The organism is Streptomyces sp. BF23-19, from assembly GCF_041106355.1.
Lineage (GTDB): Bacteria > Actinomycetota > Actinomycetes > Streptomycetales > Streptomycetaceae > Streptomyces > Streptomyces virginiae_A.
This window is the reverse complement of the sequence record NZ_JBGBPT010000014.1, coordinates 57,672-115,342: the sequence shown is the minus strand read 5'-3', so window position 1 is coordinate 115,342 and position 57,671 is coordinate 57,672. Positions and strand designations below refer to the sequence as shown.

44 protein-coding genes, 1 tRNA gene and 1 riboswitch (1 of these 46 only partly in view) are annotated in these 57,671 nt (G+C 71.9%); of the genes, 28 read left to right on the top strand and 17 right to left on the bottom strand.

All coding sequences use genetic code 11. From position 1 onward, the window contains the following. Positions 1-23: 23 nt before the first annotated feature. Both AB8A24_RS11225 and AB8A24_RS11220 read right to left on the bottom strand, forming a co-directional pair. Positions 24-1,118 (bottom strand): alpha/beta fold hydrolase, encoded by a 1,095-nt coding sequence (locus AB8A24_RS11225; RefSeq protein WP_369475440.1) that lies wholly within the window; start codon positions 1,116-1,118, stop codon positions 24-26. Positions 1,119-1,195: 77 nt separating this feature from the next. Beyond that, positions 1,196-2,071: an alpha/beta fold hydrolase gene (locus tag AB8A24_RS11220; protein WP_369475439.1), complete on the bottom strand. Its 876-nt coding sequence runs from the start codon at positions 2,069-2,071 to the stop codon at positions 1,196-1,198. An 81-nt stretch (positions 2,072-2,152) separates the two neighbouring features. Between AB8A24_RS11220 and AB8A24_RS11215 the strand changes: the two genes are divergently transcribed. Then, a complete protein-coding gene (locus AB8A24_RS11215; RefSeq protein WP_328963083.1) occupies positions 2,153-2,716 on the top strand; it encodes a CGNR zinc finger domain-containing protein in 564 nt (187 codons plus the stop codon). Positions 2,717-2,923: 207 nt separating this feature from the next. Here AB8A24_RS11215 and AB8A24_RS11210 read toward each other — a convergent pair whose 3' ends face one another. Both AB8A24_RS11210 and AB8A24_RS11205 read right to left on the bottom strand, forming a co-directional pair. Then, positions 2,924-3,793 (bottom strand): hypothetical protein, encoded by an 870-nt coding sequence (locus AB8A24_RS11210; RefSeq protein ID WP_369475438.1) that lies wholly within the window; start codon positions 3,791-3,793, stop codon positions 2,924-2,926. Between the two features lie 80 nt (positions 3,794-3,873). Then, positions 3,874-5,334, bottom strand: a complete 1,461-nt coding sequence (locus AB8A24_RS11205; RefSeq protein WP_369475447.1) for an MFS transporter — start codon at positions 5,332-5,334, stop codon at positions 3,874-3,876. Positions 5,335-5,846: 512 nt separating this feature from the next. Between AB8A24_RS11205 and AB8A24_RS11200 the strand changes: the two genes are divergently transcribed. After that, a complete protein-coding gene (locus AB8A24_RS11200; RefSeq protein ID WP_052875217.1) occupies positions 5,847-6,635 on the top strand; it encodes an ABC transporter ATP-binding protein in 789 nt (262 codons plus the stop codon). 53 nt (positions 6,636-6,688) lie between these two features. Further along, on the top strand, positions 6,689-9,217 hold the full coding sequence (locus AB8A24_RS11195; protein ID WP_328965950.1) for an FtsX-like permease family protein: 2,529 nt from the start codon (positions 6,689-6,691) through the stop codon (positions 9,215-9,217). A gap of 74 nt (positions 9,218-9,291) precedes the next feature. Here AB8A24_RS11195 and AB8A24_RS11190 read toward each other — a convergent pair whose 3' ends face one another. Then, on the bottom strand, positions 9,292-10,665 hold the full coding sequence (locus tag AB8A24_RS11190) for a DUF2079 domain-containing protein (protein ID WP_369475446.1): 1,374 nt from the start codon (positions 10,663-10,665) through the stop codon (positions 9,292-9,294). 247 nt (positions 10,666-10,912) lie between these two features. On the opposite strand from AB8A24_RS11190, the gene mfd reads away from it, so the two are divergent. Beyond that, positions 10,913-14,455, top strand: a complete 3,543-nt coding sequence (gene mfd, locus AB8A24_RS11185; RefSeq protein WP_369475437.1) for a transcription-repair coupling factor — start codon at positions 10,913-10,915, stop codon at positions 14,453-14,455. A gap of 106 nt (positions 14,456-14,561) precedes the next feature. Here the strand turns inward: mfd and AB8A24_RS11180 are convergent, their stop codons facing one another. After that, positions 14,562-15,275 (bottom strand): hypothetical protein, encoded by a 714-nt coding sequence (locus AB8A24_RS11180; RefSeq protein ID WP_369475436.1) that lies wholly within the window; start codon positions 15,273-15,275, stop codon positions 14,562-14,564. 215 nt (positions 15,276-15,490) lie between these two features. Between AB8A24_RS11180 and AB8A24_RS11175 the strand changes: the two genes are divergently transcribed. The 3 genes from AB8A24_RS11175 (at position 15,491) to AB8A24_RS11165 (ending at position 19,844) form a co-directional block, all read left to right on the top strand. Beyond that, positions 15,491-17,575 carry a class I SAM-dependent DNA methyltransferase gene (locus tag AB8A24_RS11175; RefSeq protein WP_369475435.1) on the top strand — a complete coding sequence of 695 codons (2,085 nt, stop codon included), beginning with the start codon at positions 15,491-15,493 and terminating at the stop codon, positions 17,573-17,575. Positions 17,576-17,742: 167 nt separating this feature from the next. Next, a complete protein-coding gene (locus AB8A24_RS11170; protein WP_369475434.1) occupies positions 17,743-18,339 on the top strand; it encodes a hypothetical protein in 597 nt (198 codons plus the stop codon). Next, positions 18,336-19,844 carry a protein kinase gene (locus tag AB8A24_RS11165; protein ID WP_369475433.1) on the top strand — a complete coding sequence of 503 codons (1,509 nt, stop codon included), beginning with the start codon at positions 18,336-18,338 and terminating at the stop codon, positions 19,842-19,844. Before AB8A24_RS11170 ends, AB8A24_RS11165 begins: the two co-directional genes overlap by 4 nt. Here the strand turns inward: AB8A24_RS11165 and AB8A24_RS11160 are convergent. Beyond that, on the bottom strand, positions 19,828-22,260 hold the full coding sequence (locus tag AB8A24_RS11160) for a YfhO family protein (RefSeq protein ID WP_328963091.1): 2,433 nt from the start codon (positions 22,258-22,260) through the stop codon (positions 19,828-19,830). The genes AB8A24_RS11165 and AB8A24_RS11160 overlap by 17 nt on opposite strands. A gap of 277 nt (positions 22,261-22,537) precedes the next feature. Here AB8A24_RS11160 and AB8A24_RS11155 point away from each other — a divergent pair, with 277 nt between their 5' ends. Further along, positions 22,538-23,161, top strand: a complete 624-nt coding sequence (locus tag AB8A24_RS11155) for a SurA N-terminal domain-containing protein (RefSeq protein ID WP_030724649.1) — start codon at positions 22,538-22,540, stop codon at positions 23,159-23,161. 54 nt (positions 23,162-23,215) lie between these two features. Then, complete coding sequence (locus tag AB8A24_RS11150) at positions 23,216-24,229, top strand: nucleoside triphosphate pyrophosphohydrolase (RefSeq protein WP_369475432.1); 1,014 nt, start codon at positions 23,216-23,218, stop codon at positions 24,227-24,229. 55 nt (positions 24,230-24,284) lie between these two features. On the opposite strand, the gene AB8A24_RS11145 is transcribed toward AB8A24_RS11150, so the two are convergent. After that, entirely contained in the window at positions 24,285-25,481 is a 1,197-nt protein-coding gene (locus AB8A24_RS11145) for a globin domain-containing protein (RefSeq protein WP_328963093.1), read from the bottom strand. A 31-nt stretch (positions 25,482-25,512) separates the two neighbouring features. Between AB8A24_RS11145 and AB8A24_RS11140 the strand changes: the two genes are divergently transcribed. From AB8A24_RS11140 to AB8A24_RS11100, 9 genes are all read left to right on the top strand, one after another. Continuing rightward, positions 25,513-26,910, top strand: a complete 1,398-nt coding sequence (locus AB8A24_RS11140; RefSeq protein WP_369475431.1) for a cytochrome P450 — start codon at positions 25,513-25,515, stop codon at positions 26,908-26,910. Positions 26,911-27,100: 190 nt separating this feature from the next. Beyond that, complete coding sequence (locus tag AB8A24_RS11135; protein WP_328963095.1) at positions 27,101-28,051, top strand: transglycosylase family protein; 951 nt, start codon at positions 27,101-27,103, stop codon at positions 28,049-28,051. Positions 28,052-28,327: 276 nt separating this feature from the next. Continuing rightward, a riboswitch (cyclic di-AMP (ydaO/yuaA leader) is annotated at positions 28,328-28,500 on the top strand. Positions 28,501-28,503: 3 nt separating this feature from the next. Then, the gene (locus AB8A24_RS11130) at positions 28,504-29,226 is read left to right on the top strand and encodes a transglycosylase family protein (RefSeq protein WP_266392168.1); all 723 of its coding nucleotides are present in this window, start codon (positions 28,504-28,506) and stop codon (positions 29,224-29,226) included. Positions 29,227-29,518: 292 nt separating this feature from the next. Further along, a complete protein-coding gene (gene eno, locus AB8A24_RS11125) occupies positions 29,519-30,799 on the top strand; it encodes a phosphopyruvate hydratase (RefSeq protein WP_030763520.1) in 1,281 nt (426 codons plus the stop codon). Positions 30,800-30,898: 99 nt separating this feature from the next. Beyond that, on the top strand, positions 30,899-31,387 hold the full coding sequence (locus tag AB8A24_RS11120; RefSeq protein WP_030763523.1) for a septum formation initiator family protein: 489 nt from the start codon (positions 30,899-30,901) through the stop codon (positions 31,385-31,387). 56 nt (positions 31,388-31,443) lie between these two features. Beyond that, positions 31,444-32,010, top strand: a complete 567-nt coding sequence (locus tag AB8A24_RS11115; RefSeq protein WP_266392163.1) for a DUF501 domain-containing protein — start codon at positions 31,444-31,446, stop codon at positions 32,008-32,010. After that, positions 32,007-32,948 (top strand): Ppx/GppA phosphatase family protein, encoded by a 942-nt coding sequence (locus AB8A24_RS11110; RefSeq protein ID WP_328963097.1) that lies wholly within the window; start codon positions 32,007-32,009, stop codon positions 32,946-32,948. The genes AB8A24_RS11115 and AB8A24_RS11110 overlap by 4 nt, the downstream gene beginning before the upstream one ends. A gap of 401 nt (positions 32,949-33,349) precedes the next feature. Next, the gene (locus AB8A24_RS11105) at positions 33,350-34,732 is read left to right on the top strand and encodes an NAD(P)/FAD-dependent oxidoreductase (RefSeq protein ID WP_033222695.1); all 1,383 of its coding nucleotides are present in this window, start codon (positions 33,350-33,352) and stop codon (positions 34,730-34,732) included. A 178-nt stretch (positions 34,733-34,910) separates the two neighbouring features. Continuing rightward, positions 34,911-36,320, top strand: a complete 1,410-nt coding sequence (locus tag AB8A24_RS11100; protein ID WP_328963098.1) for a cyclopropane-fatty-acyl-phospholipid synthase family protein — start codon at positions 34,911-34,913, stop codon at positions 36,318-36,320. 66 nt (positions 36,321-36,386) lie between these two features. Here AB8A24_RS11100 and AB8A24_RS11095 read toward each other — a convergent pair whose 3' ends face one another. Together AB8A24_RS11095 and AB8A24_RS11090 are read right to left on the bottom strand one after the other, a co-directional pair. Then, positions 36,387-38,939 carry an ABC transporter permease gene (locus AB8A24_RS11095; RefSeq protein WP_328963099.1) on the bottom strand — a complete coding sequence of 851 codons (2,553 nt, stop codon included), beginning with the start codon at positions 38,937-38,939 and terminating at the stop codon, positions 36,387-36,389. A 55-nt stretch (positions 38,940-38,994) separates the two neighbouring features. Beyond that, the gene (locus AB8A24_RS11090; protein WP_328965952.1) at positions 38,995-39,759 is read right to left on the bottom strand and encodes an ABC transporter ATP-binding protein; all 765 of its coding nucleotides are present in this window, start codon (positions 39,757-39,759) and stop codon (positions 38,995-38,997) included. A gap of 407 nt (positions 39,760-40,166) precedes the next feature. Between AB8A24_RS11090 and AB8A24_RS11085 the strand changes: the two genes are divergently transcribed. Then, positions 40,167-40,251 (top strand) — tRNA-Leu (locus AB8A24_RS11085). 390 nt (positions 40,252-40,641) lie between these two features. Next, entirely contained in the window at positions 40,642-41,490 is an 849-nt protein-coding gene (locus AB8A24_RS11080; protein ID WP_266392151.1) for a Bax inhibitor-1/YccA family protein, read from the top strand. Positions 41,491-41,608: 118 nt separating this feature from the next. Here the strand turns inward: AB8A24_RS11080 and AB8A24_RS11075 are convergent, their stop codons facing one another. Then, positions 41,609-41,839, bottom strand: a complete 231-nt coding sequence (locus tag AB8A24_RS11075; protein WP_030724673.1) for a DUF4287 domain-containing protein — start codon at positions 41,837-41,839, stop codon at positions 41,609-41,611. Between the two features lie 101 nt (positions 41,840-41,940). Between AB8A24_RS11075 and AB8A24_RS11070 the strand changes: the two genes are divergently transcribed. Beyond that, positions 41,941-42,279, top strand: a complete 339-nt coding sequence (locus AB8A24_RS11070) for a hypothetical protein (protein ID WP_328963100.1) — start codon at positions 41,941-41,943, stop codon at positions 42,277-42,279. Here AB8A24_RS11070 and AB8A24_RS11065 read toward each other — a convergent pair. The 3 genes from AB8A24_RS11065 to AB8A24_RS11055 form a co-directional block, all read right to left on the bottom strand. Then, positions 42,263-43,078 (bottom strand): hypothetical protein, encoded by an 816-nt coding sequence (locus tag AB8A24_RS11065; protein ID WP_328965953.1) that lies wholly within the window; start codon positions 43,076-43,078, stop codon positions 42,263-42,265. The two genes, AB8A24_RS11070 and AB8A24_RS11065, sit on opposite strands and share 17 nt — an antisense overlap. Before the next feature lie 498 nt (positions 43,079-43,576). Further along, on the bottom strand, positions 43,577-44,797 hold the full coding sequence (locus AB8A24_RS11060) for an acetyl-CoA C-acetyltransferase (RefSeq protein WP_328963101.1): 1,221 nt from the start codon (positions 44,795-44,797) through the stop codon (positions 43,577-43,579). 200 nt (positions 44,798-44,997) lie between these two features. Continuing rightward, entirely contained in the window at positions 44,998-45,996 is a 999-nt protein-coding gene (locus tag AB8A24_RS11055) for an SGNH/GDSL hydrolase family protein (RefSeq protein ID WP_328963102.1), read from the bottom strand. A gap of 128 nt (positions 45,997-46,124) precedes the next feature. On the opposite strand from AB8A24_RS11055, the gene AB8A24_RS11050 reads away from it, so the two are divergent. Continuing rightward, the gene (locus AB8A24_RS11050) at positions 46,125-47,507 is read left to right on the top strand and encodes a cystathionine beta-synthase (RefSeq protein WP_030016498.1); all 1,383 of its coding nucleotides are present in this window, start codon (positions 46,125-46,127) and stop codon (positions 47,505-47,507) included. A 389-nt stretch (positions 47,508-47,896) separates the two neighbouring features. Here AB8A24_RS11050 and AB8A24_RS11045 read toward each other — a convergent pair whose 3' ends face one another. Then, complete coding sequence (locus AB8A24_RS11045) at positions 47,897-48,280, bottom strand: hypothetical protein (RefSeq protein WP_328963103.1); 384 nt, start codon at positions 48,278-48,280, stop codon at positions 47,897-47,899. A 140-nt stretch (positions 48,281-48,420) separates the two neighbouring features. On the opposite strand from AB8A24_RS11045, the gene AB8A24_RS11040 reads away from it, so the two are divergent. After that, on the top strand, positions 48,421-49,263 hold the full coding sequence (locus AB8A24_RS11040; protein ID WP_369475430.1) for a MurR/RpiR family transcriptional regulator: 843 nt from the start codon (positions 48,421-48,423) through the stop codon (positions 49,261-49,263). Between the two features lie 3 nt (positions 49,264-49,266). Here the strand turns inward: AB8A24_RS11040 and AB8A24_RS11035 are convergent, their stop codons facing one another. After that, positions 49,267-50,415 carry an FAD-dependent oxidoreductase gene (locus AB8A24_RS11035; RefSeq protein WP_369475429.1) on the bottom strand — a complete coding sequence of 383 codons (1,149 nt, stop codon included), beginning with the start codon at positions 50,413-50,415 and terminating at the stop codon, positions 49,267-49,269. 105 nt (positions 50,416-50,520) lie between these two features. On the opposite strand from AB8A24_RS11035, the gene AB8A24_RS11030 reads away from it, so the two are divergent. Continuing rightward, complete coding sequence (locus AB8A24_RS11030) at positions 50,521-51,078, top strand: TetR family transcriptional regulator (RefSeq protein ID WP_328963106.1); 558 nt, start codon at positions 50,521-50,523, stop codon at positions 51,076-51,078. Positions 51,079-51,137: 59 nt separating this feature from the next. Here AB8A24_RS11030 and AB8A24_RS11025 read toward each other — a convergent pair whose 3' ends face one another. Next, positions 51,138-52,508 carry a diaminopimelate decarboxylase gene (locus tag AB8A24_RS11025; RefSeq protein ID WP_369475428.1) on the bottom strand — a complete coding sequence of 457 codons (1,371 nt, stop codon included), beginning with the start codon at positions 52,506-52,508 and terminating at the stop codon, positions 51,138-51,140. Between the two features lie 103 nt (positions 52,509-52,611). Between AB8A24_RS11025 and hutU the strand changes: the two genes are divergently transcribed. The 4 genes from hutU to hutI form a co-directional block, all read left to right on the top strand. After that, positions 52,612-54,297 carry a urocanate hydratase gene (gene hutU, locus AB8A24_RS11020; protein ID WP_328963108.1) on the top strand — a complete coding sequence of 562 codons (1,686 nt, stop codon included), beginning with the start codon at positions 52,612-52,614 and terminating at the stop codon, positions 54,295-54,297. A gap of 11 nt (positions 54,298-54,308) precedes the next feature. Beyond that, positions 54,309-55,499, top strand: a complete 1,191-nt coding sequence (locus AB8A24_RS11015) for an allantoate amidohydrolase (RefSeq protein WP_328965954.1) — start codon at positions 54,309-54,311, stop codon at positions 55,497-55,499. Continuing rightward, positions 55,490-56,830, top strand: coding sequence for a formimidoylglutamate deiminase (locus tag AB8A24_RS11010; RefSeq protein WP_328963109.1), 1,341 nt, complete (start codon positions 55,490-55,492; stop codon positions 56,828-56,830). The genes AB8A24_RS11015 and AB8A24_RS11010 overlap by 10 nt, the downstream gene beginning before the upstream one ends. 120 nt (positions 56,831-56,950) lie before the next feature. Continuing rightward, positions 56,951-57,671: the 5' portion of an imidazolonepropionase gene (gene hutI / locus AB8A24_RS11005; RefSeq protein ID WP_328963110.1), read on the top strand. It continues 458 nt past the right edge of the window; only the first 721 of its 1,179 coding nucleotides appear in the window; it begins with the start codon at positions 56,951-56,953; its stop codon lies off the right edge, out of view.

Genomic DNA, 57,671 nt, shown 5'->3' with positions numbered 1-57,671 from the left:
ACTCCTGACGGGCCGTTACGGGTTCAGGACGTGGTGGTGGCCGTTCCCTCACGGTCAGCGGTGGTGACCGCCGGACGGACATGGGTCAGGAGGAGGTCCAAGAAGCGGTCCGGGCGCCGGAGCGCGGCGAAGTGGGAGGCTCCCTCGATCAGTTCGAAGGCCTTCACCGGTGCCTCGACGGCGTCGAAGTACGCCTTGGCGCGCGCCGCCGGGGTGATCACGTCGAGCGCTCCCTGGAAGATGAAGAACGGCATCTCGAAGCGGGTCCCGTCGGCCAGGTCGTCGAACTCCGACGCTCCCTCGGTGACGGGCTCCGAGAAGCCCTGACCGCCGAAGTACGCCTTGATCCGGCCGAGGGTGTAGAGCGGTGACAGCCACAGCGACCCGATGATCACCTTCTTGACCGTGTCCAGAGTCAGCGGGTCGCTGCCGGCGCACAGCTTGTCGTACGAGGATCGCTGTGCGGAGGTCCAGCGCCGGGGGTCGGACCCCATCGCCTCGATCGTCGCCACGTCCTTGGTCCTGCCCGTGGCCCGCAGCCGCTCCAGCGTGCCGTCGTAGGCGGAGGTGTCCCGGCCCGCCTCCTGGATGTTCTGGTCGGTGCCGACGTACGCGGAGTAGAGCTCGGGGTGGTTGCGGGCCAGCCGGAGGCCGAAGGTGGTGCCGAAGGAGCTCGGCATCAGCACCACCTGGTCCACGCGCATCCGGTCCAGGACGTACCGGGTGACCTCCAGGGCGTCCTCGTAGAGCCGGGCGAAGGTGACCGGTCCGCCCTGGTCCGCAGGGGCGTGGGCGAAGGTCAGGCCGGCGCCGCGCATGTCCCAGCGGACGAGGGTGAAGTGCTTCTCCCACTCCCGGGTGCGGGCTCCGTAGGGGGAATTGGCGGCCCCGGGGCCGCCGTGGACCTCCAGGAGCACGGGGTTGGTGCGGTCCTCGCCGCGGATCGAGATCCACTGGTCGATTCCGCCGATGCGGACGAAGCCCTGTTCGTCGATGCCGGTCGGCGCGTCGATCCGCATGAGTGCGGCGTTCGCCGAGCGGCGCACGGCGCGGTGGCCGAGCAGCCCGGCGACGGGCGTGGCGAGTACGGCGGTGGCGGCGAGGATGACACCGAGCATTACTGTTTCCCCCAGACACTGTTTTGCTGACGAGGGGAAGACTACGCGATACCGGTGATCTGTAAACCCCTGTCGGGTCAGGCGAGTTCGGCCAGGAAGTCCTCGATCAGCGGGGCGATCTGCGGAAGGTGGGTCTCCAGGGCGAAGTGGCCCGCGCCCTCGAAGATGTGGACCTCGGCGTCCGGGGCGTCGCGGAGGTAGGCCTTCGCGCCCGCCGGGGTGAAGAAGGGGTCGCCCGCGCCCCAGACGACCAGCACCGGGATCCGGGCGGTGCGGAGCCAGGCCTGCCAGGCGGGGTAATGGGCGAAGTTCGAGGCGTAGTCGAAGGCCAGGTCGGCCTGGGCGTCGGCGCGGCCTGGCAGGCCGAGGTGGTGCACGTCGAGGGTCCAGCTGTCGGGGGAGAGGAGGTCGGTGTCGGCGACGCCGGTCTCGTACTGGAAGCGGGTGCCCTCCAGGGTGAAGAGCCCCCGGACGCGCTCCTCGTCGCCGGGGACCTCGCGCCGGAGTCCGGCGAACGCGCGGGCCGCGTCCGAGAGGCCCTCCTCGTAGGCATTGCCGTTCTGGACGATCAGCCCGGTCACCCGCTCCGGCCGGCGTGCGGCGAGCCGCAGTCCGATCGGGGCGCCGAAGTCGAAGACGTACAGGGCGAAGCGGTGCAGGTCGAGGGCGTCGGTGAAGCCCTCCACGATGTCGGCGAGCCGGTCGAAGGTGTACGCGAACCCGGCCGGGGCCTCGGTGCGGCCGAAGCCGGGGTGGTCGGGGGCGATCAGGCGGTACGGGGTGTCGCCGAGGGCGTCCATCAGGCGGGCGAACTGGTGCGAGGCGGTGGGGAAGCCGTGCAGGAGCAGCAGGACGGGGCCGTCGGCGGGGCCGCTCTCACGGTAGGCGACGCGGGCCCCGTCCACCTCGACGGTGCGGTGCCGGATGGTGGGAATGGTGCGGCGAGCGGTCATCACATGCCTCCTGCGTCCTTGTTTCCATTAGTCTCACCGGTGATCGCTAATGGGTCAAGGGATTGCAGTAGCATTAGTTGGGTGACAGTGACCTTCCCGCTCATCGGTGAGCCCCTCGCGCTGGACCTCCTCAACACCGAGGCCGCGGTGGGCGACCTCGTCGCCGACCCGGCGGGGCTCACGGCCTGGCTGTCCGCGCAGGCCGGGCGGCTGACGCCCGTCGACGTCGTGGGCGAGGGGGAGGTGGCCGCCGTACAGGCCCTACGGGCGGCCGCGCGCCCGGCGCTCGACGCCGTGCGGCGCGGTGAGCGGCCCCCGGCCGGGTCGCTCACCGCGCTGAACGAGGCCTTGGCCGCGGCGCCCTCGCACCGGGTGCTGGCCTGGACCGAGGAGGGCGGGATCGCCGCCGACGCGCACCGGCCGGCCGATCCGGCCCGGCGGCTCGCGGCGGAGCTGGCCGAGGCGGTCGCGGAGCTGCTGACGGACCCCCGGGTGGGGCAGGTACGCGGGTGCGAGGCCCACGACTGCGTCCTGCTCTTCCTGCCGGCGCACCCCCGACGACGCTGGTGCGTGGCGTCGGTCTGCGGCAACCGGGCCCGCGTGGCCCGGTACTACGCCCGCCACAAGGGCGACGCCCAGGCTTAGGCCGTCCCTTCCGGATCGTGCCGGGCCCGGGTCCACAAGAGACGACCTGGTGCTGTGACCGGAAAGGTCCACCGGGTCGCGGCGCCCGGTACGGCACCTCGCCGCGTTGTCGGACCACGGAAGTACGTCCGGTACGGCCCGCGGCCCTCCGCCTTGCGATGCACCGCACCGGACACCGCGACCCGGCAAACCTTCCCGGCCACAGCACTAGCCCGCCGGCCGCTGCTGCGCCGGGACGGCGGGCCTCGTCGCGGGCTCGTAGCGGTACGGGTCGCTGCGTAGGCCGCGGGCCGTGACGATCACCGTGAACGGAGGTGTGCCCGGGGCCGGGAGGGTGGCGGTCAGGGCGCCCGTCAGGGGGTCGGTCTCGGTCGGGAGCGGGGTGTCGTCGACGGTGAGGAGGGTCGGCGGGCCCGTCGGGTCCGGGGTGAAACCGCCGCCCTCGACCGTCAGACGGTCGTCCTCCAGGGCGACGTGCGTGATCACCGGGTTGGCGCGCACGGCCATCTTGTTGACCAGGTACGCACCCGCCGGGGCGCCTGTCAGGGCCCACATCTCGGCGGGCAGGCGCGGGAGTCCGCCACCCACGTCCGCGAGGTAGAACAGCACCACGTACAGCATGGTGACCGCGCTGAGGACGACGTACTGGAGGTCCACCAGGTCGGTGCGCCCGCTGTCGTTCGCGATCAGCTCCCGCAGCGGCCGCCGGCCCGACTCCGTCGGCTTCGCGGCGGGCTTGGCCATGCTGCCGTGCTCCACGCGCAGGCCGACGACCGCTTTCGCGGCGATCAGCGCCACGTACGGGCCGCCGAGCAGCGGCAGGTACACCGTCGTCAGGGTGGACAGCGGGCCGTCGGCGCCCCGGAAGTACGCGATGCCGCCGCCCGCGGTGAGCCCGTAGCCGAGGATCGCCAGCAGCAGCCAGACCAGGATCACCGTCCAGGCGAGGGCGAGCACGATCGAGGTGGAGAGGCGGCCGTCGCGGCCGGTGATGAAGCCCGGGTCGCGGCCGAGCCGCAGGCAGATCGGGCCGGCCAGCGCGGCCAGTAACGCGAGTGCGCAGAGTGCGGATGCCATGTCGTCGTCCCCCCGGAAACGGTCCTGGCACGAGGGTTACCCACTGGCCCGGCCATGACAAGGCGACTTTCCGCGTACCCCTACTCCTCCTCGCGCAGTTCCGGCAGGACGGGGAACCGGCGCGGCGCCACCAGCAGCAGGACCAGCAGCGCGGCCACGGCGGCCGCCGTCGCGCCGAGGAAGATGTGCTCCACGGCGGCGGCCACCGCCTCGCGCAGGTAGCCGGCGGCGGCAGCCGACAGCAGCTCCGGCCGGTCCAGTGCCTTCGCCACGTCGTCCAGGTGCTTCGGGAGGCCGGAAACGGGGGCGTCCGCCAGGCGGGCGGCGATGGTGGCGTTGGCCACGGCGGCGAGCAGGGCGGCGCCCACGCTCTGGCCGACCTGCCGGCAGAACAGCACCGAGGCGGTGGTGGTCCCGCGCTCGGCCCAGCCCACGGTGGACTGGACCCCGACGATCAGCGGGAGCTGGAAGAGGCCGAGGGCGCCGCCCAGCAGCAGCATGATCAGCGCGGGCTGCCAGGGCCGGGCCGGGTAGGGCAGCAGGGTGAAGGAGAACAGGATCAGCGCGGCGAGGCCGATCCCGACGGCCGCGGTGTTCCGGAAGCCGATGCGGCGGTAGACGTGCTGACTGAGGGCGGCGCTGATGGGCCAGCTCAGGGTCATCACCGACATCACCAGCCCGGCGCCGACGGGGCCGAGGCCGAGCACGGACTGGGCGTACGTCGGCATGAACACCATCGGGGCGACCATCAGCAGCCCGAGCGCGGCAAGGGCCAGGTTGACCGCGGCGATGGTGCGCCGCCGCCAGACCCAGCCCGGCAGTATCGGTTCCTCGGCCCGGCGTTCCACCCGGACCACGACGACGGCCAGCAGCGCGCTCGCGCCCAGCAGCCCGAGCGAGGGCGCGGACAGCCACGGCCAGGCGACCCCGCCCTGGACGAGCGCGAAGAGCAGCAGCCCGCCGCAGGCGAAGACGGCCAGCGCTCCCGCCCAGTCGACCGGTCCCCGGCGGCCGGGCGACCGTACGGGCTCGGTCAGGTGACGGGCGATCATCCACAGGGCGAGGCCGGCCAGCGGCAGGTTGATCAGGAAGATCCAGCGCCAGTGCGCGTACGAGGCCAGCAGCCCGCCGAGCGCCGGGCCGGCCACGGCCGAGGTGGCCCAGACGCTGGACATCCGGGCCTGGATCCGCGGTCGTTCCTTGAGCGGGTAGAGATCGGCGGCCAGCGTCTGGATCGTGCCCTGGAGGGCGCCGCCGCCCAGGCCCTGGACGATGCGGAAGGCGATGAGGGCGGCCATGTTCCAGGCGGACGCGCACAGCAGCGAACCGACGAGGAAGAGGCCGATGCCGAAGAGCAGGACCGGCTTGCGGCCGAAGGTGTCGGACAGCTTCCCGTAGACGGGCAGGGTGACGGTCACCGCGAGCAGGTAGCCGGAGAAGAGCCAGGAGAAGACGGAGAACCCGCCGAGCTCGCCCACGATCTGCGGGACGGCGGTGGCCACGATGGTGCTGTCCAGGGCCACGAGGGCCATGCCGAGCATCAGGGAGGCGACCACCGGGGTCGGTGGTCGCGCGGCCGGCTTGTCCGCGGTCGCGCCGCCGGTCGCGTTCCTGGCCGGAACGGGGGTGTCGGCCGCGGGCCCCGAGGACGTGCCGTCCGGGCCCGCGCCCGTGCTCTCCGCCGATGCCACCGAGATTCCTTCCCCCTGCACGTAACTCCGGGGAACACCATCTCACCGCCGCCTGCCGGGCGGTATCCCTCAGGGTCCGTACGCCGAAGGGTGCAGATCCCCTAGGGGTCCCTCCGCACTACGGGCCAGGGACCGTTCCTCCCGACGGAGGACGTGAGCGGCCCGGGCGTCTCCTTAACTGGAACCTACGCACCAGAGGCCGGGGGGTGGGGTTAACCCCCGGGCGGATACGGCGATGGGCACCAGCGCGCCGAGCTTCCGCCCGGCGGAGACTTCATGACGGCGACGAGCGCACAGCCGCACACCGACGCAGACGTACGCAGGCGTACGCAGACACGCGCATTCGATGAGGGAGAAAGACCGTGACAACGGCTATGACCGAAACCAGGCACGGGGGTACTGGAGGGCATGCAGCCGTCGCGGCCCGGGCACGAAAGGTCGTCAAGGCCTACGGCTCCGGGGAGACGCGCGTCGTCGCCCTCGACGACGTCGACGTGGACATCATGAGCGGCCAGTTCACCGCGATCATGGGTCCCTCCGGCTCCGGCAAGTCCACGCTGATGCACTGCCTCGCCGGTCTCGACACGGTGACCAGCGGCCAGATCCACCTGGACGACACCGAGATCACCGGGCTGAAGGACAAGAAGCTCACGCAGCTGCGCCGCGACCGGATCGGCTTCATCTTCCAGGCCTTCAACCTGCTGCCCACGCTCAACGCCCTGGAGAACATCACGCTCCCCATGGACATCGCGGGCCGCAAGCCCGACGCGGAGTGGCTCAACCGGGTCGTGGAGACCGTGGGCCTCGCCGGCCGGCTCAAGCACCGCCCGACCGAGCTCTCCGGCGGCCAGCAGCAGCGCGTGGCGGTCGCCCGCGCCCTCGCCGCCCGCCCGCAGATCATCTTCGGTGACGAGCCGACCGGAAACCTGGACTCCCGGGCGGGCGCCGAGGTCCTCGGCTTCCTGCGCCGCTCGGTGGACGAACTCGGCCAGACGATCGTCATGGTCACGCACGACCCGGTGGCGGCCTCCTACGCGGACCGCGTCATCTTCCTGGCCGACGGCCGGATCGTCGACGAGATGTACGGTCCCACCGCCGACCAGGTTCTCGACCGCATGAAGGACTTCGACGCACGCGGGCGGACCTCGTGAGCAACACCGTCCTGAAGACCTCGCGGCGCAACTTCGTCGCCCACAAGGGGCGGATGGCGCTCTCCGCCGTCGCGGTCATGCTCTCCGTCGCCTTCGTCTGCGGCACCCTGGTGTTCACCGACACCATGAACACCACCTTCGACAAGCTCTTCGCCGTCACCAACTCCGATGTGACCGTCACGCCGAAGGAGGCCGAGGCGGGGGAGGAGACCTCGGACCGCGGCCGCCCCGAGACGCTGTCGGGTTCGGCCGTCGAGCAGGTGCGCAAGGCCGAAGGCGTCAAGAGCGCCGAGGGCGGCGTCGTGTCGATGTCCGTCACGGTCGTCAACGCCAAGAACGAGAACATGGGCTCGACCACCGGCGCCCCGACCATCGCGGGCAACTGGAGCGACAACGAGCTCAAGTCCATGAAGATCACCTCGGGCAACGCGCCGCGCGGCCCGACCGAGGTGATGGTCGACGCCGACACCGCCGAGAAGCACCACCTGAAGCTCGGTGACGAGCTGCGCACGATCGCCATCACCGGCGACACCCGCGCCAGGATCACCGGTATCGCCACCTTCACCGTCACCAACCCGGGCGCGGCCGTCGTCTACTTCGACACGGCCACCGCGCAGCAGGCGCTGCTCGGCACCCCCGGCTCCTTCACGCACGTCAACGTCACCGCCAAGGACGGGGTGAGCGACGAGCAGCTCAAGCAGAACATCGCCAAGGCCGTCGGCGCGGACACGTACAAGCTGCAGACCGCCAAGGAAGCAGCCGACGCCAACCGCAAGGACGTCGGCTCCTTCCTCGACGTCATGAAGTACGTGATGCTCGGCTTCGCCGGGATCGCCTTCCTCGTCGGCATCTTCCTGATCTTCAACACCTTCTCGATGCTGGTGGCCCAGCGCACCCGCGAGATCGGCCTGATGCGCGCCATCGGCGCCGACAGCGGCCAGGTCCTGAAGTCCGTGGTCGTCGAGGCCTTCCTGCTCGGCGTCGTCGGCTCGATCCTGGGCGTCGGCGCGGGTGTGGGGCTCGCCGTCGGCCTGATGCAGCTCATGGGGTCCATGGGCATGCACCTGTCGACGGATGACCTGACGGTCGCCTGGACCACCCCGGTCACCGGCATCGTCCTCGGCGTCATCGTGACCGTCGTCTCCGCCTTCATCCCGGCCCGCCGGGCCGGCAAGGTCTCCCCGATGGCCGCGCTGCGCGAGTCCGGCACCCCGGGCGACAAGAAGGCCGGCGTCGTCCGCGCCGTGCTCGGCCTGGTCCTCACCGGCATCGGTGGCGTGGGGCTCTACCTCGCCACGGCCGCCGAGAAGGCCGGCCCCGGATCGCTCTGGCTGGCCCTGGGCGTCGTCTTCACCCTCATCGGCTTCATCGTGATCGGCCCGCTGCTCGCCGCGGGCGTGGTGCGGGTGCTCTCCGGAGTGGTGCTGCGGCCCTTCGGGTCCGTGGGCCGGCTCGCCGAGCGCAACGCCCTGCGCAATCCGCGCCGCACCGGTGCCACCGCCGCCGCGCTGATGATCGGCCTCGCGCTGGTCGCCTGCCTCTCGGTGGTCGGCTCCTCGATGGTGGCCTCCGCGACCGATGAGCTCGACAGGTCGGTCGGCGCGGACTACATCGTCAACTCCGAGACCGGTCAGCCCGTACTGCCGCAGGCCGAGCAGGCCCTGCGCGCCACCAAGGGCCTCGACCACGTCACCGCCTACCGCGAGGTCGCGGCCAAGATCACGGCACCCGACGGCGCCTCCGAGGAGGAGGGGCTCGGCGCCACCGACCCGACGTACGCCAAGGACATCCGGCGCAAGATGGTCGCCGGCGAGCACACGGCGGCTTACGCGGCGAACGCCATGTCGGTCGGCTCCGACTACGCCACGAAGCACGGCGTCAAGCTCGGCGACGAGCTGACGGTCGCCTTCACCGGCGGCAGCACGGTCAAGCTGAAGGTCGCCGCGATCACCAGCGACGAGGGCAACCTCGACAAGGGCATGAAGTACATCAGCACCGAGGCGGCCCGGGCGAACGTCCCGGCCGACAAGCTGCCGCTCCCCTTCATGCTGCTGGCCAGCGCCCAGGACGGGCAGTCGGACGCCGCCGCCTACCAGTCGGTCAAGACGGCGATGGCCGAGTACCCGCAGTACAAGGTGCGCAACCAGACCGACTACAAGCAGGCGCTCAAGGACCAGGTCGGCCAGCTGCTGAACATGGTCTACGGGCTCCTCGGCCTCGCGATCATCGTCGCGGTCCTGGGTGTCGTGAACACCCTGGCCCTCTCGGTGGTCGAGCGGACCCGCGAGATCGGCCTGATGCGCGCCATCGGTCTCTCCCGCCGCCAGCTGCGCCGCATGATCCGCCTGGAGTCGGTGGTCATCGCCCTCTTCGGCGCCCTGCTCGGCCTCGGGCTGGGCATGGGCTGGGGGATCGGCGCCCAGCAGCTGCTGGCGCTCCAGGGCCTGAAGGTGCTGGAGATCCCGTGGCCGACGATCCTCGGGGTGTTCGCCGCCTCGGCCTTCGTGGGCCTGTTCGCCGCACTGGTCCCGGCCTTCCGGGCAGGGCGGATGAACGTTCTGAACGCGATCGCGAGCGAGTAGCCGCTCACGGTCGTTCGGGGGAATGCCGGTCCGGGACCTTCGGGTTCCGGACCGGCGTCGTTTCCGGGGCCGGCTCACCCCCGCCGCATCAGGACGATGCCGCCGGCCTCACCCACCAGGGTGAACGGCTCGCCCGGGTGGAGCTGGCGGGCGTAGTCGGTCGGGTCCTCGCCGGCCCACTTGGAGGAGTTGTCGATGGTGATCCAGTCGGGCACCACGCCCTTGCTGCCGCCGATCCACAGCACGCGGCAGCGGGAGGTCAGCCGGGTCAGCGGGGTGGTGTCGGCCTCCACGGTCGCCCCGTCGGGGATCCGGTCCAGGAGCCGCTCGACGGCCGTGACCCGCTCGGGCTTCTGGTACGTACGGGCCTCCGCGAGCTTGGCGGTCGGCATGGCGGTCGCGCTCAGGGCGAGGGCGGCGGCCAGGACGGCGGTCGGCAGCTGCAGGGCGTACGAGCGCAGCCAGGGCCGCTCGCCGCGCCGGACGGTGTCGATGGCGTCGACCAGGGCGAGCGTCACCACGGGCATGAGTACGGCGCTGTAGTGCCAGTCGGTGGACCAGTAGTGGTCGTCCCCGGACAGGAACCGCCAGCCGAGGGTGGGCGCGGCCACCAGGAGCAGCGGCGAGCGCAGCGCGAGCAGCCCGGAGGTGGGGACCAGCACCCACGCCAGGGTGGTGAGCTTGGTGCCGATGCCGCCGAGCGGACCCGCCCCGTCGATCTTGTCCCAGTAGCCGTAGCCCGCGGTGGCGAAGGCCGGTATGAACACGGTGAACACCAGGACGGCGAAGACGCAGGCCGCGGCGGCGACGCCGAGTGCGGCCACGCCGATCCGGCGGTTGCTGTCGCGGGCCCGCCAGGCCACCACCACGGCCAGCGCGGCGAGCGTGAAGCCGAGGTCCTCCTTGACGAGGACCAGCGGCAACCCCCACAGCAGGGCGGCCCGCCAGCGCCGGGCGAGTACCGCCTCCAGCGCGAAGGCCAGCAGGGGCATCGCGAAGGCGATCTCGTGGAAGTCGAACTCGACGGCCCGCTGGATGCCCCAGGACAGCCCGTACGCGATGCCGACGGCGATCCCGCGGGGCCGGCCGAGGAAGCGTACGGCGGCCCGGGTGACGGGGACGGCGGACAGCGCGAACAGCGCGGACTGCACGACCAGCAGGGTGAGGGGACCGGGGAAGACCCGGTAGACGGGGGCGACGAGCGCGATGATCGGGCTGAAGTGGTCCCCGAGGATGTTGGCCCCCGGCCCCTTCAGGTCGACGACGGGCTCCTGGAGGTGCGCGTACGCGCGGATCGCCTGCTCGAAGATCCCGAGGTCCCAGGAGGCCCAGTCCATCCGCCGGAACCGGCCGACGGACAGCACGAGGTAGACGAGGAACAGCCCGGCGGCGACCAGCCAGGGCGGAGCCCACGGGTACCGGCCCGGCCGGGCGGGTGCCGGTACCACCGGCGCCGGGCGGGCTATCGCATCGCTCGTCACGGACTCGTGCTCCTCCGGGGAAAGTCGTCTCCCCGGCGGAAGACGACGCGGCGAGCTCGGACAGTCACAACACGAACATCGTAAAGCGGCGCGAGGGGCGCCGTCGTAGGGTGGAACCCCCGGCCCGTGCGACGTGTCGGGCCCTTCGCGTTGCCCGCTCCGCACCCCGCACCTTTCACAGCCCCAGACCTTCACCGGACGGAAAGCCTCTTTCATGAGCCTGCACGGACTGCTCGACGCCGTCACCCGTGATGCCGCCCTCGCCGAGGCGATCACCGCGGCCGGGGACGGCAAGCGCATGCACGTGGACCTGGTCGGCCCCGCCGCCGCGCGGCCCTTCGCGATCGCCGCGCTGGCCCGGCGGACCGGGCGGACCGTCCTGGCGGTCACCGCCACCGGACGCGAGGCCGAGGACCTGGCCGCCGCGCTGCGCTCGATGATGCCGCCGGGCCTCCAGGACACCGTGGTGGACTACCCGTCGTGGGAGACCCTCCCGCACGAGCGGCTCAGCCCGCGCAGCGACACCATGGGCCGCCGGCTCGCCGTCCTGCGCCGCCTCGTGCACCCGAGCAAGGACGACCCGGCCGCAGGTCCCGTGAGCGTGCTCGTCGCGCCCATCCGCTCCGTGCTCCAGCCGCAGGTCAAGGGGCTCGGGGAGCTGGTCCCGGTCAGCTTGCGCCAAGGGGCCGGCGTCGACCTCGGGGAGATCACCGAGGCACTGGCGGCCGCCGCGTACACGCGGGTCGAGCTCGTCGAGAAGCGTGGGGAGTTCGCCGTGCGCGGCGGCATCCTCGACGTGTTCCCGCCCACCGAGGAACACCCGCTGCGCATCGAGTTCTGGGGCGACGAGGTCGAGGAGATCCGCTACTTCAAGGTCGCCGACCAGCGCTCCCTGGAGATCGCCGAGCACGGACTGTGGGCCCCGCCCTGCCGCGAGCTGCTGCTGACCGACGCGGTGCGGGAGCGGGCCGCGGCCCTCGCCGAGGCCCACCCCGAACTCGGCGAGCTGCTGCACAAGATCGCCGAGGGGATCGCGGTGGAGGGCATGGAGTCCCTCGCCCCGGTCCTCGTCGACGAGATGGAACTGCTGATCGACGTACTGCCCGCCGGGTCGATGGCCGTGGTCTGCGACCCGGAGCGGGTCCGCACCCGGGCCGCCGACCTCGTGGCGACCAGCCAGGAGTTCCTGATGGCCTCCTGGGCGGCCACCGCGGGCGGCGGCGAGGCCCCCATCGACGTCGGCGCCGCCTCGCTCCGCGGGATCGCCGACGTCCGCGACCGGGCCCGCGAGCTGGACATGATGTGGTGGTCGGTGTCCCCCTTCGCCGCCGACGAGAGCGCCGGCGGCAGCGACACCCTCAAGCTCGGCATGCACGCCCCGGAGGCGTACCGCGGTGACACCGCCCGGGCGCTGGCCGACACCAAGGGCTGGATCGCCGACGGCTGGCACACCGTCTACCTCACCGAGGGCCACGGCCCGGCCGCCCGTACGGTCGAGGTGCTCGGCGGCGAGGGCATCGCGGCCCGGCTGGAGCCGGAACTGCGCGCCCTGGAGCCGAGCCTGGTCCACGTCGCCTGCGGTTCGATCGACAACGGTTTCGTCGACCCGGTGCTGCGCCTGGCCGTCCTCACCGAGACCGACCTGACCGGCCAGCGCACCGCCACCAAGGACCTCGGCCGGATGCCGACCCGGCGCCGCAAGACGATCGACCCGCTGACCCTGGAGGCCGGCGACTACATCGTCCACGAGCAGCACGGCGTGGGCCGCTACGTCGAGATGGTCCAGCGCACGGTCCAGGGCGCCACCCGCGAGTACCTGCTCGTGGAGTACGCGCCGGCCAAGCGCGGGCAGCCCGGCGACCGGCTCTACATCCCCACCGACCAGCTGGAGCAGGTCACCAAGTACGTCGGCGGCGAGGCCCCGACGCTGCACCGGCTCGGCGGCGCCGACTGGACCAAGACCAAGGCGCGCGCGAAGAAGGCGGTCAAGGAGATCGCCGCCGACCTCATCAAGCTCTACAGCGCGCGCATGGCGGCCCCCGGCCACACCTTCGGTCCGGACACCCCCTGGCAGCGCGAGCTGGAGGACGCCTTCCCGTACGCGGAGACGCCCGACCAGCTCACCACCATCGCCGAGGTCAAGGAGGACATGGAGAAGTCGGTCCCGATGGACCGGCTGATCTGCGGCGACGTCGGCTACGGCAAGACCGAGATCGCTGTGAGAGCCGCATTCAAAGCGGTCCAGGACGGCAAGCAGGTCGCCGTCCTCGTCCCGACGACCCTGCTCGTGCAGCAGCACTTCGGCACCTTCTCCGAGCGCTACAGCCAGTTCCCCGTCAAGGTGAAGGCGCTCTCGCGCTTCCAGAGCGAGAGCGAGTCCAAGGCCACCCTGGAGGGCCTCCACGAGGGCTCGGTGGACGTGGTCATCGGCACCCACCGGCTGTTCTCGCAGGAGACCCGGTTCAAGGACCTGGGCCTGGTCATCGTCGACGAGGAGCAGCGGTTCGGCGTGGAGCACAAGGAGCAGCTGAAGAAGCTCCGCGCCAACGTCGACGTGCTCACGATGTCCGCGACCCCGATCCCGCGCACCCTGGAGATGGCGGTGACCGGCATCCGCGAGATGTCGACGATCACCACCCCGCCGGAGGAGCGGCACCCGGTGCTCACCTTCGTCGGCCCGTACGAGGAGAAGCAGATCGGCGCGGCCATCCGCCGCGAACTGCTGCGCGAGGGCCAGTGCTTCTACATCCACAACCGGGTGGAGTCCATCGACCGGGCGGCCGCCAAGCTGCGCGAGATCGTGCCCGAGGCGCGGATCGCGACGGCCCACGGCCAGATGTCGGAGCAGGCCCTGGAGCAGGTCGTCGTCGACTTCTGGGAGAAGAAGTTCGATGTGCTCGTCTCGACCACGATCGTCGAGTCGGGCATCGACATCTCCAACGCCAACACCCTGATCGTGGAGCGCGGCGACAACTTCGGCCTGAGCCAGCTGCACCAGCTGCGCGGCCGCGTGGGGCGTGGCCGCGAGCGCGGGTACGCGTACTTCCTGTACCCGCCGGAGAAGCCGCTGACGGAGACCGCGCACGAGCGCCTCGCGACGATCGCCCAGCACACCGAGATGGGTGCGGGCATGTACGTGGCGATGAAGGACCTGGAGATCCGCGGCGCGGGCAATCTGCTCGGCGGCGAGCAGTCCGGTCATATCGCGGGCGTCGGCTTCGACCTCTACATCCGTATGGTCGGCGAGGCCGTGGCCGACTACCGGGCCGCGGTCGAGGGTCAGGTGGAGGAGGAGCCGCCGCTGGAGGTCAAGATCGAGCTGCCGGTCGACGCGCACGTCCCGCACGACTACGCGCCGGGCGAGCGGCTGCGCCTGCAGGCGTACCGGTCCATCGCCTCCGCCAACTCCGAGGCCGACATCAAGGCCGTACGGGAGGAGCTCACCGACCGCTACGGCAAGCTGCCGGAGCCGGTGGAGAACCTGCTGCTGGTGGCCGGGCTGCGGATGCTGGCCCGGGCCTGCGGGGTCGGGGACATCACCCTCCAGGGCAACAACGTCCGGTTCGGTCCGGTGGAGTTGCGCGAGTCGCAGGAGCTGCGGCTCAAGCGGCTCTACCCGGGGACGGTGCTCAAGGCCGCCACCTCGCAGGTGCTGGTCCCGCGCCCCAAGGCGGGCAAGATCGGCGGCAAGCCGGTGATCGGGCGGGAACTGCTGGCCTGGACGGGGGAGTTCCTCACCACCATCCTCGGCTCGTAGCGGCGGCACCGGCCTCGGCGGCCGGAGCGGGTGCGGTGACGACGGGAACGGCCGTGGCCGGAGACCTCTACAGGTCTGCGGCCACGGCCGTTCCGGTGTGCCCGGCTCAGCCCAGCTGGTCGGCGTCGATGACGTCCTTGCCGGTCGGCGCCTCGGTGTTCACCGGCTTGTCGAAGCCGCTGAAGGAGACCTCGGCCGGCTCCTTGCCGGTGATGCCCGCCTTGAGCAGGTAGGGCTTGCCCTCGGTGGCCACCAGCAGGGTCTCGGTGCCCTCGTCGGTCTTCGTGGTCAGGGTGAGGGCCTTCCGGCCGTCGACCGAGGTGACCTTGCCCTTCTCCGCGCCCTTGCTGTCGTCGAACTCCTTGAGCAGCTCGTCCAGGTCGCACAGGGAGGCGAGCTCCTTCGAGTCGGCGTCCGTGGCCTTCGACTTCAGCCAGTGGCCGGCCAGCTGCTTGACCGCCTCGTCCGCCTCCGCCTTGGGCAGGTCCTTCATCTGGGAGCGGTAGAAGGGCTCGTCCGCCTTGATGAACACGAACTCGGAGGTGCGGAGCAGCTCGAAGGAGCCCTCCTGGCCGGCGATCGTGCCCCGGCACTCGCCGGACCTGCTGACGGCCATGTTCAGCTCCAGCGGCTTGCCGTCCTCCCAGACCTTGCCGCTGACGGTGAGCGAGGCGGCGCCGCGCAGGGCGTCCACGGACTTGTCCGCCACCTCGGAGCCGGTCAGGTCCGCGAACGGGCCGGACGCGAAGCATCCGGTGAGGCCGAGGGCGGCGGCGCAGGCGAGGGCGGCGGTGGCGGTGAAGCGATGAGCGGTGCGCATGGGGACTCTCTAGGGCTTCTGGAAGGTGGGGGTAAAGGAAGATTAAAGGAGAAGCGGAAGATTGTATTCCGCTTGAAGTGGATCCCGGCAGTCCGGTGGGTGATGACGTGCCGATCAGAGCAGATCTCTGTGAACCGAGTCAACACGATTCACCGAGATTCTTGAGTTCACGCTGTGAATCGGTCTCTCTGCTGTGAGCGGGTAAGCTCCCCGGCATGCCCGAGGAGAACGCCGCAGCAGAGGTCACCGCAGCAGAGGTCACCGCGGCCGAGGTCGCCCGCCTGGCCGGGGTCGGCCGCGCGGCCGTCAGCAACTGGCGGCGCCGCCACGCCGACTTCCCCAAGCCCGTCGGCGGCACCGAGACCAGCCCCTCCTTCTCCCTGGACGAGGTGGAGCACTGGCTGCGCGCCCAGGGCAAGCTCGCCGAGGTCCCGCTGCGCGAACGCGTCTGGCAGCAGATCGCCGCCCACCCCGGTGGGGCCGTCGTCGCACTCGTCCAGGCGGGCGGCGCCCTGCTCGTCGTACGGGACCGGCCCGCCGACTGGCTGGAGCTGACCGCCGTCTCCGACGCGCGCATGGCCACCCTGCTGCGGCCCGTCCTCGACCAGGTGCTCGGCGCCCGCCTCGGGCCCGGCCACGCGCTCGCCGAGATCCCGCTGCGCCCGGCCGCCGTGCCGCTGCTGCGGGCCGCCGCCGAACTCGCCGCCGAACTCGGGGCCCGCCAGGCCTTCGAGTTCCTCCTCGGGCGCCACCTCGACGCCAACCCCCGCCAGTACACGCTCACCCCGGACGGCCTCGCCGCTCTGATGGCCGCCCTCGCCGGACCCTCCGGTGCAAGCACCGGCTCCACCGGAGCGGCCGGCGCCGCACCCTTCAAGGTCCTCGACCCCGCCTGCGGCACCGGCACCCTGCTGCGGGCCGTCCGCGGCGCCACCGCCCTGTACGCGCAGGACTCCGCGCCCGAACTCGCCGCCCTCGCCGCCCTGCGCCTCGCCCTGAACGGAACGCCCCAGGTCCGCGCCGCCGCCGCCGACAGCCTGCGGGCCGACGCCTTCGCCCAGGACACCGTCGACGCCGTGCTCTGCCACCCGCCGTTCAACGAACGCGCCTGGGGTCACGAGGAACTGGCCTACGACCCGCGCTGGGAGTACGGCTTCCCGGCCCGGACCGAATCCGAACTCGCCTGGGTCCAGCACGCCCTGGCCCACCTGCGCGAGGGCGGCACCGCCGTCCTGCTCATGCCGCCCGCCGTCGCCGCCCGCCGCTCCGGCCGCCGCATCCGCGCCGACCTGCTGCGCCGCGGCGCGCTGCGGGCCGTCGTCGCGCTCCCGGCCGGCGCGGCGCCCCCGTACGGGATCCCCCTGCACCTGTGGGTGCTGCGCCGGCCCGCCCCGCACGCGGCGCCCCCGGCCGGGCTGCTGCTCATCGACACCGCGGCCCTCGCCGCCGACGACCGGCTCCGTTCCGCCTGGCCCGCCGTGCACGAAGCGGTGCAGGACGCCTGGAACGCGTACGACCGCACCGGCTCGGTGGCGCGGGCGCCGGGCGTCAGCCGTGTCGTCCCCGTCATCGAGCTGCTGGACGACGACGTGGACCTCACCCCCGCCCGCCACCTGCCCCCGCCGACCGCGGGCGGCGGTCCGGCCGAACTGACCGCCGTACGGGAGCGGCTCGGCGAGACCCTCGGCCGGGCCGCCCGGCTCACCCCGCCCGCCGCGGCGGCGCCCGCCGGGGGCACGGTCCGGCCGCCGATGACCACCGTCGGCGAACTGGCCCGCGCCGGAGCCCTGGAACTGCACACCGGCACCGGCGGCGGAACCGGCTCGGCCCCCGTCCTCACCGAACAGGACGTCTACACCGGATCGGGCCCCTCCGGCACCCTGGCGCCCACCGCCGACGAGCCCGTGCTCACCGCCCCCGGCGACGTCCTCGTCCCCCTCGTCGGCGGCGCCGCCATCGCCCGGGTCGTCGACGAGGCCACCGCCGGCGCGGTACCCGGCCGCGGCCTGGCCCTGCTGCGCCCGGACAAGGACGCCCTCGACCCGTGGTTCCTGGCCGGATTCCTGCGCGGCACCGCCAACACCCGCCGCGCCAGCAGCCACGCCTCCACCGCCACCCGGCTCGACGTCCGCAGGCTCCGACTGCCCCGGCTGCCGCTGGCGCAGCAACAGGGCTACGGGCTGCGCTTCCAGGCGCTCGCCGAGTTCGAGGACGCGCTACGGCTGGCGGGGCGGCTCGGCGAACAACTCGTACAGGGTTTCCACGACGGCCTCTCCGACGGCACGGTCACGCCGGAGTGAACAGCCGTGCAGCGAGCGTGCAACGGTTGCGCGCATCCCCTCACCCCTGGCCGGGAACGCTGTATACCCTCAGACCCGAACCTCTTCCGCACGGCCCGTCAGGAGCAGCGATGCACGGCCCCGGCCTTCCGCCGCAGCACGGCCCCCAGTCCGATTCCGGGGGTGTGATGGCATTGCGCGTGGTGTTCGTGCTGCTGCCCATCCTCAGCTGCGGCTTCCTCGCCTGGGGTTCCCTGCTGCGGCTCGCCCTGGTCACGCGCAAGTCCCGTGACTGGACGCTGATGGTGGTCAGCGGCGTGCTGGCCGTCGTGTGGATGACGCTCATCCAGATCGACCCCACCCCCGACGTCAACGGCTGGCAGGGCAACCTGGGCGCCGGCGGTTCGATCTTCAGCGGTCTCGCGATCTGCGTGTACTTCCTCGTCGCCGACATCAAGCACCACGAGGCCCGGCGCACCGCCCCGACCGCGCAGTGGTACCCGGCGCAGTCCGCTCCGTACGTCCACCCGCAGTCGTCCGGGCCCGCCTACGGGTACCCGCCCGCCACCGCCACCACCCGGCCCTCCACCCCGACGTCGACCCCCACCCCGACGCCGGTCCCGGCACCCCCGCAGGTGCCGCCGCAGCCGACCCCGCCCCCGCGCATCGGGCAGGTCCGCGCCGAACTCGACGAGCTCAGCGAGCTGCTGCGCAAGCAGACCCCGCCGGCCGGGGGCCCCCGCCACGATCCCCACCAGACCCCGTTCCAGGACCCGCAGCAGTGACCGACCGGCTCATCGGCGACCGCTACCAGCTCGCGACCATCCTCGGCCAGGGCGGCATGGGCCAGGTCTGGACGGCCTACGACCGGCGCCTCGACCGCCGCGTCGCCGTGAAACTGCTGCGTCCCGACAAGGTCGCCGGCCCCGGCACGGTCGCCGAGGAGCTGCGCCGCCGCTTCGTCCGCGAGTGCCGGGTCACCGCGCAGGTCGACCACCCCGGCCTGGTCACCGTGCACGACGCGGGCAGCGACGGCGACGAACTCTTCCTCGTCATGGGCTACGTGGAGGGCGCCGACCTCGCCGACCACCTCGCCGAGCACGACCCCTACCCCTGGCAGTGGGCGGTCGCCGTCGTCGCGCAGCTCTGCTCGGTCCTGTCGGCCGTGCACGCGGTGCCGATCGTGCACCGGGACCTGAAGCCGCGCAACGTGATGGTCCGCCCGGACGGCACGGTGCTCGTCCTGGACCTCGGCGTGGCCTCCGTGATGGACACCGACACCACCCGCCTCACCAGCACCGGCTCACCCATCGGCAGCCCCGCCTACATGGCCCCCGAGCAGGCCATGGGCGGTGCCGTGGGCCCGTACACCGACCTGTACGCCCTCGGCGTGCTGCTGTACGAACTCCTCACCGGCAACGTCCCCTTCGCCGGGTCCACCGCCCTCGGAGTCCTGCACCGCCACCTGTACGAGCCTCCGCTCCCGGTCCGCCAGATACGCCCGGAGATCCCGCCGGAGCTGGAGAAGCTCCTGCTCCACCTCCTCGCCAAGGACCCGCAGGACCGGCCCTCCTCCGCCCAGGAGGTCTACGAGGCCCTGGCCCCGCTGCTGCCCGCCCGCGACAGCCGCACCCCGTCCGGCCCGCTCGACCCGACCCGGCCCTTCCTGCGCCCGCAGGCACCCTGGCCGGACCGGGCCGCGATCGTCCCCCCGCGGCCGAGCACCCCGCCCGCGCCGCCCAAGGCCGACGTCCCCGGCGCCGTGGACGAGGCCCGCAAGCTGCTGGACGAGGGCCGGCTCACCCAGGCCGTGGACATCCTCGGCGGCATCCTCCCGGCCGCGGCCGCCGAGCACGGGGAGCACTCCCCGGTGGTCCGCTCCCTGCGCAAGCAGTACGCCGCCACGCTCATGGACGACGGCCAGTACCGGCGTGCCCTGCCGGAACTGCGCCGCCTCGCCGACGAGTCCCCGGCCGGGGACCCCCAGTCGCTGCGCTTCCGTTACGACTCGGCCCAGTGCCTGGAGCAACTGGGCGAGCCGGCCGCCGCCCTGGCGGAGTACCGCTCGCTGCTCCCGTTCTTCGAGAACCACTACGCCAACCCGGATCCGGGCCTGCCGCTGGAGGTCCGCCGCCGGATAGCCCACCTGCTGCTCTCCCTCGGCGACCGCCAGGCGGCCCACGACACCCTGGCCCGGCTGCTGTTCGACGCCGAACGGCTGCACGGCCCGGCCCACCCCTTCCCGGCCGAGATCCGCCGCACCCTGCACTGGCTCAGCCAGGTCCGCTGACCGGCCGGGCCCGTACCCGCAGGGCCGTGATCGCCGCGATCCCCAGCGCGCCCGCCGCGACCGCCAGCCCCGGGACCAGGCCCGGCGGGCGGAACGCGCAGCTCACCGTGGTGGTGCCGGGGGAGAGCGGGATCGCCACCAGACCCAGGTGGTCGGCGGCCGGGCGGCCGTCGCAGGTCCAGCCGGCGATCGCGGGGACCGAGAGGACCGCCGTGCCGGTCGTGCCCGGCGGGAGCGTGGCGTGGACCTCGGAGGAGCCGACCCGGACCGAGGTCGCCGCCGTGGCCCGCAGGCCGGCCACCGCGGTGTCGAGCCGCGCCCGGTCCAGGCAGGACAGGGTCCACCGCGGGGGCGGGGCCGCGTCGAAGACCAGGGCCGAGGAGTCCCCGCGGGAGGGGCCCAGCGGCTGGAGCGCCGCCCGGTTGCGCGGGGCGTTGCCGTTCAGGCGGAAGGCGGGGCCGTCCGCGAGGCGGGCCGTCGCGTTGTACTCGGGGGCCCACAGGTAGGCCTCCGTGCCCGCGCGGCAGACCCCGGGCGCGAGCGGGTCCTCGTACACCCGGGCGCCCAGCAGCAGCTCCTGGTTGGCGAAGGGGGAGTCGTCGGCGTAGGAGAGGGCGGCGCCGGGCGGACGGGTCGTCACCAGCGGGGGCACCTCGGCGCGCCGCACCGTCCCGTCGGGCCGCAGGCGGGCGCCGACCGCGAAGACGGCGTCCGTCACCGGGTTGTCGATGCTCTGGACGTTGCGTCCGCGCGAGGTCCAGCCCGCTCCGAGCGCGACCATCGTGCGGGTGAACACGTCCGGGGTGTGGCTGCTGTAGTACGAGCCGCCCTCGCCGCCGAGCAGCAGCGGGTCGTTGCCCGTCAGGGCGGGCCGGCCCGGGTCGGTGCGGTACGCGGGCCAACCCTCGGCGGCGGCCAGGGCCTCGGCGCGCGCGGTGTGCGCCGGCCCCCAGGACGGGTAGTCGTCCAGGCCGCCCAGCTTGCCCTTGTGGCCGTAGGCGGTGGTGGCGGCGGCCTGCGTCAGCAGGACCAGCGCGAGCACCCCGGCCGCCGGCCACGCGAGCCGGCGGTGGCGCAGCGCCCACCAGGCCGCGGCGGCGAGCACCAGCCCGCCGCCGAACAGCGCGTAGCCCGCCGCCGTCACCAGCGGGCTGTCGTACGCCCACAGCGCGGCGGCCGCCAGTACGCCCGCACCCGCCACCAGCGCCGGCAGCCGCGGCAGGCCGGCGGCCAGCCCGGTCCAGGCGGCGATCACGGCGATCCCGGCCCACACGAAGGTCTGCCGGTACGGGCTTCCGTTCGGGGTGGCGAAGAGGTGCCAGGCCAGGTGGGTGGGCGCCCATCGGAGGGAGAGCCCCACGGCCACGGTCAGTCCCACCCACCACAGCCGGGTGCGGGCGGGGACGGCCCGGTGGAAGGGGAGGGCGGCCACCAGCAGCAGGGTTCCGGTGCCCACGAACACGGCGGGGGAGGAAAAGGAGTACGTGCCCGGCAGCAGCCGCGCGAACAGGTCGGCCGAGGAGACCGGCCGGAACTCCTTGACCCACCCCGGGTACGCCTGCCCGGAGCTGAGGAAGAGGGGCAGGAGCACGGGCGCCGCGAGCGCGATCCCGAGCACGGTCGTCCCGGCGCCCCGCGCGATCACCGACAGCCGGGTGCGCACGCCCTCCCGGGTGAGCACCACCCGTACCAGCAGCACCAGGGCCGCGCCCAGCGTCGCCATGTAGGCGGTGTAGAAGTTCGCCGTCCAGCAGACCGCGACGACCAGCGGCGCGAGCAGGATCCGGCGCCCGCGCAGGGCCCATTCACCGGTCAGGCACAGCAGCGGGAAGGCGATCAGCCCGTCCAGCCACATCGGGTTGTAGGCGGCCTCGATCACCGACCAGCCGCACAGCGCGTACGAGGCCCCGAGCAGCCCGGCCGCCCACCAGGGCCCGCGGCGCTGCGTGCGCAGCAGCCAGGTCATCGCCGCCGCCGCGGCCGCCGTCTTGACCACGGTGACGACGTACACGGCGAGGTCGATGTCCGCGCGCGGGAACAGCCCGACGAGGACGGCGAAGGGGCTGGTCAGGTAGGTGCCCAGGTCCGGCAGGAAGCTCATGCCGTATCCGGAGCGCCAATTGAACAGCAGCCCGCCCCCCGCCCGGCCGTGCAGGAGGTCCCACAGCTGCGCGTGGAAGGGGACGAACTGGTTGCCGAGGTCGTTGACGCTGCGGTGGCGCGCTCCGTAGGGGAACACGCGGGCGGCGGCGTCCCCGGCGCACACGGCCACCGCCGTGAGCAGGGCGGCGAGCGCCGAGCCGAGCAGACTCCGGCGGCGCGGTGAGTGGCGCCGTGACGGGCGCGGTGAGCGACGGGGCGCGGGACGCGGCGAGGTACGCGGCAAGGAGCGCGGCGAGCGGTGCGTTGTCGACATGGTGGGCCGACCTTGGCAGTGCCGGGTGGCCGAAGGATGGCCTCAGGGTTGCCGGTGGCCGATCAGGCCGTCCCCGGGCGGCGAGGTCCCCCGGATGGGTGACGGGTGGCGCGCCGGACACCCGGGAGCCCGCCGACTCGCCTATGAACGGTGCGTGTTCGGTCCGCGCGCGAATCGTTGGTCGAACCGGTGGTCCGGATCACCGTGACCTCATAACATCGATCACCGCACGGCCCTTTGTGCACCGACGCACAATCTCCCGGCCCTGGAGGCTCCTTTGCACCGTCGCACAGCGCTCTCCGTATCCGCCGCCCTGCTGGTGGCGGCGCCCCTGCTGTCCGCCTGCTCGGGCGAACCGCGCCCCGGCACCGCGGCCGTCGTGGGCGGCGAACGGATCACCACCTCCGCGCTCCAGGCCCAGGTGAACGACGTCCGAGCGGCGCAGAACCGTTCCGGACAGGCCGCGGCCGAACTCATCGCGAGCACCCCCCACCTGGAACGGCAGAAGCTCGACGCCCTCCTCCAGAGCCGGATCATCGACAAGATGGCCGACACCGCGGGGCTCACCGCCACCCAGAAGGACATCGAGGACGAACGCAAGGCGTACGTCGACGAGAACGGCGGCAACGAGCAGTTCGAGGCACTGCTCCTGCAGAAGGGGGCCATGGCTCCCGGCCAGGTCGACCGCTTCCTCCGCGACCGGGTGCTCCTCACCGCGCTCACCGCCAAGTACGGAGCCGGGAAGCTGGAGGCGCCGGCCCGCGCCGCCGTCGAGGCCCTGCACATCGAGGTGAACCCGCGCTACGGCGCCTGGGACGCCAAGGAGATCAAGCTCGGCACCGGGGAGACGCCCTGGATCACCCAGCGGACGCGCCCCGAGGCGGCTCCCGCCGGAGCCTGACGCCCCGGGGTCCCCCCGGGCCGGGGGCCGGCGCGGCGGAGGTAGGTTCGGAGGGTGACCGACCACTCCGAACCCATCGCCACGCCCGACGCCGACGAGCCCACGGGCCGCATCGTCCTGCTGACCACCAGCCACCGGGTCGCCCCCGGTGTGCTGTCCTGGCCGGCGTGGCAGATCCTGCACGCCGCGGACCGGGTGCTGTGCGCCGACCCCGGCCACCCGCAGCTGCCGTACCTGCGGGAGGCGGGCATCGAGGTCGCGTTCGAGAGCCCGGACGCGCACGCGCTGGTCGAGGCCTGTGCGGGCGGCCGTACGGTCGTCGTGCTTCCGGGCGGCGAGGGCGACCGGCGGCTCACCGACGGGCTGGCCCGGCTGGCCGGCTCGGGCCGGGTCTCCATGCCCGACCTGGAACTCCTGCCGGGCTCGTACGACCTGCCGGGCGCCCGCCTGCTCGACCTGGTCCAGGTGATGGACCGGGTCCGGCGCGAGTGCCCGTGGACCTCCCGGCAGACCCACCGGGGCCTGGCCAAGTACGCGATCGAGGAGGCGTACGAGCTGGTCGAGGCCATCGAGGACGGGGACCGCGAGGGGCTGCGCGAGGAGCTCGGCGACGTACTGCTCCAGGTGGTCTTCCACGCCCGGATCGCCGAGGAGCACGAGGATCCGGACGAGGCCTTCTCCATCGACGACGTGGCCGGGGCGCTCGTCACGAAGCTGATCCACCGGCACCCGCACGTCTTCGGCGACGCGGAGGCCGAGACCCCGGAGGACGTCAGCGCGCACTGGCAGCGCACCAAGGCGGTGGAGAAGCGGCGCGAGTCGGTCACCGACGGGATCCCGGTGGGCCAGCCCGGTCTGGCGCTCGCGGCCAAGCTCGCCGGCCGGGCCCGTACGGGCGGCGTCGCCGTGGAACTGCCCCGCGGCGAGGGCATCGGGTACGAACTGCTGGAGCTCGCGGCGCGCGCCGAGGCGGCGGGGATCGACCCCGAGACCGCACTGCGCGCGGCGGCCCGCGCCTACCGGGACGCGATCCGGGCGGCCGAGGGCCTCGCGGAGCCGGGCGAGTAGCGACCCGCGGACACGACCTGGTGCTGTGACCCGGTGGACCTTTCCGGTCACAGCACTAGTACTCCCTGGGCGCGCGGGCCGAGGGGTCGAGCCAGTGGGGCGCCGGGCGGTTCAGGAACCACTCGCCGAAGCCCAGGGGGCGCTCCCCGTACCCGTGGCCGTGGGCCGGTACCGCGTCGTGGAAGAGGCGGCCGGGGCGGGCGCCCAGCTCCTGGAGCAGGTGGGCGGTCTCGTCGACGAACTGCGGCGGACCGCTCAGGTAGACGTCCTGGTCCGGCCACAGGCCCCGGTGGCCGAGCGCGGTCGCGAGCCGGTCGGTGGCCTGGTTGCGGTGCCGCCCGGGGGCGGGCGTGATGTAGGTGACGGCGAGCCAGCCGCAGCGGGCGGCGTACGCGTCGATGAGCGGGCGGTCGTAGAGGTGCGCGCCGTCCCGCGCCACCACGAAGAGCCGTACGTCCTGATCGGGAGGCCGCTCCGCGAGATCCTCCAGCAGGGCCCGGATCGGCGCCCAGCCGGTGCCGGCGGCGATCAGGCTGACCGGGCGGTCCTCGCGGCGGAAGGTCAGCTGCCCGCCGGCGGCGCCGAGCCGCAGCATGTCGCCCGGCCGGGTCTCGCGGACCAGGGTGGTGCTCAGCCGGCCCCGGTCGACCCGGCTGACGTGCAGGTCGAGGGTGCCGTCGGGGCGGGGGGCGTTGCCGATGGAGTAGGTGCGCCAGGTCGTCGGGAGGCGTTCGCTGCTCACGCTCGTGTACTGGCCGGGGAGATAGGGGAAGGGGGCGTGCGGCCGGAGCGTCAGGACGCCTATGTCCGCTCCGTACTGGAGGTGGCGTACGACCTCCGCGTCCCACCACGGCGGGTCCACGCTCGCGTCGGCGCCGGCCGTCATCGCGTCGGCCATCACCTGGTAGGCCTCGGCCCAGGCCTTCTCGACGGACGGGGTCCAGGCCGCGCCGGAGGTTTCCGCGAGTGCGGCGAGCAGGCTGGCGCCGACGGCCGCGTAGTGCTCGGGGCGGACCAGGAACTTGCGGTGGTCGCGTCCCAGGTCGCGCAGGTAGGGGCCGAGGGTCTCGTCGTCGAGACGGGCGATCACGTGGGTGAGCGCGGCGAAGAGCCGGTCCCGCTGGCGTTCCATGTCGTGGAGGGAGTCCGGGAAGAGGGCGCGGACTCCGGGGTTGTGCCAGAAGAGGTGGGAGTAGAAGAACTTGACGGCGTGCTCGGCTCGTCGCTCCACCACCGCGAAACTGCTCTTCAAGATCCTGACATCCACAAAACCGAAAGTAGGAATGCCGGAGAAGTTCAGGTCAAGGGATGGCCGATCTACGGACAGCCGCGACGAATCACCTATATCGGATGAGGGTTCGGCGCCGGGATACGGTCATCAGGTGCACGAGCAGACCTCCGGAACCCCCGCCGAGACCCCCGCGGACACTCCCGCCGACGCCCCTTCCGCCGAGGGCCCCACCCTCTTCGACTGGGAGTTCGCGACCGACCCCTACCCGGCCTACGCCTGGTTGCGCGAGCACTCCCCGGTGCACCGCACCAAGCTGCCCAGCGGGGTCGAGGCCTGGCTCGTCACCCGGTACGCAGACGCCCGCCAGGCCCTGGCCGACCAGCGGCTCAGCAAGAATCCGGCGCACCACGCGGAGCCCGCGCACGCCAAGGGCAAGACCGGGATCCCGGGGGAGCGCAAGGCCGAGCTGATGACGCACCTGCTCAACATCGACCCGCCGGACCACACCCGGCTGCGGCGGCTGGTGTCGAAGGCGTTCACCCCGCGCAGGGTCGCCGAGTTCGCCCCGCGGGTGCAGGCGCTCACCGACCACCTGATCGACGCCTTCGCGGGGAAAGGTGAGGCTGATCTCATTCACGAGTTCGCCTTCCCGCTCCCCATCTACGCCATCTGCGAGATGCTCGGGGTCCCGCGCGAGGACCAGGACGACTTCCGTGACTGGGCGGGCATGATGATCCGCCACGGCGGCGGTCCGCGCGGCGGAGTGGCCCGGTCGGTCAAGCAGATGCGGACCTACCTCGGTGAACTCATTCACCGCAAAAGGGATGATCTGGGTGATGACCTGATCTCCGACCTGATCCGCGCGAGCGACCACGGGGACCATCTGACGGAGAGCGAGGCCACCGCCATGGCCTTCATCCTGCTTTTCGCCGGTTTCGAGACCACCGTGAACCTCATCGGCAACGGGGTCCACTCCCTCTTCATGAACCCCGAGCAGCGCGAGCGCCTCCAGCGCTCCCTCGCCGCCGGGGAGAGCGGACTGCTGGCCACCGGGGTCGAGGAACTGCTGCGGTACGACGGCCCGGTGGAACTGGCCACCTGGCGGTTCGCCACCGAGCCGCTGACCCTCGGCGGCATGCGGATCGAGGTGGGCGACCCGGTCCTGGTCGTCCTCGCGGCCGCCGACCGGGATCCGGAGCGCTTCGCGGAGCCGGACACGCTCGACCTCTCCCGGACCGACAACCAGCACCTCGGATACGGTCACGGCATCCACTACTGCCTCGGCGCTCCGCTCGCCCGGCTCGAAGGACAGACCGCGCTCGCGACTTTGCTGACGCGTCTGCCCGATCTGGAACTGGCCGTTCCGCCCCAAGACCTGCGCTGGCGCGGTGGGTTGATCATGCGAGGGCTTCGTACTCTTCCCGTTCGATTCGCGGCTCAAAACACTTGAGCGAAATCTGATTAAAAGTCAGATCCGACTTGAACTTGTGACAATCGTTCGATGGCCGCTAGGTTCTGCCGTTACCTAGCTGTTATGCGAAAGGTGATCCTTCATGCTCTCCGGGAACGGCCGTCACAGACGCCCCCGCCAGGTCCCCGCGCTGGTCGTCACAGCCGGTGTCACTGGCTCTGCGTTGGCCATGCCACTGCTGGCCGCCACCAGCGCCACCGCCGCCGACACGTCCACGTGGGACAGGGTTGCCGAGTGCGAGAGCGGTGGCTCCTGGAGCGCCAACTCCGGCAGCGGCGCCTACGGCGGACTCCAGTTCACCCAGGAGGAGTGGCAGAGCGCCGGCGGGCTCGACTTCGCCGAGCGCCCCGATCTGGCGAGCCGTTCCCAGCAGATCGCGGTGGCCGAGCGGGTGCTGGGCTCGACGGGACCGCAGGCGTGGCCGCTGTGCGCGGCCTCGGCCGGCCTGGTCAAGGAGAGCCCCGCCGCACAGGTGGACCCCGGTCTGCCCGGCGGCAAGGGCCCGCTGGCTCCCGCGCCGTCCCGTCCGGACGACGCCGTTCCGTCGGCCGGCGGCGGCAAGCCGTCCACGGACTACGGGTCCCCGACCCCGGCCCCGGCTCCGAGCCCGTCCGGCACCCCGTTCCTGATTCCCGACGCCCCGTCCATCGGACTGCCCGTCATGCCCGCGCCGGACATCCCGACGACGCCCCCGGTCGACCCGACGGCTCCGGTCCTGCCGGGCGACCCGACCGGTACGCCGACCCCCGTCGACCCGACGGCGCCGACGCAGCCGGTGGACCCGACCGCGCCGCCCACCACCGCGCCCGTCACGCCGGGGCTGCCCCCGGTCGACCCGACGGCCCCCGCGACCTCGGAGGTCCCGCAGACCACCGGGGCCACTCCGGTCGAGGGCAACGGCAAGCACCGTGGTGCGCCGGAGGCCGGTCCGTCGGCTCTGCCTGACGTCTCGTCGAACCCCGTCTACACGGTCCAGGCGGGCGACAGCCTGGCGACCATCGCGGTTGCCAAGGGCGTAAAGGGGGGCTGGAACGGTCTCTACCAGGCCAATGAGCAAGTGATCGGCGAGGACGCCGACCTCATCAAGCCTGGCCAGAACCTGGATCTAACCACGCAATAAGGACAGTTCAGTTACCCGGAAAGAGTTGAATGTCGGATTTCTGTAAGTGAGACATGTGTCTCTTCCGGTCAACTGGCGTGTCTCACCCAGGGCATTGCGCAAACCCCTCCCTCACCTGCGCAAACACCCCTGTGAGGGGCGCAAGTAGGGGCCGTTTCTCCCCGATGTTGCTCGTTGAACATCGGGGAGAGACCTGTCTACCTTCTGAATCGCTCGCCACCGCGAGCTCCTTCGACCGCATCGCCGAATCCTGCCGGCGGACGGAGGGAACAGTCGTCGCGTCAAGCGCCGAAGGCAGGAGCGGGGGAACCAAGGTAGGTGCCGGGAGCGGCCGTTGAGAGACGGTCACGCCACCGGCTTGGGGTTAAGACGTGCGCTAGGTCGCACGGCCGGGCAACTCACTCGCCCGAACCCGACAGCTCACCTCGTAGGCGTCGGTGAGGAGAAACTCCATGCTGCTTTCCGGCAAGGGCAAGCACCGTCGCGGTACTGCAATCGAGCGGTCTGTCCGGATCGTCACGCTCGCCGGTGTCGCCGGTGTGGCCGTGGCCGCGCCCCTGATGGCCGCGGGCACCGCCAGCGCCGCGACCTCGTCCGAGTGGGACAAGGTCGCGCAGTGCGAGTCCGGTGGCAACTGGGCCATCAACACGGGCAACGGCTACTACGGCGGCCTGCAGTTCTCGCCCTCCACGTGGTCCGGCTTCGGCGGCAAGTCCTACGCCCCGCAGGCCAACCAGGCCACCAAGGCGCAGCAGATAGCCGTCGCGGAGAAGGTCCTCAAGAGCCAGGGCAAGGGTGCCTGGCCGTCTTGCGGCAAGGGTCTGTCGAACTCCTCCTACAGCGGTGGCGGCGCCGAGACCCCGGCCTCCAAGCCGCAGTCGAAGCCGAAGGCCGAGACGAAGAAGACCGAGACCAAGAAGACCGAGACCAAGGTCGCGCCGAAGCAGGAGACCAAGCGTCCCGAGGCTCCGACCACCCGCTCCGAGCGTGCCGAGGCCCCGGTCGCGCCGAAGACCGGCAACGGCTCGTACGAGGTCAAGTCGGGCGACACCCTGGGCACCATCGCCGAGGCCAACGGTGTCAAGGGCGGCTGGCAGAAGCTGTTCGAGCTGAACAAGGACATCGTCTCGGACGCCGACCTGATCTTCCCGGGTCAGAAGCTGAAGCTCAGCTGAACACTGCGGCAAAGCCGCAGGAACATGTACACGGCGTCAGCTGACCCCGTGCAGGATGTCCACCGCCCGGCGCGTGCCCCACGCGCCGGGCGGTGTTGCGTCCGACCCCCGAAAGCCGATGATCAAGCGACCCTATGTCCCGGAAGAGGGGTATTCGGTCCCTTTTTCGTCCCAGGGTCCGGGCGGTCGGGCGGCCCAGTGCCCGGAGCCGGTTAGGCTCTAGGCGGCAAGGCCATCCCACGGCCTGACATGCCACCGCACACTCAGCGTCACATCCCAGAAGGAGATGCTCGTGCCGTCCATCGACGTCGTCGTAGCCCGGGAAATCCTGGACTCCCGAGGCAACCCCACGGTCGAGGTCGAGGTGGGCCTCGACGATGGCAGCACCGGCCGTGCTGCAGTTCCGTCCGGCGCCTCCACCGGCGCATTCGAGGCCATCGAGCTGCGTGACGGTGACCCCGACCGTTACTTCGGCAAGGGTGTCGAGAAGGCCGTCCTCGCCGTCATCGAGCAGATCGGCCCGGAGCTCGTCGGCTACGACGCCACCGAGCAGCGTCTGATCGACCAGGCCATGTTCGACCTGGACGCCACCGACAACAAGGGCTCGCTCGGCGCCAACGCCATCCTCGGCGTGTCCCTGGCCGTGGCGCACGCCGCGTCCGAGGCCTCGGACCTTCCGCTCTTCCGCTACCTCGGCGGTCCGAACGCGCACCTGCTGCCCGTTCCGATGATGAACATCCTCAACGGTGGGTCGCACGCCGACTCCAACGTGGACATCCAGGAGTTCATGATCGCCCCCATCGGCGCGGAGTCCTTCTCCGAGGCGCTGCGTTGGGGTGCCGAGGTCTACCACACCCTCAAGAAGGTCCTGCACACCAAGGGCCTCTCCACCGGCCTGGGTGACGAGGGCGGCTTCGCCCCGAACCTGGAGTCGAACCGCGCCGCGCTCGACCTCATCATCGAGGCCATCAAGCAGGCCGGCTACACCCCGGGCACGGACATCGCGCTCGCGCTCGACGTCGCCGCGTCCGAGTTCTACAAGGACGGCCAGTACGAGTTCGAGGGCAAGTCCCGCTCGGCCGCCGAGATGACCGACTACTACGCCGAGCTCGTCGAGGCGTACCCGCTCGTCTCCATCGAGGACCCGCTGTTCGAGGACGACTGGGACGGCTGGAAGACCATCACCGACCGCCTCGGCGCCAAGGTCCAGATCGTCGGTGACGACCTGTTCGTCACCAACCCGGAGCGTCTGGCCCGCGGTATCGAGGAGGGCTCCGCGAACGCCCTGCTCGTGAAGGTGAACCAGATCGGTTCGCTGACCGAGACCCTGGACGCCGTCGAGATGGCCCAGCGCAACGGCTTCAAGTGCATGATGTCCCACCGTTCCGGTGAGACCGAGGACGTCACCATCGCCGACCTCGCCGTCGCCGTGAACTGCGGTCAGATCAAGACCGGCGCCCCGGCCCGCTCGGACCGTGTCGCCAAGTACAACCAGCTGCTGCGCATCGAGGAGATCCTCGACGACGCCGCGGTGTACGCGGGCCGCTCCGCCTTCCCGCGCTTCAAGGGCTAATCACCCCCCTGAGGGGCTGGCCTCCGTACGTCCCCGCACTCGGTCCCGTACCGTGTGCGGGGACGTATTGCGTAGTGCGTACCTAGGGGAGGCGGACCAATGGCCGGGAACCGGGATCGGTTCTCCACCTTCTCCACCGCGACCAGGCTCAAGCAGCTCGGCGAGCGGACCGCCGCCCACGTCTACCGGTCGCAGTCGCGGCGTCAGGTCCGCCGCAGCCGGCTCACCGGCCGCGCCGCGCTCCTGGTGCTCGTCCTCTGTACGCTGGTCGTCGCCCTCGCGTACCCGATGCGCCAGTACGTCTCCCAGCGCTCGGAGATCGCGAAGCAGCAACGGGCCGCCGCGGCCGCGCGGGACCGCCTGGAGCGGCTCCGCGACGAGAAGGCCCGCTGGCAGGACGACGCCTACGCGGAGCAGCAGGCGCGCAAGCACCTGCACTTCCTGCGCCCGGGGGAGATCGGCTACATCATGAGCGACCCCGGGGCCCAGCCCCCGCAGCCGCACCGGACCGGCCAAGCCGGCTCCGACCGCCCCTGGTACTCCAACGTCTGGGACGGCGTCGACAAGGCCGACCGCCCCGGCGAGTGATCCGTACCGCCGTACCGCAGCACCCATCCACGAGAACGAAGAGACTTCCTCCAGGCATGCAGACGCCCCCGCCCCAGACCGACCGGACCGAGCCGACCGACGCGGACATCGAGGCGTTCGAGCAGCAGCTCGGCCGCCCGCCGCGCGGGCTGCGCGCCATCGCGCACCGCTGCCCCTGCGGGCAGCCGGACGTGGTGGAGACCGCCCCGCGGCTCCCCGACGGCACCCCCTTCCCGACGCTGTACTACCTGACGTGCCCGCGCGCGGCCTCCGCGATCGGCACGCTGGAGGCGAACGGCGTGATGAAGGAGATGCAGGCCCGGCTCGCCGAGGACAAGGAACTGGCCGCCGCCTACCAGGCCGCCCACGAGGACTACATCGAGCGGCGCGACGCCATCGAGGTGCTCCAGGGCTTCCCGAGCGCCGGCGGCATGCCGGACCGGGTGAAGTGCCTGCACGTGCTGGTCGGCCACTCCCTGGCCGCCGGCCCCGGGGTGAACCCGTTCGGCGACGAAGCCCTCGCCATGCTGCCGGAGTGGTGGGCCAAGGGCGCCTGCGTCGTCCCGTGCGGGGAGAAGAAGACGGACGAGAAGAAGACGGACGAGAAGGAGTCGGGCGCGTGACCCGGGTCGCCGCCGTCGACTGCGGTACGAACTCCATCCGGCTGCTCGTGGCGGACTGCGACCCGGCCACCGGCGAGCTGATCGAGCTCGACCGCCGGATGACGATCGTCCGGCTGGGCCAGGGTGTGGACCGGACCGGCCGGCTGGCCCCGGAGGCGCTGGAGCGCACCTTCGCCGCCTGCCGCGAGTACGCGGGAGTGATCAAGGAGTTCGGCGCGGAGCGGCTGCGCTTCGTGGCGACCTCCGCCTCCCGGGACGCCGAGAACCGGGCGGACTTCGTCCGGGGGGTCCTGGACATCCTGGGCGTCGAGCCCGAGGTGATCTCCGGTGACCAGGAGGCGGAGTTCTCCTTCACCGGCGCCACCAAGGAGCTCACGGCGCACGAGCACCTGGAGCGCCCCTTCCTGGTGGTGGACATCGGCGGCGGCTCGACCGAGTTCGTGGTCGGCGAGGAGCACGTACGGGCCGCCCGGTCCGTGGACATCGGCTGCGTCCGGATGACCGAGCGGCACCTGGTGGTGGACGGTGTCGTCACCGACCCGCCGACCGCGGAACAGGTCGCCGCGATCCGGGCCGACATCGAGGCGGCGCTGGACCTGGCCGCCGAGAGCGTCCCGCTGGCCGAGGCGCGCACGCTGGTGGGCCTGGCCGGCTCGGTGACCACGGTCGCCGGGATCGCGCTGGAGCTGCCGGAGTACGAATCGTCCGCGATCCACCACTCCCGGATCTCCTACGACCAGGTGCGCGCGATCAGCGAGCGCATGTTGAAGGAGACGCACGCCGAGCGGGCGGCGATCCCCGTGATGCACGCGGGCCGGGTGGACGTGATCGGCGCGGGCGCCCTGGTGCTTTTGGCGATCATGGAACGTATCGGCGCTTCCGAGGTTGTCGTGTCGGAGCACGACATCCTCGATGGAATCGCTTGGTCGATCGCCTGAACGACCTTCGAAGCAGGTTGTGAGGGGCTGTTGCGGGGCCGCTGGACCCGTGATCCACATTAAGTTCGTGAAGTTCTTCACAAGGAAAAAGGGTCTGTGAGGTCGACGGAAGGGTCCTTCGGGGCCCTCCGGAGCCCCTCAGGCCCTTTTTCGCGTGCGTTCGTGCGATCGACGGAGGCGACGGGATCCGCGTCAGAGGTATGGACGAAGCCCTGTGGTCCAGTCCGCTTTCGGCCTTGGAGGCCAGTTCAGGACGGGTGAACAACGACTCCGGACGCCTTCTGGTTCCCGTCGCGCGTCATGACCTCCGTCACGTGGGCGGCGGAGTGTAGCAGAGGGTCTCTCAGTCCTTGTGAAGGGGCTCACGAGCGACACCCCTTTGGGTGCTGGATACTCGTTCCATGAGCACCACGGAGCGTCCCAGGATCCTCGTTGTAGGAGGTGGGTACGTAGGCCTGTACGCAGCCAAGCGCATCATGAAGAAGATGCGCTACGGCGAGGCGACCGTCACGGTCGTCGACCCGCGCTCGTACATGACCTACCAGCCCTTCCTCCCTGAAGTGGCCGCAGGCAGCATCTCGCCTCGGCACGTCGTCGTCCCGCTGCGACGCGTGCTGCCCAAGGCAGAGGTTCTCACCGGCCGGGTCACCAGCATCGACCAGGACCGCAAGGTCGCCGTCGTCACGCCGCTCGTCGGCGAGGCGTACGAGCTGCCCTTCGACTACCTGGTGATCGCGCTCGGCGCCGTCTCCCGCACCTTCCCGATCCCCGGCCTCGCCGAACAGGGCATCGGTATGAAGGGCGTCGAAGAGGGCATCGGCCTGCGCAACCACGTCCTCGAGCAGCTCGACAAGGCCGAGTCCACGACGGACGAGAACGTCCGCCGCAAGGCCCTCACCTTCGTCTTCGTCGGCGGCGGCTTCGCCGGTGCGGAGACCATCGGTGAGGTCGAGGACATGGCTCGGGACGCCGCGAAGTACTACTCCACGATCAAGCGCGAGGACATGCGCTTCATCCTGGTCGACGCGGCCGACAAGATCCTTCCCGAGGTCGGGCCCAAGCTCGGCACCTGGGGCAAGGAGCACCTCGAGTCCCGCGGCATCGAGATCTACCTCAGCACCTCCATGGACTCCTGCGTGGACGGCCACGTGGTGCTGAAGAACGGCCTCGAGGTCGACTCCAACACCATCGTGTGGACCGCCGGCGTCAAGCCGAACCCGGTGCTGGCCCGCTACGGCCTGCCGCTGGGCCCCCGCGGCCACGTGGACGCCCAGCCGACCCTCCAGGTCACGGGCACGGACTACATCTGGACCGCCGGCGACAACGCCCAGGTTCCGGACATCGCCTCCCGCAAGGCCGGTGTCGAGAACGCCTGGTGCCCGCCGAACGCCCAGCACGCGCTGCGTCAGGCCAAGGTCCTCGGCGACAACGTCATCTCGGGCATGCGGGGCTTCCCGCAGGCCGAGTACTCGCACTCCAACAAGGGTGCGGTGGCGGGCCTCGGCCTCCACAAGGGCGTCGCGATGATCGTCATGGGCAAGACGAAGATCAAGCTCAAGGGCCGGCTGGCCTGGTACATGCACCGTGGCTACCACGGCATGGCCATGCCGACCTGGAACCGCAAGATCCGTGTCTTCGCCGACTGGACCCTCGCGATGTTCCTCAAGCGCGAGGTCGTCTCCCTCGGTGCGCTGGAGACCCCCCGCGAGGAGTTCTACGAGGCCGCCAAGCCGGCGCCGGCCCCGGCCGCCGCCGCTGCCCCGGCCGCGAAGGCCAAGGCCTGACCGGTGTGACCGGCAGGGCCTGAGCTCCACCTGCTCCACTTGCTCCATCCGCTTCACCTGTACGACCTGTACGACCCCCAAGGGGCCGCCCGCCATCCGGGGGGCGGGCGGGCCCTTCGGCGTACCCGGGGCCCGGGATGGGTAGACGGAGGGGTCGGAGCTTTTGTGGAGGTGCGCCATGACCGACGCCGCGCCGCGGCTCGCCGTTGTTGCCGAGACCCTGCTGGGTGCCCCGCTGCCGGTACGTCTGCGGGCCTGGGACGGCAGCGAGGCGGGCCCGCCCGACGGCCCCGTACTCGTCATCCACGACCGCCGCGCCGTGCGGCGGATGCTCTGGAGGCCCGGCGAGCTGGGGCTGGCCCGGGCCTGGGTGGCGGGCGAACTGACGGTCGAAGGCAATCTGTTCGATCTGCTGGACCGGGTGGCGGGCCTGCTGTGGGAACGCGAGCCCGACCTGCCGCCCGTCGGCCCCACCGTCTCCACCGCCCAGGGCGGTCCCGGACCGTTCGCGGCCCTCGGCGGCCTCGCGCGCCGCGCCGGGCTGCCCGCGCTCGGCGACCTGCCGGGGGCGCGGTGGCGCGACGCCGCCCACCGGGCCGCCGCGCGCGAGCTGATCGCCCTCGCCGGACCGCTGCCCCCACCCTCGCCCCCCGCCGAGGAGGCCGCCTCCAGGCGGGGCGGAGCCCGCCACAGCAAGGGCCGCGACCGCCGGGCCGTCAGTCACCACTACGACGTCGGCAACGACTTCTACGAACGGGTCCTGGGCCCGTCCATGGTGTACTCCTGCGCCTACTGGAGCCCCGGCTCCACCCTGGAGCGGGCCCAGCACGACAAGCTCGACCTGGTCTGCCGCAAGCTCGCCCTGCGGCCCGGGGACCGGCTGCTCGACGTCGGCTGCGGCTGGGGCTCCATGGCACTGCACGCCGCCCGCGAGTACGGCGTCCGGGTCACCGGCGTCACGCTCTCCCGCGAGCAGGCCGTGTACGCCCGTAAACGGGTCGCCGACGAGGGACTGACCGACCTGGTGGACATCCGGATCCAGGACTACCGGGACGTCAAGGACGGGCCGTACGAGGCCATTTCCTCCATCGGGATGGCCGAACACGTCGGAGCCGACCGCTACCGGGACTACGCCCGTACCCTGCACGCCCTGCTGCGCCCCGGCGGGCGGCTGCTGAACCACCAGATCGCCCGCCGGCCGGAGCCGGACGAGGAGGCGTACCGGATCGACGAGTTCATCGACGCCTACGTCTTCCCCGACGGCGAGCTCTCGCCGCTCGGCACCACCGTCGGCGAACTGGAGCGGGCCGGCTTCGAGGTCCGTGACGTCGAGGCGCTGCGCGAGCACTACGGGCTGACCCTGCGGGCCTGGGTGGCCCGGCTGGAGGAGCACTGGGCGGAGGCGGTACGGCTGACCTCCCCCGGGCGGGCCCGGGTCTGGCAGCTCTACATGGCGGCCTGCGCGTTGGGCTTCGAGCGGGGCCGGCTCGGGGTCAACCAGGTGCTCGCGGTACGGCCCACGGCGGCCGGGGACGCCCGGCTGCCCCTGCGGCTGCGTACGTGGGACGCGGAAGCAGAAACGGTCTAGCAGTACGACGGGAACGCGGAAGGGCCCCAGGCGTCGCCCGGGGCCCTTCCGTCGTCCGTACCGCCGCTACTCCGTCTTGATGGCGGTGAGCATGTTCAGGCGGGCGGCGCTGCGGGCCGGCCACATGGCGGCCAGGACGCCGACCACGGCGGCCAGCAGGAGGAAGATGCCGATCCGGTCCCACGGGAGGATCAGTTCGTAGTTCGGCATGGACTTCGCCAGCGTGCTGCCGACGGCCCAGGCGAGGAAGACGCCGATGGCGACACCCAGCGCCGCGCCGAAGAGCGAGATCGACACGGCCTCCAGGCGGATCATGTTCTTGACCCGGCCCCGGTCGAGACCGATCGCCCGCAGCATGCCGATCTCCTGGGTCCGCTCGAAGACGGACATCGCCAGCGTGTTGACCACACCGAGCACCGAGATGAGCAGTGCCATGCCCAGCAGGCCGTACATGACGTTCAGCATGGTGTTGATCATGCCGCCCATCTCGTTGCGCATGTCCTGCTGGGTGGCCACGTTGATGGCCGGGTTCTTGCCCAGCGCGTCGACGACCTTCTGCTGGCCGGCCTTGGAGGCCCCGCCGTCGACGTTGACGTACACCTCGGAGACGGCGCTCTCCTCGCTGTGCTTGCCGAGGATCTTGTCGTCGAGGACGTACGGGGAGAGCAGGCCCTCCATGTCCTTGTAGACCGCGCCGACCTTGAGGGTCTGCGTCTGGCCGTCCTCGTACTTCACATCGATCGTGGAACCGACGGCGAGGTTCGCCTTCTTCGCGCTCTTCTCGGCGACCAGGATCTCGCCCTTGCCGAGGGAGTCCACCGAGCCGCTGACGGTCTCGATGTTCAGCAGCTGGCCGATGCCGGCCGGGTTGACGCCGGAGGCGGACCGGAAGTCGTCGCCGACCATGAAGTACCCGGCGGTCTGCGGGGAGACCGCCTTGATGCCGGGGGTCTTGGCCAGGGTCTCGGTCACCGACTTGTCGAGGTAGCCCATGCCGCCGGCCATGGAGACCTTGTAGTCGGCCTTGAGCTTCTCGGTGCTCATCCGGTCGACGACCTTGCCGACGGTGATGCCGAGCACCGACAGGGTGGTGACCAGGGTCAGGCCGATCGCCAGCGAGGCGGCGGTGACGGCGGTGCGGCGCGGGTTGCGGACGGCGTTCTGGGAGGCCAGCTTGCCGGGGATCCCGAACACCTTCTGCAGCAGCGGGCGGACGGCCCCGATGACCGGCTTGGCGAGCAGGGGCAGCAGCACGATCATGCCGATGAGCATGAAGAAGGCGCCCGCGCCGATGGTCATGCGGCCGGTGTCGCCGCCCTTGGAGACGCCGAGCAGGACCAGGCCGATGCCGATGACGCTGATGATCGAGCCGATGATGTTGCGGACGAGCAGGGACTTCGCGGTGGCCGGCAGGTGGGCGCTGCCCATGGCGGCGACCGGGGCGATCCGGCCGGTGCGCCAGGCCGGCAGCACCGCGGCGACCGTGGTGACCAGGACGCCGATGACCAGGGCCGCGACGATGGTGCCCGGGGCGACCACGAGGTCACCGCCCGGGAGCTTGGCGCCGAACGATTCGAGCACGGAGCGCATGCCGACCGCCAGGCCGATGCCGCCGAGCAGGCCGACGACGGCGGAGAGGGCGCCGACGACCAGGGCCTCGGCGAGCACCGAGCGCATGACCTGACCCCGGTTGGCGCCGACGGCGCGCAGCAGGGCCAGCTCCTTGGTGCGCTGGGCGACCAGCATGGTGAAGGTGTTGTAGATCAGGAAGATGCCGACGAAGAGGGAGATGCCGGCGAAGACGAGCAGCATGGTGCCCATCTGGCCGAGGCCCTCCTCGATGTCCTTGGCCTGCTTCGCCGCGAGCTCGGCGCCCGTCTTCGCGGTGGTGTGCTTGCCGTCGACCAGCGGCTTGATGTCGGCGAGCAGCTTCTCGTCCGAGGTGCCGGCCTTGGCCGCGACCGACATCTCCTGGAAGTAGCCGGGCTTGAGGTAGAGCTCCTGGGCGACCTTGGTCTCGAAGAGCACCAGGCTGCCGCCGGCCTGGACGCCGCCGTCCTCGGTGGTGAAGACGCCGGCGAGGGAGTACTCCTTCACCGGGCCGTTGGTGGCGACGCGCACCTTGTCGCCGACCTTGTACTTGCCCGTCTCGGCGGTCGCCTTGTCGAGCGCGATCTCGTCGGCCTTGGCCGGGCCGGCGCCCGCGACGAAGGTGTAGCGCGGGTTCTTGCCGTCCTTGAGGGGCGTGAAGTTGGAGCCCTGGTTGGACCAGCCGGCGCCGATCAGCTTGCCGTTCTCGTCGCCGACGCCGGCGAAGCCGGTGACGCGTCCGGAGACGGACTCGACGCCCGGGAGGGCCTTGACCTTGTCGAGGGTGGCCTGGCCGAGGCCCGGCTCGCCCTCCTTCTCGCCCTGGTCGTTGCGGCCCTGGCCGTACGAGGTGACGGAGACGGCCACGCCCGCGTAGTCCTTGGCGGACTGGCCGGAGAGGGACTTCTTGAGGGTGTCGGTGAAGACGAGGGTGCCGGAGACGAAGGCGACGCCGAGGGTGACGGCGAGCACCGTCATCAGCAGTCGGGCCTTGTGCGCGAGGACATTGCGCAGGGCTGTACGGAACATGGGTTTCGAGTCCTGGGGCTGGAAGTCTGGAGGAGGGCTTCGGAGGTGGCCCGGATCAGCTGGTGCGGCCCTTGGCGTCGAAGGCCTTCATTCGGTCCAGCACGCCGTCGGCGGTGGGGTTGTGCATCTCGTCGACGATCGCGCCGTCGGCGAGGAAGATGACGCGGTCCGCGTAGGAGGCGGCGGCCGGGTCGTGGGTGACCATCACCACGGTCTGGCCGAGCTCGCGCACCGAGTTGCGCAGGAAGCCCAGGACCTCGGCGCCCGAGCGGGAGTCGAGGTTTCCGGTGGGCTCGTCGCCGAAGATGATCTCGGGGCGGGAGGCCAGGGCGCGGGCCACGGCCACGCGCTGCTGCTGGCCGCCGGAGAGCTGGGTGGGGCGGTGGGACAGGCGCTCGGAGAGGCCGACCATGTCGATCACGGTGTCCAGCCACTGCTTGTCGGGCTTGCGGCCGGCGATGTCCATGGGGAGCGTGATGTTCTCCAGGGCGGTCAGGGTCGGCAGCAGGTTGAAGGCCTGGAAGATGAAGCCGATCTTGTCCCGGCGGAGCTGGGTGAGCTGCTTGTCCTTGAGGCTCCCGAGCTCGATGTCACCGATGCGGACGGAGCCCTCGGAGAAGGTGTCGAGTCCGGCGACGCAGTGCATCAGCGTGGACTTGCCGGAGCCCGAGGGGCCCATGATCGCGGTGAACTGTCCCTGCGTGAAGTTCACGCTGACCTTCTTGAGGGCGTGCACCTGGGTCTCGCCCTGGCCGTACACCTTGGAGAGGCCGGTGGCGCGGGCGGCCACGGCCTGGGAGGTGTGCGGGGCGTAGTTCATGGTGGTCACGGGACGGCTCCTCGGTCTGCGGTGCGGGGACGTTTCCATCCTCGCCGCGGGTACCCCCGCTCCGGATCAGCCGCCGTGCCTGTTCCTCGGCCCACTGGAGTCTGACGGCGGACGGGCGCGTGTCCTCCTCTGGTATGACAGGAGCCTGATCAACGGGCGGTGGCCCGGGGTGGCGGGAGGGTGGCGCGGGGGGTGGCGGGGGCCATCGAAATCCCGTCATTCCCGTACAGGTGGTGATCGACGTCCAGAACGGGCCGACCGTGCGTTCTCGGGCCTGACGAACCCTCAAGCGCCAATAAAATCAGACAACATCGGAAAGTTCGCAGGTTGGCAGGGGGAGTGATCCGGATAGGCTCGGCTCAGCGTTCAAGGCTTTTTCACGGGGGCCGCCACGCCTTGCCCGGATGGTGGAATGCAGACACGGCGAGCTTAAACCTCGCTGGCCTTCGGGCCGTGCCGGTTCAAGTCCGGCTCCGGGCACCATCAATGGCACGGTGCCTGGCCTTGCAGGATCGACCGATCGAGAACACGCGGGACACGCGCGTCGCCCGCGCCTCCCCGCACGCATCGTCCCGAGGCCGATCCCGGCGACGTCAACAGGACCGGACCGCCGTCGCCCACCGAGCCGGGTGAAGACCGACCGGTACGTGTGCGACCGACCGGTGGCGCACGCGACTCCCGACCGGAGTCGAAGGACCGCGATGCGATGCGGCCGGCCGGCAGGCGTTCGGAGACCCGGCCGCGAGGTCGCCTGTTTATTCACTGCGCACCGTCGTGGCCTCTCCTAAGATCCTCCTCCAGCAGTAGGGTGCTTTCTTTGCGAGCGCATTACTCTTGATGCAAGGCCGCGCTCGGTGGCCACGGAGGAGTGAGATGAGGAGCAGTAACCCGGTCTTCTCGCGACGGGGGTTCAGCCGCGACAACGGTGGCTACGCGGGCTTTGACGCGCAGCCGCAGCAGGCCGGGACCAACCCGTACGCGACCAACCCGTACGCCGCCGACCCGACCACCGGCATGCCGCAGGCCCCGGCCCGCGCCAACGTGATGACCATGGACGACGTCGTGAGCCGTACGGCCATGACGCTCGGCACGCTCATCGTGACGGCCACCCTCGCCTGGTGGGCGCTGCCGGTCGACCCGGACAACCTCGGCAAGTCGTACGCCATCGGCATCGGCGCGGGTCTCGTCGCGTTCGTCTTCGCGATCATCCAGTCGTTCAAGAGCAAGCCCGTCCCGGGCCTGATCCTGGCGTACGCGGCGTTCGAGGGTGTCTTCCTCGGCGTCATCAGCGCGGCCGTCAGCACCTACCTCGGCCCCGGCGTGGTCATGCAGGCCGTGATGGGCACGATGTGCGTCTTCGCCGCCGTGCTCTTCGCGTACAAGATGCGCTGGATCCGCGTCACCCGCCGCTTCTACGGCTTCGTGATGGCCGCGACCCTCGGCTTCATCCTGCTGATGCTCGTGAACACCCTGTTCGCGGTCTTCGGCGGCGGTGACGGCCTCGGCTTCCGCAGCGGCGGCCTCGGCCTGCTGTTCGGCGCCATCGGCGTCATCCTCGGCGCCTGCTTCCTCGCCCTCGACTTCAAGCAGGTCGAGGACGGCATCGCCTACGGTGCCCCGCGCGAGGAGGCCTGGCTGGCGGCCTTCGCCCTCACCATGACCCTGGTCTGGATCTACGTCGAGATGCTGCGCATCTTCTCGATCCTCTCGGGCGACGACTAGCAGGACCCGCACGCCGACCACCGGCCTGCGCACAGCATGGGGAAGGCCCCGCGAGCACTCGGCTCGCGGGGCCTTCCCGCGCATAGGGGTACGGGAAACGGGGTCGGGGGAGAGGGGCTCAGCCGAGCCGACGTGCGGCTCTGCGCAGGTCGTACTCGTGGATGATCGCCTTGGCCTGGCCGTACGACAGCTCGTGCGCGCCGCGCAGCCAGCTGACCTTCTCCTCGAACCGGACGAGTGAGGGGCCGTCGTCCACGGTGCGGAGCCAGTCGGAGACTTCACGACCGGTGGTCTGGGGGATTCTGTCGATCATGTTGCGGTGGGTCTGTTCGGAGAACTCTACGGACATGGGCGCCTCCGGAGGTATCGCCGTGCTGTTCTCTTCACGCCACCGTGCCGGAGAGTTCGCCCGTTGGCAATGGGGCCCGGGCGGCGCGTAAGGTCGGCCGGGTGCTTGATACTTCGCCCCTGACCGCCGTCGTGGAACGTTTCGCCGACCGGCTGCGGGCCGCGCCGCAGAGCCGCCTGCAGCAGGGTGCCGCCGCCGCGGCGCTGGACCTGGCCCGCGAACTCTCCGTACGGGCCCAGCGGATCGAGACCCCCGGGCAGGAGCCGAAGGAGGTGCCGGACGCCGGCATCTTCGTGGTCGGCGATCAGGTGGCGGTGACCGGGCTGGACCTCGCCGAGGCGCTGCGCGCCGCGGCCCCGGACAGCGCGAAGGCCCCGTCCGAGGTGCTGGACGAGGCCGTGCGGCTGGTGGAGCAGGCGGAAGTCAGAGTGATGCGATGACGCGGTCCGCGAGGATGTAGACGTTGCTGTCGGGGTCCTCGGTGTCACCGCAGGAGAAGGTCAGCGCGTAGGCGCCGGAGATGCCCGAGCCGCCCAGCAGGATCGGCGCGGTGCCCGAGCGCAGGGCCTCGGCGAGCCGCTCCGCGGTCTCCCGGTGCCCCGGGGTCATGCACAGCGTCGTGCCGTCGGTGAAGACGTACACGTCGAGGGTGCCCAGCGGGCCCGGACGGACGTCCGCGAGGGCCGTACGGGCCTCCGCGAGCTCCTCCAGGCGGTTCACGGTGCGCTCGTGGTCGGCGCCGGGGTGCGAGGCCTGGACCGGTACGAAGTCGGGGTGCGAGGGGTGGCGCCGGCGCGCGGCGGCCAGCTCGGCCGAATCCTCGGGGTACCCGGGGAGCTCGTCGAGGATCTCCTCGCCGAGCACGGGCTCCAGCCCCACCAGGTCGGCCTGCCGGGGCAGGAAGACCGGGCTGTCCTCGCCGAGCCCGGGCAGGCCGCCCAGCAGCGAGGGGGCGTCGGCGGCGTCACGGGCCTCCTGCGCGGCCCAGAAGGCCCGCGCCTCGGCCAGCTCGCGCTCGCGCTCCTCGGCGAGGGCTTCGGCCACGGCGGCTCGTATCTCCGCGGCGGGGGACTCCACGGCGCTGCGGGCGTGCGGGACGGTCGCACCGCGAGGGTGGACCGGCACCGCCAGCTCGGTGCGCAGGGCGGCGACCTGCTTACGCAGACCATGGACGGCGTGCAGCGCAGCAGCGCCCACGGCCGTGGCAGCGGCCGTGGTCAGCAGCAGGGCAAGAGACATGGCGCTCACTGACTAACTCCTGAGGTGATTCGATCCCCCGACTTCCTACATCAGAGTGTCCCGACCTGGGAATGGCGTGCAGTGCATTACGTCACGAAATGGACAGGGCTTTGGTCACACCCGCCGCATCCGTACCAGCTCTGACCTGCTTAAACACCGATCCCCCAGGAGATAGGTCACATCCTGGGGGAAATTTGGTCACAGGTCGGCCGCGACCGGGTTAGAACTGGCGTCAGTACGCCGCAAGGAATCCTCCCGAATCCCTTGCGGCGCCTGGGGCCCTGCTTGATCGAATGAGCTCGAACGCCCGCTTCTTCGGTCGCGCTGATCCTCGCCACCGCTGCGGGCAGGTGCCGTCCCTCGTTCCTCCGGACGACCCCTACCCTCCGCTACGGCTCAGCTCAGGCGCTCGCTTCTTCGGTCGCGCTGATCCTCGCCACCGCTGCGGGCAGGTGCCGTCCCTCGTTCCTCGGGACGACCCCTACCCTCCGCTACGGCTCAGCTCAGGCGCTCGATGACCATGGCCATGCCCTGGCCGCCACCGACGCACATCGTCTCGAGGCCGAACTGCTTGTCGTGGAACTGCAGGCTGTTGATCAGCGTGCCGGTGATGCGCGCACCGGTCATCCCGAAGGGGTGACCGACGGCGATGGCTCCACCGTTGACGTTCAGCTTCTCCAGCGGGATCTCCAGGTCCCGGTACGACGGGATGACCTGCGCCGCGAAGGCCTCGTTGATCTCGAAGAGGTCGATGTCGCCGACCGTGAGGCCGGCCCGCTTCAGGGCCTGCTTCGACGCCTCGACCGGGCCCAGGCCCATGATCTCGGGGGAGAGGCCGGTGACACCGGTGGAGACGATCCGGGCCAGCGGGGTCAGGCCCAGCTCGCGGGCCTTGGTGTCGCTCATGATGACCAGCGCCGCGGCGCCGTCGTTGAGCGGGCAGCAGTTGGCGGCCGTGACCAGGCCGTCGGGGCGGAAGACGGGCTTGAGGCCCTGCACGCCCTCCAGGGTCACGCCGGCGCGCGGGCCGTCGTCCCCGGAGACGACCGTGCCGTCCGGGGTGGTGATCGGGGTGATCTCGCGGGCCCAGAAGCCGTTCTTGATGGCCTCTTCCGCCAGGTTCTGCGAGCGGACGCCGAACTCGTCCATGTCCTGACGGGTCACGCCCTTGATGCGGGCCAGGTTCTCGGCGGTCTGGCCCATCGCGATGTACGCGTCCGGGACCAGGCCGTCCTCGCGCGGGTCGCGCCAGCTGGAGCCGGTCGACTCGGCCACGGCCGCCGTACGGGCCTCGGCGTCGGCGAAGAGCGGGTTGTGGGTGTCGGGCCACGAGTCCGAGTTGCCCTTGGCGAACCGCGACACCATCTCGACGCCCGCCGAGATGAAGACGTCGCCCTCGCCCGCCTTGATGGCGTGCAGAGCCATCCGGGAGGTCTGCAGCGAGGAGGAGCAGTAGCGGGTGATCGTGGTGCCGGGCAGGAAGTCCATGCCCATCTGCACGGCCACGATGCGCGCCAGGTTGTTGCCCTGCTCGCCGCCGGGCAGGCCGCAGCCGAGCATCAGGTCGTCGATCTCGCGCGGGTCCAGCCCGGGGATCTTGGCCAGGGCGGCCTGGATGATCGTCGCGGTCAGGTCGTCCGGCCGCACGTCCTTGAGGGACCCCTTGAAGGCGCGCCCGATCGGGGAGCGGGCGGTGGAAACGATGACGGCTTCGGGCATCGGGACTCCAAGGGTGTGTTGCGGCTCTGTGCGGGACCGCAAGCGAAGTTACCGCCCCGTACGGTCCAGGTCACCGGCCGGGGCGTGTGACACGGGCCGCACTCGCCCGCGGCATCCGGCCGCGGGCGCGGGACGTGACGACGGTCCGGGCGTCGCGGCGGGCGGTGTGCACCCGTGCGGAGCGCCCGGTACGGCACCTCCTACGGCACCACCGGTTGGGCCGGGTCCGTGGCCGGCACCCGACGCCGACGGCGGTGCTTGAGCAGCACCCAGGGGCCGCGGGCGGCCGTGACCTCCGTACCCGCCTGGCCCGCCGCGGCCGACGCGGCCTTCGCCACCGGCAGCATGTCCTCGTCCCGGGACACGTCCAGCCGGTCCGACTCCGGCCACAGGCCCAGCGTCGCGCACAGGGTCGGCAGCACGGCCATGGCGGCGGTCGCGTACCCCTCCGCCGACGGATGGTAGGAGTCCGGGCCGAACATCTCGCGCGGGTTCGCGGCGAACTCCGGGCCCAGCAGGTCCCCCATGGAGACCGTACGGGCACCCAGCGCGACCACTCCTATGGTCTGCGCGGCGGCCAGCTGGCGCGAGACCCGGCGGGCCAGCCAGCGCAGCGGCTGGTAGACCGGCTCGATCGTGCCCAGGTCCGGGCAGGTGCCCACGACGACCTCGGCGCCGGCCATGCGCAGCCTGCGCACGGCCGCGGTCAGCAGGCGCACCGACTGGGTCGGCGGCATCCGGCGCGTCACGTCGTTCGCACCGATCATGATCACGCAGACGTCCGGGGGCGGCGCGAGGCCGTCCAGCAGCAGGCCGACCTGCCGGTCCAGATCGTCCGACATGGCCCCCGAAAGGGCTACGTTGCGCAGCTCCACCGGCCGCTCGGCCACCGCCGCCAGCCCGGAGGCCATCAGGGCCGCCGGAGTCTGCCGGGCCCGCCGTACGCCCAGTCCCGCGGCCGTGGAATCACCCAGCATGCCCAGCCGCAGCGGGCCCGGACTTTGCTCCGGCCCGCCGAATTCACTCCCGTACAGCCCGTCGGCACGCGGTGGCTCGGGCAGCCCGGACCCGACAGCCCGCCTCGCGAACTGCATCTCGGCCACCACCAGCCCGACCGCGGCGGCCCCGACCAGTCCGAGTCCGCCTCCGCCGTACGCCGCCCCCGCCGCGATCCGGCGGGCTGTCCTCGCCCTGGACATCCTTCAGGCCACCTCCTCGGTCCTCATTGATCCCTACCTGCCCCGTACGTACGGTCGGCCAATCCCTTTCCGCATACTCTGGCCGGACCTCCCGGAGAACCCGTGGAGTCCCCTCCTTGGAGAACATGGTGCAATTCCACGACTCGATGATCAGCCTCGTCGGCAACACCCCGCTGGTGAAGCTCAACCGTGTGACCGAAGGCCTGCAGGCCACCGTCCTTGCGAAGGTCGAGTACTTCAATCCCGGTGGATCCGTGAAGGACCGGATCGCCGTACGGATGATCGAGGCCGCCGAGCAGAGCGGAGCCCTCAAGCCCGGCGGCACCATCGTGGAGCCGACCAGCGGCAACACGGGTGTAGGACTCGCCATCGTGGCCCAGCAGAAGGGCTACAAGTGCATCTTCGTCTGCCCTGACAAGGTGTCCATGGACAAGATCAACGTGATGCGCGCGTACGGCGCCGAGGTCGTGGTCTGCCCGACCGCCGTCGACCCCGAGCACCCGGACTCGTACTACAACGTGTCCGACCGCCTCGCGCGCGAGCCCGGCGCTTGGAAGCCCGACCAGTACAGCAACCCGAACAACCCCCGTTCGCACTACGAGACCACCGGCCCCGAGCTGTGGGACCAGACGGACGGGAAGATCACCCACTTCGTCGCGGGCGTCGGCACGGGCGGCACGATCTCCGGCACCGGCAACTACCTCAAGGAGGTCAGCGGCGGGAAGGTCAAGGTCATCGGCGCCGACCCCGAGGGCTCGGTCTACTCCGGCGGCTCCGGGCGTCCGTACCTGGTCGAAGGTGTCGGCGAGGACTTCTGGCCGACCGCCTACGACCCGAACGTCACCGACGAGATCATCGCGGTGTCCGACAAGGACTCGTTCCAGATGACCCGCCGCCTCGCCAAGGAGGAGGGCCTGCTCGTCGGCGGCTCCTGCGGCATGGCCGTCGTCGCCGCGCTCAAGGCCGCCGAGGGCCTCGGCCCGGACGACGTCGTCGTCGTCCTGCTGCCGGACAGCGGCCGCGGCTACCTCAGCAAGATCTTCAGCGACGAGTGGATGGCGGGACACGGCTTCCTGGAGGAGGCCGGCCCCGCCGCGCGCATCGGTGACGTGCTGAACGACAAGGAGGGCGGCATCCCCTCCCTCGTCCACATGCACCCCGAGGAGACCGTCGGCGAGGCCATCGAGGTCCTGCGCGAGTACGGCGTCTCGCAGATGCCGATCGTCAAGCCGGGCGCCGGTCACCCGGACGTGATGGCCGCCGAGGTCATCGGCTCCGTGGTCGAGAAGGAGCTGCTGGCGGCGCTGTTCGCCCAGCGGGCCTCCCTGACCGACCCGCTGGAGAAGCACATGAGCTCCCCGCTGCCGCAGGTCGGCTCCGGCGAGCCGGTGTCCGAGCTGATGGCGGTGCTCGGCGAGGCGGACGCGGCGATCGTGCTGGTCGAGGGCAAGCCCACCGGTGTGGTGAGCCGTCAGGACCTGCTGGCCTTCCTGGCCAAGTCCGCGAAGTAGCCCGCGGGGCGCCCGGGGGCGGAGCGCGGGCCGACGGCCCGCCTCCCACCCCGGGCACCCGGCCCGTGGCGCGGCCTTCGCGCAAACGGTACGGGCATGACACGTGACGGCAGCACCCGCTTAACACGGCTGGGGCACAGTGGTGGTTGTCGGCAGGGAAGACCGGGAGACCGGAACCCGGCCGGCACCACGGAACGGCGTGTGCGTACCTCCGGAGCGGCTCCCGGACCGCGCGTACGCCACGGACGCGGACGGCCCTGACCCGGCCGTGTCCTTCGCGGGGACCGCCGTCGTCCCGCCCCTCGGACACCCGAGGGTGCGGCGGTCCCCGCGCAATCCTTTTCGGGGCTCGGTTCGCCTCTGCGGCGGCGCCGCACCGGCGTACGGGCTCAGCCCCGGGGATCCTGCGTACCGCGCCGGAGGCGAGCGGCGTGGATGAAGTTCACGCCCACGATCCCCGCCCAGGCGACGATCAGCCCCGGCAACCGCGCCTGCGTGGCGGCGATCGCCGACAGCGGGACCGCCAGGACCAGGGTGATGATCGCGAAGCCGAAGCGTTCGCCGAAGTTCCCGTCCCCCGGGGTGGCGGACGGCGCCCGGCCGTCACCGCGCGCCGCGGACAGGCGTTCCTCGGCCAGTCGGCGCCGGACCTGCGTGTCGACCTTCTCGACGAACGAGTCCACGAGCGCGGCCTCGTACTCCGGACCCAGCTCCCGGCGGGCGTCCAGCGTCGCGTCGAATTCCTTCTTCAGCTCTTGGGCGTGCGCGTCCATGTCCCCACCGTAGGAACCCCGGCGGGCCCCGGCACTGGGGCTAGCACCCCTATCCGGATCGCGGGCACGGCTTGCCCCGCTGCATAACCGCATGCAGAGTGCTCCGTGACTGAATATCTCACCGGGACGGAGGGGACGGGATGAGTGACAGCCCGGCCGCGCGGCTGCAGAAGCTGTTCGAGGGGCACCGGCTGACGCCGACCCAGCGACGGATCGCGCACTGCATGGTGCGCGGGGCGGCGGAGGTGCCCTTCCTGTCGAGCGTCGAGCTCGCGGAGCTGGCCGGCGTGAGCCAGCCCTCGGTGACCCGGTTCGCCGTGGCGCTGGGCTTCGACGGCTATCCGGCGCTGCGCCGCCACCTGCGCGAGGTGGCCCCCGCCGAGCGGCCCGAGGCCGCGCAGGAGGACTCGTACAACGAGTACCAGCAGGCCGTTCTCGGCGAGATCGAGAACCTGCGGCAGCTGGCGGCGATGCTCGCCGATCCCGCGCCGGTCCAGGAGGCGGGGCGGCTGCTCGCCGCCTCGACACCGCTGCTGGTGCTCGGGCTGCGGGCGGCTTCCTCCCAGGCACGGGGGTTCGCGTACTTCGCGTCGAAGGTTCACCCGGACGTACGGCTCCTCGACGAGGGCGGCTCGATGATGGAGGACCGTATCGACGCGGCGCGCTACGAGGGCGCCACGGCGCTGCTCTGCTTCGCGCTGCCCCGCCACCCCCGGGAGGTCGTGGACACCCTGGAACGTGTCCGACGGGCCGGACTGGCCGTGGTCACGGTCGCCGACTCGGCCTTCGCCCCGGTGGCCCGCCACTCGGACCTGCTGATTCCGGCGCAGGTCGGTACCGGGCTGGCCTTCGACACGGCGTGCGCGCCGATGCTGCTGGGGCGGGTGCTGCTGGAGTCGATGGCGGACGCCCTGCCGGACGCGCAGGCCCGGCTGGAGGCCTTCGACGCGCGGGCCGCGGCACGCGGCCTGTTCGTGGAGTGAGCCTCAGCGGTAGTTGAGCTCCGCCAGCTCGGTGGCCAGGCGGTCGCGCAGCGCCGGGACGCGGGCGAGCAGCGGCAGCAGGGCGTTGCGCGCGGCGCGCAGGACCGGGTTCCGGGTGGTCGCGGCCCGGGTCATCCGGTGCGTGAGGGCCACCACGCGCCGGGCGACGGGGCGCCGGCGGGCCCCGTAGCCGTCGAGGTCCCCGGTGGCCAGGGCGCGGCCGAGGGCGTAGCCGTCCTGGATGCCGGTGTTCATGCCCTGACCGCCGGCCGGGCTGTGCACATGGGCCGCGTCCCCGGCGAGCAGCAGCCGTCCGGCGCGGTAGCGGTCGGCGACCCGGTGGTGGATCCGGAACCGGGAGGACCAGACGAGTGCGCGCACGGCGGCCCGGCCGGGGACGCGCTCGTCCATCAGGTCCCGGACGAAGGCGAGGTCCGGCTCGGCGGGGGCCTCGGCGACGGCGGCGACGATCCGGTAGTGCCCTCCGGGCAGCGGGGCGATCACGGTGGGCCCGGCGGCGCCGAAGGCGAGCGTGACCTCGTGCGGGCCCGGGGCCCAGTCCATGACCACGTCGGCGAGGACGAAGGACTCGTCGTACGCGCTGCCCTCGAAGGCGATGCCGGCGGCCCCGCGGATCACGCTGTGCATCCCGTCGGCGCCGACGGCGTGGGCCGCGCGCAGGGTTTCGCCGGTGGCGGTGGTGAGGGTGACCCCCTGCGCGTCCTGGGCGACCGCGGTCACCTCGTACGGGCGGTGGACGTCGCCGCCCAGGGCGCGCAGGCGCGCCAGAAGCACGGCCTCGGTCTCGTACTGGGGGACCATCAGCGCGTACGGGTGGGCCGTGGGCAGGCGATCGAAGTCGACGGCGGCGAGCGGGCGGGCGCCGTCGCGGATCCGGAAGCGGGAGACGCGGACGCCGCGGCCGATGAGGTCGCCGGAGAGGGTGCCGCTCGGGTCGAGCTCGTCGAGGACCTCCAGCGTGCGGGCGTGCACGACGGCGGCGCGGGAGGTGTTGGCGCCCTCGGCCTGCTTGTCGAGGAGAACGAAGTCGATGCCGGCCTCCGCCAGGGTCACGGCGAGGGCGAGGCCGGTGGGTCCGGCGCCGACGATCGCCACGTTCGTACGGGCCGGGAGTGCGGCGGTGCTGGTCATACGAGCCTCCTCCGGCGGGCCAACGCTTGTTGGCCAACAACTGTTGGTATGAGGGTGCGCTTGTTCCGCTGGCGTGTCAACACTCGTTGGCCTACGCTTGTTGGCATGACGGCGCGACGTACCTCGGACCTGACCAAGACGGCGATCCTGCGGGCGGCCCGGGAGCGCTTCGCCGCGCAGGGCTACGAGCGCACCACCATCCGCGCCGTCGCGGCGGACGCGGAGATCGACCCGTCGATGGTCATGCGCTACTTCGGCAGCAAGGAGCGGCTCTTCGACGCCGCCCTCGCGGTGGACCTACGCCTGCCCGACCTGGGTGCCGTGCCGGCCGGGGAGCTCCCCGCGGCCCTCGTGCGGCATTTCGTGGAGCGGTGGGAGGGTGATCCGGCCGATGACGCGCTGCTGGTGCTGTTGCGCTCGGCGGTGACGAACGAACAGGCCGCGGCGCGGATGCGGGAGGTGTTCGCGGCGCAGGTCGCCCCGGCGCTGGCGGCGGCCGTCGGCCCGGAGCGGGCCGCGGCCGTGGCGGGCCTGGTCTCCGCGCAGCTGCTGGGCCTGGCCCTGACCCGCTACCTGCTGCGCCTGCCGGGGGTCGTCGTGCTGACCCCGGCCGAGGTCGTGGCGGGCCTCGCCCCGGCCTTGGCGGCCACCCTCGCCGGCTGAGGCCGTCGTCCGGCGAGCGCGCCGGCGGGGCCGGAACGGCGGGGCGGGGCCCCGGGTTCTCACAGCAGCGCGTCCCGCAGGTCGCCGCCCGCTTCCGCGACGATCGCCGATACGTCCTGCGCGGGGCGCACCAGGCGGAAGGTGACCTCCCCCGACTCCGTGACCGTGAAGCCGTGGACCGCCGGGCGCGGCAGGCTGTTGTAGCCGTAGTGGGCCGTGAAGAAGTACGCCCCGGTGTCCGGGACGCCGATCAGGTCGCCGGGCGCGAGCCGGGGCAGCTCGCGGGCGGTCGCGAGCAGGTCCCCGGCGAAGCAGGCCGGGCCCGCGATGTCCTGGGCCACCGGGTCGCCGGTCTTCGGGGCGCCCTTGGCGTCGTACGGCAGGATCCGCACCGGCCAGGCCGCCGGGGCGTACGCGGTGCGGGTCGCCACCTGGACCCCGGCGTGGGTGAGCGCGATCGACCGGGAGCCGCTGGTCTTGGTGTACTCCACGCGGGCCAGTACCAGGCCGTGCTTGGCCAACAGGGACCGACCGAACTCCGTGACCAGGCCGTACGAGCCGTCGAACAGGGCGGGGACCGCCTCGCGCAGGGCCGCCACGTACCGCGCGAACGTCGGGGTCTCCTCGTCCGAGGCGAAGTTCACCGGCAGGCCGCCGCCGATGTCGAGGGTGTCGACCTGACGTCGCCCGGCCGCCGCGTTGATCTCCTCGGCGAGCGCGTGGAGCTCCCGCACGCCTTCCGCGATCAGGGCCAGGGGCACGCCCTGGGAGCCCGAGTGGATGTGCAGGCGGGTGAGCCACGGCCGGTCCAGGTAGGCACGTACGAGCCAGGCGCGCGCGCCGGGGTCGCGCAGGGCGATCCCGAACTTCGAGGTGGCGGTGGCCGTGGACAGGGCGTCGATGGCTCCGGCCCCGGTCTGCGGGTTGATCCGCAGGCCGATCGGGGCCGCGGGGGGCGTGGCGGCCCGGCCGACGAGCCCGTCGAGACGGGCCAGCTCCTGCGGGTTGTCGGCGTTGACGGCGATGCCCAGGGCCAAGGCCTCGCGCAGCTCGGCCGGGGTCTTGGCGGGGGAGTCCAGGACCGTCCGGTCGGCGGGCACCCCGGCCGCCCGGGCCAGCGCCAGCTCTCCGGGGCTCGCCACCTCGCAGCCGAGCCCGGCGTCGGCGAGCAGTCGCAGGACCGGGACGAGCGGGGCGGCCTTGACGGCGAAGGCGTGCAGGACGGGGGTGCCGGGCGCCAGGGCGGCCGCGAAGGCGCCGGTCAGGGCGGCGGCGGAGGCCCGGATGCCAGCGACGTCCAGCAGGCAGACCAGGGGCTCCGCCCCGTCGGCCGCACCCACGAGGCGCTGCTCGACGGCGGCCCGCACGGCCGGATCCCGGCGCCCTGCGGCGCTCGCGGCGACACCCTCGACCTCGCTGTTCGCAGCCATTCGGCCATCCCATCACCCGACGGGGCCGAACGCAGCTGTTGACTGAATCTATTCAGGGCGCGAGGATGTGAATAGATTGACCAACATCGGAGGAGGCACCGCCATGTCAGGACCCCGCCCCGTACGTGCCGCGCGAGGCACCGAGCTCAGCACCCTGGGATGGCAGCAGGAGGCCGCCCTGCGGATGCTGCAGAACAACCTCGACCCCGAGGTCGCCGAGCACCCCGACAAGCTGGTCGTCTACGGCGGCACCGGCAAGGCCGCCCGCGACTGGCGCTCGTACGACGCGATGGTCCGCACCCTGCAGACCCTCAAGCAGGACGAGACGATGCTGGTCCAGTCCGGCCGCCCGGTCGGCGTGATGCAGACCCACGAGTGGGCGCCGCGCGTCCTGCTCGCCAACTCCAACCTCGTCGGCGACTGGGCCAACTGGGAGGAGTTCCGCCGTCTGGAGAACCTGGGCCTGACCATGTACGGCCAGATGACCGCCGGGTCCTGGATCTACATCGGCACCCAGGGCATCCTCCAGGGCACCTACGAGACCTTCGCCGCCGTCGCCGCCAAGCTGCATTCAATTGGTAAGGGAGGGGTCAACGGCACCCTCGCGGGCACCATCACCCTCACCGCCGGCCTCGGCGGCATGGGCGGCGCCCAGCCGCTGGCCGTGACGATGAACGACGGCGTCGCGATCTGTATCGACGTCGACCCGCGCGCCATCGACCGCCGCATCGAGCACCGCTACCTGGACGTCAAGGCCGACAACCTCCGCCACGCCCTCCAGCTGGCCGTCGAGGCCCGCGACGCCCGCAAGCCGCTCTCCATCGGCCTCCTCGGCAACGCCGCCGAGCTGCTCCCGCAGATGCTCGCCGAGGGCGCCCCGATCGACATCGTGACCGACCAGACCTCGGCCCACGACCCGCTCGCGTACCTGCCCGTCGGCGTCGACTTCGACGACATGGCCTCCTACGCCGCCAAGGACCCGGCCGGCTTCACCACCCGCGCCCGCGAGTCGATGGCCAAGCACGTCGAGGCCATGGTCGGCTTCATGGACGGCGGCGCCGAGGTATTCGACTACGGCAACTCCATCCGCGGCGAGGCCCAGCTGGCCGGCTACGACCGCGCCTTCGCCTTCCCCGGCTTCGTCCCCGCCTACATCCGCCCGCTGTTCTGCGAGGGCAAGGGCCCCTTCCGCTGGGCCGCCCTGTCCGGCGAGGCCTCGGACATCCACAAGACCGACAAGGCCATGCTGGAGCTCTTCCCGGAGAACGAGTCCCTGCACCGCTGGATCAAGATGGCCGGCGAGCGCGTCCACTTCCAGGGCCTGCCCGCGCGCATCTGCTGGCTCGGCTACGGCGAGCGCGACAAGGCCGGCGAGCGCTTCAACGAGATGGTCGCCGACGGCACCCTCGCCGCGCCCCTGGTCATCGGCCGCGACCACCTCGACTGCGGCTCGGTGGCCTCCCCCTACCGCGAGACCGAGGCCATGCTCGACGGCTCCGACGCGATCGCCGACTGGCCGCTGCTCAACGCCATGGTCAACGTGGCCTCCGGCGCGTCCTGGGTCTCCATCCACCACGGCGGCGGCGTCGGCATGGGCCGCTCCATCCACGCGGGCCAGGTCACCGTCGCCGACGGCACCCCGCTCGCCGGCGAGAAGATCCGCCGCGTGCTCACCAACGACCCGGGCATGGGCGTCATCCGCCACGTCGACGCCGGCTACGACATCGCCGAGTCGGTCGCCGACGAGCGCGGCGTCCGCGTCCCCATGCGTGAGGGCGACGACGCGTGACCTTCCACGAGATGTGGGCCGAGCTCGCGCCCATCGGCCGCGACGCCGGTACCGGCGGATACCGCCGGTACGCCTGGAGCGGGGCCGACGCCGACTGCCGGACCTGGTTCCAGGAGCAGGCCGAGGCGCGCGGGCTGACGTACGAGACCGACCGCAACGGCAACCAGTGGGCCTGGCTCGGCGACCCCCTCGCGGGGGACGCCGTGGTCACCGGCTCGCACCTGGACTCCGTCCCCGACGGCGGGGCCTTCGACGGCCCCCTCGGGGTGGTGTCCTCCTTCGCGGCCCTGGACGAACTGCGCAGGAGGGGCGCGGAGTTCTCCAGGCCGCTGGCCATCACCAACTTCGGTGACGAGGAAGGCGCCCGCTTCGGGCTCGCCTGCGTCGGCTCCCGGCTCGCCGCCGGACAGTTGACCAAGGAGAAGGCGTACGAGCTGCGCGACGCCGAGGGCATCTCCCTGCCCCAGGCCATGGAGGCCGCCGGATACGACCCCGAGGCCATCGGGGCCGACCCCGAACGCCTGGGCCGCATCGGCGCCTTCGTCGAGCTCCACGTGGAACAGGGCCGGGCCCTGGACCTGTCCGGGGACCGGGTCGGTATCGCCTCCGCGATCTGGCCGCACGGCCGCTGGCGGTTCGACTTCCGCGGCGAGGCCAACCACGCCGGCACCACCCGGCTGGTCGACCGCCGCGACCCGATGCTCACCTACGCGTCGACCGTGCTGGCCGCCCGCGCGGAGGCGGCCCTCGCCGGGGCCGTCGCCACCTTCGGGAAGATCGCGGTCGAGCCCAACGGGGTCAACGCCATCCCCTCGCTGGTGCGCGGCTGGCTCGACTCCCGGGCCGCCGACCAGGCCACCCTCGACACGGTCGTCACGGCCGTCGAGAAGGCCGCCCGCGAGCGCGCCGACCAGGACGGCATCGACCTCGACATCGTCCGGGAGTCCTTCACCCCGGTCGTCGAGTTCGAGCACGCCCTGCGCGACGAGATGAACCGGATCCTGGGCGGTTCGGTCCCCGTGCTCGGCACCGGGGCGGGACACGACGCCGGGATCCTCTCGGCGGCCGTCCCGACCGCCATGCTGTTCGTACGGAACCCGACCGGCGTCTCCCACTCCCCGCGGGAGTTCGCCGCCGAGGACGACTGCGTGGCAGGCGTCCTCGCCCTCGCCGACGTACTGGAAGGCCTGGCATGTCGTTGACGACGTACTGGCTGGAGCACGCCTGGCTCGGCACCCATGTCGAGCCGGGCGTCGCCCTGGAGGTCACGCAGGACGGGCGGATCGGCGCCCTGCGCACCGGGGTGCAGACCCCGCCGCCGGGCGCCGAGGTGCTGCGCGGCCTGACGATCCCCGGGCTGGCCAACGCGCACAGCCACGCCTTCCACCGGGCCCTGCGCGGCACCGTCCAGGTCGGCTCGGGCACCTTCTGGACCTGGCGCGACCTGATGTACAAGGTCGCCCAGAACCTCACCCCCGACAGCTACTTCGCGCTCGCCCGCGCGGTCTACGCGGAGATGGCGCTGGCCGGCATCACCAACGTCGGCGAGTTCCACTACGTCCACCACGCGCCCGGCGGCACCGCCTACGCCGACCCGAACGCGATGGGCGAGGCCCTGATCGAGGCCGCCGCCGCGGCCGGAATCCGGATCACCCTCCTGGACACCGCGTACCTGTCCTCCGGCTTCGGCGAGGCCCCCAACACCCACCAGCTGCGCTTCTCCGACGGCACCGCCGAGGCCTGGGCCGAGCGCGCGAGCGCGCTGAAGCCCCGCGAGCACGCCCTGATCGGCGCCGCCGTCCACTCGGTCCGCGCGGTACCCGCCGCCGAACTGGCCACCGTGGCCGGCTGGGCCGAGGAGCGCCGGGCGCCCCTGCACGTCCACCTCTCGGAGCAGACCGCCGAGAACGACGCCTGCCAGGCAGCCCACGGACGCACCCCGGCCCAGCTGCTGGCCGACCACGGCGTGCTCGGCCCGCGCACCACCGGCGTCCACAACACGCACCTCACCGATGTGGACATCGCCCTCCTCGGCGGGACCGGCACGGGCACCTGCATGTGCCCCACCACCGAACGCGACCTCGCGGACGGCATCGGCCCGGCGACCCGGCTCCAGCACGCGGGCAGCCCGCTGTCCCTGGGCAGCGACAGCCACGCGGTGATCGACCTGCTCGAAGAGGCCCGCGCGATGGAGCTGAACGAGCGCCTCGCCAGCCGTACCCGGGGCCACTGGACGGCGAACGCCCTGCTCACCGCCGCCACCGAGGACGGCCACGCCGCCCTCGGACTCCCGGACGCGGGGCGACTGGAGGCGGGCGCGCTCGCGGACTTCACCACGATCGCGCTGGACTCCGTACGCACGGCGGGTCCGCCGGCGCGCCTCGGCGCCGAGACGGCGGTGTTCGCCGCCACCGCCTCGGACGTCCGCCACACGGTGGTCGGTGGCCGTCACGTGGTCCGCGACGGCCACCACACCCTGGTCGGGGACGTCCCGTCCGCCCTTGCCGAGTCCATCGCAGCCCTGCGCGCCTGACCGTTTCCTGGGGCTCCGCCCCAGACCCCGCGCCTCAATCGCCGGCGGGGCTGTATTTCAGCCCGTCCGGCGTTCGAGGACCGGGTCCGGGCAGAGCCCGGTGCTCTGAGAGGAACCCCCATGACCACCACCGCCATCACCAACATCGGCAGCCTCGTCACCAACGACCCCGCCCTCGGCGACGGCAGCCCCCTCGGCCTCGTCCAGGACGCCGCCGTCGTGATCGACGGCGACAAGATCGCCTGGGTCGGCCCCGCCGCGAAGGCGCCCGCCGCGGACGAGGTCTTCGACGCGCAGGGTCGGGCCGTCATCCCCGGATTCGTCGACTCCCACTCGCACCTCGTCTTCGCCGGCGACCGCACGCAGGAGTTCAACGCCCGAATGTCGGGCCGCGCCTACTCCGCCGGCGGCATCCGCACCACCGTCGCCGCCACCCGCGCCGCCACCGACGCCGAGCTGGAGGCGAACCTCGTCCGGCACCTCGACGAGGCCCGCCGCCAGGGCACCACCACCTTCGAGACCAAGTCCGGCTACGGACTCACCGTCGCCGACGAGGCCCGCGCCCTGCGCATCGCCGCCGCGCACACCGAGGAGGTCACCTACCTCGGTGCGCACATCGTCTCCCCGGACTTCGCCGAGGACCCGGCCGGCTACGTCGACCTCGTCACCGGCGAGATGCTGGCGGCCTGCGCCCCGTACGCCCGCTGGGTGGACGTCTTCTGCGAGAAGGGCGCCTTCGACGGCGACCAGGCCCGCGCCATCCTCACCGCCGGCGCCGCCGCCGGGCTGATCCCGCGCGTGCACGCCAACCAGCTCTCCTACGGGCCCGGCGTCCAGCTCG

Excerpts from the sequence above, each read along its gene's own strand:
- AB8A24_RS11225 (WP_369475440.1), bottom strand. The coding sequence starts at position 1,118 with ATGCTCGGTGTCATCCTCGCCGCCACCGCCGTACTCGCCACGCCCGTC.
- AB8A24_RS11220 (WP_369475439.1), bottom strand. The coding sequence starts at position 2,071 with ATGACCGCTCGCCGCACCATTCCCACCATCCGGCACCGCACCGTCGAG.
- AB8A24_RS11210 (WP_369475438.1), bottom strand. The coding sequence starts at position 3,793 with ATGGCATCCGCACTCTGCGCACTCGCGTTACTGGCCGCGCTGGCCGGC.
- AB8A24_RS11205 (WP_369475447.1), bottom strand. The coding sequence starts at position 5,334 with ATGCTCGGCATGGCCCTCGTGGCCCTGGACAGCACCATCGTGGCCACC.
- AB8A24_RS11195 (WP_328965950.1), top strand. The coding sequence starts at position 6,689 with ATGGCGCTCTCCGCCGTCGCGGTCATGCTCTCCGTCGCCTTCGTCTGC.
- mfd (WP_369475437.1), top strand. The coding sequence starts at position 10,913 with ATGAGCCTGCACGGACTGCTCGACGCCGTCACCCGTGATGCCGCCCTC.
- AB8A24_RS11180 (WP_369475436.1), bottom strand. The coding sequence starts at position 15,275 with ATGCGCACCGCTCATCGCTTCACCGCCACCGCCGCCCTCGCCTGCGCC.
- AB8A24_RS11175 (WP_369475435.1), top strand. The coding sequence starts at position 15,491 with ATGCCCGAGGAGAACGCCGCAGCAGAGGTCACCGCAGCAGAGGTCACC.
- AB8A24_RS11170 (WP_369475434.1), top strand. The coding sequence starts at position 17,743 with ATGGCATTGCGCGTGGTGTTCGTGCTGCTGCCCATCCTCAGCTGCGGC.
- AB8A24_RS11160 (WP_328963091.1), bottom strand. The coding sequence starts at position 22,260 with ATGTCGACAACGCACCGCTCGCCGCGCTCCTTGCCGCGTACCTCGCCG.
- AB8A24_RS11140 (WP_369475431.1), top strand. The coding sequence starts at position 25,513 with ATGCCGGAGAAGTTCAGGTCAAGGGATGGCCGATCTACGGACAGCCGC.
- AB8A24_RS11135 (WP_328963095.1), top strand. The coding sequence starts at position 27,101 with ATGCCACTGCTGGCCGCCACCAGCGCCACCGCCGCCGACACGTCCACG.
- AB8A24_RS11130 (WP_266392168.1), top strand. The coding sequence starts at position 28,504 with ATGCTGCTTTCCGGCAAGGGCAAGCACCGTCGCGGTACTGCAATCGAG.
- AB8A24_RS11120 (WP_030763523.1), top strand. The coding sequence starts at position 30,899 with ATGGCCGGGAACCGGGATCGGTTCTCCACCTTCTCCACCGCGACCAGG.
- AB8A24_RS11115 (WP_266392163.1), top strand. The coding sequence starts at position 31,444 with ATGCAGACGCCCCCGCCCCAGACCGACCGGACCGAGCCGACCGACGCG.
- AB8A24_RS11105 (WP_033222695.1), top strand. The coding sequence starts at position 33,350 with ATGAGCACCACGGAGCGTCCCAGGATCCTCGTTGTAGGAGGTGGGTAC.
- AB8A24_RS11100 (WP_328963098.1), top strand. The coding sequence starts at position 34,911 with ATGACCGACGCCGCGCCGCGGCTCGCCGTTGTTGCCGAGACCCTGCTG.
- AB8A24_RS11095 (WP_328963099.1), bottom strand. The coding sequence starts at position 38,939 with ATGTTCCGTACAGCCCTGCGCAATGTCCTCGCGCACAAGGCCCGACTG.
- AB8A24_RS11090 (WP_328965952.1), bottom strand. The coding sequence starts at position 39,759 with ATGAACTACGCCCCGCACACCTCCCAGGCCGTGGCCGCCCGCGCCACC.
- AB8A24_RS11080 (WP_266392151.1), top strand. The coding sequence starts at position 40,642 with ATGAGGAGCAGTAACCCGGTCTTCTCGCGACGGGGGTTCAGCCGCGAC.
- AB8A24_RS11075 (WP_030724673.1), bottom strand. The coding sequence starts at position 41,839 with ATGTCCGTAGAGTTCTCCGAACAGACCCACCGCAACATGATCGACAGA.
- AB8A24_RS11065 (WP_328965953.1), bottom strand. The coding sequence starts at position 43,078 with ATGTCTCTTGCCCTGCTGCTGACCACGGCCGCTGCCACGGCCGTGGGC.
- AB8A24_RS11060 (WP_328963101.1), bottom strand. The coding sequence starts at position 44,797 with ATGCCCGAAGCCGTCATCGTTTCCACCGCCCGCTCCCCGATCGGGCGC.
- AB8A24_RS11055 (WP_328963102.1), bottom strand. The coding sequence starts at position 45,996 with ATGTCCAGGGCGAGGACAGCCCGCCGGATCGCGGCGGGGGCGGCGTAC.
- AB8A24_RS11045 (WP_328963103.1), bottom strand. The coding sequence starts at position 48,280 with ATGGACGCGCACGCCCAAGAGCTGAAGAAGGAATTCGACGCGACGCTG.
- AB8A24_RS11040 (WP_369475430.1), top strand. The coding sequence starts at position 48,421 with ATGAGTGACAGCCCGGCCGCGCGGCTGCAGAAGCTGTTCGAGGGGCAC.
- AB8A24_RS11035 (WP_369475429.1), bottom strand. The coding sequence starts at position 50,415 with ATGACCAGCACCGCCGCACTCCCGGCCCGTACGAACGTGGCGATCGTC.
- AB8A24_RS11030 (WP_328963106.1), top strand. The coding sequence starts at position 50,521 with ATGACGGCGCGACGTACCTCGGACCTGACCAAGACGGCGATCCTGCGG.
- AB8A24_RS11025 (WP_369475428.1), bottom strand. The coding sequence starts at position 52,508 with ATGGCTGCGAACAGCGAGGTCGAGGGTGTCGCCGCGAGCGCCGCAGGG.
- hutU (WP_328963108.1), top strand. The coding sequence starts at position 52,612 with ATGTCAGGACCCCGCCCCGTACGTGCCGCGCGAGGCACCGAGCTCAGC.
- AB8A24_RS11015 (WP_328965954.1), top strand. The coding sequence starts at position 54,309 with ATGTGGGCCGAGCTCGCGCCCATCGGCCGCGACGCCGGTACCGGCGGA.
- AB8A24_RS11010 (WP_328963109.1), top strand. The coding sequence starts at position 55,490 with ATGTCGTTGACGACGTACTGGCTGGAGCACGCCTGGCTCGGCACCCAT.